The sequence below is a fragment of the Bradyrhizobium sp. 18BD genome, from assembly GCF_054185225.1.
On record NZ_JAVAYL010000007.1, the window covers coordinates 168,692 to 226,362 of the forward strand.

Consider the following 57,671-nt stretch of genomic DNA (forward strand, 5'->3'; position numbering starts at 1 on the left):
CGCTCATCTGGAAGGTCGGGAAGCCGCCGACGCTGACAGCGCGGTCGAGCGACCACTTCACGTCCTTGGCGGTGACGGGCGTGCCGTCGTGGAATTTCGCGTTCTTGCGCAGCTTGAAAGTGACCGACATGTCGTCGATCTTGAACTCTTCGGCGAGTTCGGGCTTGAACTTGTCGCGGTCGTAATAGGGCACGCCGCCGGGGCCGGTCTTCATTTCGTGGCTGATCAGGCGATCGTAGCAATTCCACGACACCTCATAGCCGGGCACGTTGGTGCCGACGCCGTGGATGTCGAGATTGTTGGGGCCACCTTCCGAGACGATCAGCAGCGTCTCCGAGCGCGCATCGGCATAGGCGGACGAGATCACCTGGGGCATCGCCGGAAGCGCCGCGCCCGCGGCCAATCCCGATACGGACTTGAGGAAATCGCGGCGCTTCATGGCTACTGCTCCAACACAAAGGTTTTTGGTTGGAACTGGCTTCGCAAGGTTCGTGCCAGAGCTTAACGGAAGCTTATTCCTCAGCTAACCAACTGGCATAACGAGGGATTTCGGCCGATCTCCCGATCTCGCGGAGGAGCGACACATCACTCGTTTGCATACAATGAGAGGCGATTGCTCAAAATTTATGCTGATGAAAGCGAAGGCCCGCTCATTAGGCGATGACAAGCGCCCAGGCCGTCATTCCGGGGCGATGCGCAGCATCGAGCCCGGAATCCATTGGGCCGCACCATGCGCGGGAAGATGGATTCCGGGCTCGCCGCTTCGCGCGTGCTCCGGAATGACGGAGGGATGAGAAGCGAAAGCGCTCACTCTGCCCAGATCAATTCCTGCAGCTCGCCCGGCTGCACGTGTCAGTGGCGCAATCAAGTCAAGGCGTGGCGCTGAGCCGTGCCGGACATCCGGGCGCGTGATCTCGATGGAGTCCCGAGCCGCCATCGGCACGTTGCTCAATTCTATACTCAGGACCTGCGTCGCGTCTGCCCTGCCGCGGAACAAGTTGCACCGGCACAGAGGAGGGCGTCACCGAGACTGTGGCCGAGAATGTCACGGCAACATCCGATACCGGGACCAATTCGAACTCCCGGAGTACGGCGCTCAGGAAATCCGTCAGCAGGTGTTCGGCCTTGTGGCGCCCGATACAGTGGCGCGCTCCTGCGCCAAACGGCATGGCGCTCACGATGGATTCCGCGGGCCGTTGCCGGGCGTGCTCCGCGGCGAAACGGCACGGGTTGAACCGCGGCGCGTCCGCGAAGAGCGTTTCGTTGAGGCCGACGGCAGTCTTCATCCACATCACGTTCGTCTTCGCCGGGATATGGATGCCCTCCACCGCGAGCGACGCGGTCCCGGAGATCTTCGAACTGAACGGAACAGGCGGGAAGAGGCGCATCGTTTCGTGGAGGATGTTCAGCACGAAGGCATCTGCGACACCCCTATCCGCGTCGCCGGCCTGAAGCACCAGGGCCCTGGCCTCGTCCTGCACATCAGGGTTACGGGACAGCAGATAGAGCGCCTGGGCCATCGTATAGCTCATGGCGTCGGTGCCTCCCGCGACCAGCGAGAGCAATTCCTCGACGCTTTCCTCGAGGCTCCAGCCGGCCTTGCCGGCAGGCGGCGTCATATTCAGGCTGACCAGCGTTTCCAGCACGTCCCGCGGTGCATCGCCTTCTCCGCGAGGCATCAAACGCCGTTGCAGCCTTCGCTGCAGCGCTGCTCCGAGATGGTCGAACAGGTAACGATACGCGGTTCTGGCGCGGCTCGCCCTGACCGGGAAAAGCCATCGCACGAAGAAAGGATGAAACGCCCGGAAGCTGATCGCTTCCTCAAGCTCTCCAATCGAGGCCAAATACATAGAGAGGTCGGATTGCTGATCCCAATCCTCGCCGCAAAGGAAAGTACCCAGGCTGTTCGCGCTCCAACGATGAAGGTCCGCCTTCAGGCTGCCGTGCCGCGTGGTCCCGGCGCGCCAGGCCCGAAGGTAGAGCGCTGAAATCTCCGCCGGCCGGGAAGCCCCCTGCTGCACGGCGCGCGGCGTAAAGTGCGGGTTCATCTGCTGCCGATGCGCCGTGTGCCGCTCTCCCCGCTTCAGCCCCATCAGGCTGCGGGGAAGCACGGTGCTGTCGGCAACGCGGTTCGAATCCATATCCTGACGCCCGAGCTCCTTCGGCGCCACCGAGAGCGAGACAAAAGGCGTGTTGCCCCACGCCATGTGGACCCTCACGACCGGGCCGTACTCCCGATGCAGCTCCACGAGCGCCCGATCCCGGGCGCCATGCTCATGGAGCAGCAGAGACCTGAGGCTGCCGAGGAAGAACTGCGGCTTCGGACCGGGAACGTGAGCGTATCGCCGAAACTCGCGCCACCGCAGCGCCATGCAGGCAGCCAGCAGTCCGAGCGGCGCCAGCGCTGCGAAGAACCAGGGTTCGGCGAAAGACAAAGCGGCCGCGACGGCTAAGCCGGAGCCAACGAGCACGATCGCGACAGCGAAGCCGTAGATGGACTTGTAGAGTTTCAGGAGGCTTGCGGTCGTCTTCATCGCCGGGTCCGCCCCAGCGATTGGAACGAAGAAGAAGTCCGACTCAAGCCGATTCCGGCCGGAACGGCTGTCAAGACAGCGATAGTGCGATGCGAGCGCATGATGATCGTCCTATTTTCGCGACGGGGTATCCTGACCAAAGCGCTCGCAACCGCAGCAATTGCGGTCGCGCGCATGATGATCTGCAGGAGTTGGCTAATGACCGGACGCTAGCGCGCCTCGTTCTTCACGCACGAGCTCGCGATCCCGCTCTCGGCGACGGCGGGCTTCATCGATCTCCCAGGAGGCCCAGACTAAGCAGGCCCCCAAGGCAAACTGAAATCAGCATGAGTAAAATGTTCGATCGCTAACGGTCTGGACGGGGGCGCCCCAAGCCGGCGCGCCCGTTGCTGTGCGCATCGTTGATCTCCGAATATCCCTACGGAGAGAAGACCAGTCTTCCCAACACCCGCACGGAATATCGCGCCACTTGATGCGCTTGGGTACTACCTGAAAAGGTGGTCCCGCCTCTTTTGTGCTCACCGAAGACCGGTGACCTACACGCTCTTCTGGCGACGACGGGATGATTGCTCACGCCAGATAGTCCCACGCCTGGTCGAACGGCCGACCGCTCACTCCGCCCAGATCAGCTCCTGCAATTCGACGAGATCATTCGCCCTGTCCTGCCAGCCCTCGATGCAGATGTGGCTGTTGAGGTCGCTGGCGTGATGCAGCAGCATCAGGGCCATCAGGCGCCGCCTGAGCGCGAAGTCCAGCGTCGTGTAGCCGAAACCTTCGAGCAGGCTGCGCACCCGCCCCGGCCGGCCCGCCGCCATGAAGGCGCTGGGGCCGAGCAGATCGTAGTCGCGCCATCCCGCCCGCACGTCGCCGAAATCGAACAGGCCGGCGAGCGACCATTCGCCGTCATCGCAGGCGAGCAGAAAATTCTCGGGAATGTATTCGCCGGTGAGGATCACCGGCGGTGCGTCCATCGGAATGAGCCGGGCGGCGTCACGCAGGAGATCGTCGAGGCCGGCCAAAAATTTCGGCGCAAGGCCGAGGCGCTCGTGCCTGGCGCGGCAACCCTGCATCTGCTTGCGCATGAAGTCGTCCCAGCGCGGCTCGATGCTTGCGAGCGGCCCGAGCGGCGCGCGCTGCACGGATGCGATGGTCTCGCCGATCTGGCGCAGCAGGCGCTCCTTCTGGCCCTCGGCCAAGGACGGCCAGGCCTCGGAGCCGAGCGTGCCTGATAGCCACGTGATGACGAGATAGGGCCAGCCGTCGCGCGTCCCTTCCGCGACGATCTCGGGGATCGGCAGATGAAGGCGGCCGGCAAGCTGTGTAAGCGAGCCGCGCTCGGAGACGAATTGCGCGCGCAGCAGCGGCGAGAAGATCTTCAGGATCAGGCGCTCACCGAGGCCGACCACGAGATTGGTACCGGTCGAGAACACATGCGGCGAGCTGGTATCGAGACCGTGGCCGCGCGCGATGTCGAGCGCGACCGGCAGCCATCGCGACCGGTCGGCGCGCAAGACACGGTAGGCCTCGAGGCTCGTCGACGCGGACATGCCCCAGGCGCCGGCCAAATCCGGCGGCAGCGTCTCCTCCATCACAGCGGCAATCTATTCCAGGACATCTCTATTCCAAGACATCCTTGACGCTGTTCCTGATGGTCGAGGGGACCGCATGCTCGGGGACTTCGATCGTCTTGGCGCCGCGCGTGATCCGGTAGCTGAACGCGTCGGCCTGGCCCGGATGGGCGGCAGGGACCTGCTTCGGATCGGCAAACAACGCGTCCACCGTCTTCCGATCGGCGGCCGACAGATCCGACACCGCCACTTCACCGCGGCTCTTGAGGTGAGGCCCGCCGAATCCGGCGAAGCCGCCGACGCGCTCGATCTTCAAGCGATCCACGCTTGCTTCCTTTCGCTGGCCGGAGCCACGCTCCGTTGGAAGCGGAACGGGGCTCCAGATCTTGTCTTGACGCGTTCTCTCGGCGCGAACCGGTGTCGACGTCGCGCGAAAACGCTTCTACAGCCCGACCTTGGTCCATCCTGCATTGACGGCGGCGTAGACGGCGGCATCGCCAGGATACAACGTGTGGGCACCCTGCCGGGTCCTCGCCGCGAACGCCTTCATCGTCATATTCGGCGTCGGCCCGAAGCCGGTGAGCGAATGATACCACACCTGGCCGATCTTGGCCCAACTGTATCCGCCAAGGTTGGTGCAGGCCGTGTAGAAGGCGAGATTCGGCGGACCGCTGGAGTAGTGCGGATCCATGCCCGGCGTGATCTGGGAGTATTTGGTCGGCTGCGGCGCCAGGCAGTGCTTGGCGGCGGGATCGCCCATGTCGCGCAGGCAGGTATAGCCCTGCTTCTTGGCCGCCGGGCCCATGATGTCGCGCCCGATCAGCCAGTCGGCCTTCTTGACGTCCTGCTTGGCCTCCCACTGCCGGAACATCGAGCCGAAGCAGTCGGAGACGCTCTCGTTGAGCCCACCGGCATCGCCGCTATAGGCGAGCTGGAGGCTGTGCTGGGTCACGCCATGGGTCAGCTCGTGGCCGATGACGTCGTTGCCCTTGGTGAAGTCGATGAAGATGCTGCCATCGCCGTCGCCATAGATCATCTGCGAGCCGTTCCACATCGCGTTGTTGTACTTGTCGCCGAAATGAACCGACGACATCATCGTCATGCCGTGATCGTCGATCGAATTGCGGTTGAAGACCTGCTGGTAGAATTTGGCCACCTTGGTGGTCTGGTTGAAGGTGCGCTTGACCGACGCATCCGAAGACGTCTTCGGCCTCGCTATGGGCGTCCCCGGCAGCGTCTGCGTGTGCTTGCAGTCGTAGACCGTGACGGACGGCGCCGCCGCCAGCGTGACGAGCCCGCTGGCGCGCGCCGCGGCAACGCTGGTCAGGCGCGCGGCCTGGTTGCGCAATTCGCGCAGTTCATGGCTGATCTGGACGGTGTCGACGAGTTGCTTGCGAAGCGGAGCAGACAGCTTCTTGTCCTGCGAGAGCCTGGTCAGAACGTCGTTCGGGATAATGCAACATGCGCATGTCATTGACGATCTCCAATGCAGTTTCCGAAAAATGGATGGATGAAACGACCTCACGATCTTCCTGCCGGCAGCGGCAAGCGTCGGCGCCAGAGCCTGGCGCCACGCGTTTGCGATTATCGCAGGATCACGGCCCGTTGAATGTGATATCGAACACACTTTCGGGTTGCGGTCGGAGATGCTGATGAAGAAGGGGCGCGCGTGGTGCGCAAGCGGCTGCGCTTATCGCTCCGGACTTGCGCGCTCGAACTGGCGCAGCAGCTTGTTGCCGCGCTCGGCGGCGGCATCGAGCGCGGCTTGCGCGCTCTTCTGGCCGGTGAAGGCCTGCTCGAGCTCGTCCTCGATCGCACCGCGGATCAGCACGAAGGAGCCGAGCCGGATGCCCTTCGAGTTTTCCGTCGGCGGATGCAGCGTGATCTCCTCGAAGGAGATCACCGAGCCCGGATTGCGCTCATAAAAACCTTGCGCGCGCGTCAGCTCGAAGGCGGCACGGGTGATCGGCAGATATCCGGTGTTCTGGTGCCAGGCGGCCTGCACGCCGGGCTGCGACAGATAGGCGAAGAAGCGCGCCACGCCCTTGTATTCCTCGCGCGGCCGGTCGCGCAGCACCCACAGCGTGGCGCCGCCGATGATCGAGTTCTGCGGCGCGCCCGCCACGTCAGGCCAATACGGCATCATGCCGTAGCCGATCTCGAATTTCGAATTCGCCTTGATGTCGGCGCGCGTCGCCGAGGAGCCGATGAAGATGCCGCATTCGCCGTTCTGGAAGCGCGGCTCGGCCGATTGCCCGCGTCCGCTATAGTCGAACAGTTTCGTCTTTTGCCAATCGCTGAGCTGGGCGATGTGCTTGACGGCGACCGGATTGTTGATGGTCAGCTCGGCATCGAGACCAGCAAAGCCGTTGGTGCGCGTCGCCAGCGGCAGATTGTGGAAGGCGGAGAGGTTCTCGATGTGGATCCAGGACGGCCAGGACGTGGTGAAGCCGCACACCGCGCCGCGGTCGCGCAGGCGCTTTGCCGCCGCGCCCAACTCCGGCCAGGTCTTCGGCGGCGCCTCCGGATCGAGGCCGGCGTCGCGGAACATGGTCTTGTTGTAGTACAGGATCGGCGTCGACGAATTGAACGGGAACGACAGCAGATTGCCGGCCGCATCGGTGTAATAGCCGGAGACGGCGGGAAGATAGTCGTTGAGCGAGAACGGCTCGCCCTGGTCGCGCATCAGGCTGAACACCGGATAGATCGCGCCCTTGGCCGCCGTCATGGTGGCGGTCGCGACCTCGTTGACCTGGACGATCGCGGGCTGGCTGCGCGAGCGGAAGGCGAAGATCGCCGCCGTCACCGTCTCGGTGTAATTGCCCTTGTAGGTGGGCACGATGCGATAATCGGACTGCGAGGCGTTGAAGTCGGCGGCGAGCTTTTCGAGCTGTTTGCCGAGCTCGCCCGACATCGCGTGCCACCAGGCGATGTCGGTGGCGGCGTGCGCCGGGGCGGCCAGCGTGAGAGCCGCGAAGGCGGCGACGATTCGCACCAGGCGTAATGCTGAGGTCACGATGGCTCTTCCCACCTCGCGCCGAAAAAGGCGACCAGCGCCTGCTTACGGCGCGGCCCTGCCGGTTTCAACCGGGAATGACGTCCGGCCGCGCCGCACAATCATCCAGTGATCACCCCTTGGGCCCCGGGGCGGGATGGCCTTCCCTTAACCATCTGCTAGATTGCATTGAACCTTTTGGTCCCGCCATAGACTCCACCACTGAGGGGTTGAGTGTGCCAGTGTTGAGCCGTGCCGAACTCTCGCGGACCGGGGTGATCTTCGTCGCGCTTCTGCTCGCCATCGGCGCGACGAGCGCCGTTGCGCGCGAATTCCGCGCCGCCGACACTCAGACCGAGGATTACCCGACCGTGCAGGCGCTGTACTACATGGGCGCCCTGATCGCCGAGCGCACCGGCGGCCGCCACGAGGTCAAGGTTTTCCACTCCCGCCAGCTCGGCGAGGAGAAGGAAACCATCGAGCAGACCCGGGCCGGCGCTATCGACCTCAACCGGACCAATGTCGCCCTGATCGGCAATTTCGTTCCGGCGATGAACGTGCTCGCCATGCCGTTCCTGTTCCGGTCCATCGAGCACATGCAGAAGGTGCTGGACGGGCCGATCGGCAGCGAGATCCTCGACAGCTTCGAACCCTACGGCTTCGTCGGGCTCTGCTTCTACGATTCCGGCGCGCGGTCGCTCTACAATGGCGTCCGTCCGGTCAAGAGCGTGGCCGACCTCAAGGGCCTGCGGATCCGGGTGCAGCAATCGGAGTTGATGAGCGAGATGATCCGCGCGCTCGGGGCCGAGCCGGTCGAGATGCCCTATGGGCAGGTGCTCGCCGGGCTCGCCAACCATCTGGTCGACGGCGCCGAAAACAACTGGCCATCTTTCGTGACGACCGACCATTACAAATATGCCGGCCATCTTGCGCTCACCGAGCACACGATGAGCCCCGAAGTGCTGGTGATCTCGCTGAAGGCGTGGCGGAGCCTGTCGGCCGACGACCAGCAGATCTTCCGCGAGGCCGCCGCGCGCTCCAGCCGCTTCATGCGCGAGAAATGGCGCGACCTCGAGCAGCAGTCGCAGCGCAAGGCGACCGAAGCCGGCGTCACCATCGTCAGGGATATCGACCGCAAGCCGTTCGAGGACGCGATGGCGGCGATCTACACCAAGGCCGGCCGCGATCCCGCCGCGGCCGCACTGATCGAACGCATTCGCAAGGTGGAGTAGGCCCGGTTGGCTGCGCTTGGACACAGCGAGCACGCGGACAGGCCGCCCGGCCCGATCGGGCGGCTGCGCGCCCGCCTCGTCGGCGCGCTCCGCGCAGTGCCGATCCGCTGGCGCATCCTGTCGATCGCGGCGCTGAACTCCGCCGTGGTGATCGTGCTGGTCGGGCTGATCTGGAACGGCTCGCAGGTGCTCGGCTCGGCCTGGGACGACGTACGCCAGGTCCGCGAATCCGACCGCATCCTGGCGCTGCTCGAAAGCGAGACCGGGCGGCTGCAGAACCTGATCCACCGCTACATCAACCAGCCGAGCCCGGACCTGTTCGCCGAGATCCTGCTGCTGCGCGAGGCGGTGCTGGGCACGCTGACCAACCGCGCCGCCAAGGACCCGATGCTGGCGGGCTCGGTCGAGGAGCTGGAGCGCACCACCGACCGCTTCCTCAACGGCTTCGGCGAGTTGCGCAGCGTGCAGGCCACCATTGCGAAGACTTATGAGGACCAGGTGCAGGGCCCGGCCAGGGACATGGCCGGCCTTTATTCCATCATCGAAGGCGCTACCGGCCATCGCGACGCGCTGATCTGGCCCTCGCTCGGCAAGTCGCGCGAGGCCTTCACCGCGATGCTGGTCGCGGCCAACTCGTACTATCTCTCGCTGTCGCCGGGCGCGGCCGACGACGCGCGCCGCAACACCGAGACGATCGAGAAGACCATTCCGGTCATGATCGATCTCGCCGACAACGACCTGCAGCGCATGGCGCTGCAGCGGCTCGGCGCGCGCACCGCCGCGCTGCGCGAGGGTTTTGCAAAACTCTCCGAACAGCTCACGAGCCGCACCGAGCTCTTGCGCAACACCATCGACGCCAGCCAGGCCGAGGCGATCGGCGCCATCGACGACCTCTCGACCAAAATGCGCCAGCGCGAGCAGAAGGCGCAGGAGACGTTCGACCGCACGCTGGCGGATATTTCGCGGCGCGTGTTGTCGATCGCGGTGATCTTCCTCGGCATCATCCTCACCGCCGGCGTGCTGATCGCGCTCTCCATTCGCCTGCCGCTGCAGCAGATCATGGCGGCGATGCGCGCGATCACGCTCGGCGATCTCGACCGCGAGGTTGTGGGCACCAAGGCCCGCGACGAGGTCGGCGCCATGGCGCGCGCCGTCGAGGTCTTCCGCGAGAACGCGATCGCGAAGCGCGAGACCGAGGACGAGCTGCGCGCGTCCAAGGAGAAGGCCGAGAGCGCGCTGCTCGAGCTCAACGCCGCGCAGCAGAATCTGATCGACGCCGAGCGGCTCGCAGCGCTCGGCGGCCTCGTCGCCGGCGTCGCCCACGAGGTCAACAACCCGATCGGCATCAGCCTCACCGTTGCTTCGAGTTTTGCCCGGCGCAGCGAGATCTTCGAGGCCCAGCTCAAGGGCGACGGCGGCCTGCGCCGCTCGCAGCTCGAGGAGTTCGTGCAGTCCTCGCGCGACGCCTCGCAGCAGCTCGTCGCCAACCTCACCCGCGCCGGCGAGCTGATCCAGTCGTTCAAGCAGGTCGCGGTCGACCGCTCCCATGCCGAGCGGCGGCAATTCTCACTCAGCGAAGCCACCGACCAGATCATTGCGAGCCTGCGGCCCGTGCTGAAGCGCTCGCCGATCACGCTCCAGGTCGACGTGCCCGAGGGGCTGCTGCTCGACGGCTATCCCGGCTCCTACGGCCAGATCCTGACCAATCTGTTCCTCAATGCCGCCAACCACGCCTTCGCCGACGGGCGCGCCGGCACCATCACGATCTCGGCACGGCCGCGCGGGGCCGACGACATCGAGATCATCTTCACTGACGACGGGGCCGGCATGACCCCCGACGTGCAGCGCCAGGCCTTTGACCCATTCTTTACCACCCGGCGCAATGAAGGTGGCACGGGACTCGGCCTCCATATCGTCTATAACCTAGTCACCCAGCAGCTCGGCGGTCGCATGATGCTGGAATCCAAGCTGGGACAAGGCACTACATTTCGCATTATCATGCCCCGCGTCGCCAAGGGTGGCGCGCCAAGCACAGAGACTGACGGGACTTCTCAATGGCCGAACAGGACGATGTCCTCCACCTGATCGACGACACTGGTACTGCGTCGGAGGATACCAATGCCCGCAAATGGAAGATCGCCGTCATCGACGACGATCCGGCCGTGCATGACGGCACGCGTTTTGCGCTCTCGGATTACAGCCTGAACGGCCAGAACCTGGAGATCCTGTCCGCCCATTCCGCGGCGGAAGGCCGCAAGCTGATGGCCGCGCACAACGACATCGCCGCGGTGCTGCTCGACGTCATCATGGAGACCGACGTCGCCGGCCTCGAGCTGGTCGAATACATCCGCAACGAGCTCAAGAACGAGACCGTGCGCATCATCCTGCGCACCGGCCAGCCCGGCCAGGCGCCGGAGCGGCGCGTGATCGTGCAGTACGACATCAACGACTACAAGGCCAAGACCGAGCTCACCGCCGACAAGCTGTTCACCTCGCTGACCGCGGCGCTGCGCTCCTACCAGCAGCTCGAGCGCATGGTGCAGACGCGGCGCGGCCTCGAGATCATCATCGATGCGGCCTCGACGCTGTACGACTTCAAGTCGATGCAACGGCTCGCCGAAGGCGTGCTGACCCAGCTCGCCTCGCTGCTCAATGCCGATTGCGCCGGTATACTGGTCCTGCGCGACAATGGCGGCATCGACCCCGAGCTCTCGGTGCTTGCGGGGAGCGGCTGCTACAGCCGCTTCATCGGCACGACATCATCCAAAGCGCTCGACCCCGATTTGCGCGCGATGGTCGAAGCCGCCTTCCAGGGCCGCAAGAACGAGTTCGCCGACCACCGCAGCGTGATTTACTTGCGCACCGGATCCGGCCGCGAGGTCGTCGTGCTGCTCCAGGCCGAGCGCGAATTGTCCGAGACCGACCGCTCGCTGGTCGAGATCTTCTCCTCCAGGCTCTCGATCGCCTTCGACAACGTCATCCTCTACCAGCAGCTCCAGGACGCCAACACGCAGCTCGAAGACCGCGTCGCTCAGCGCACCCGCGCTTTGATGCAGGCCAACCGCCGGCTCTCCGCGCAATGGCTCCGGCTGCAGCGCGCCAACGGCTTCAAGAACGAGATTCTGGGCACCGTCGCGCATGATCTGAAGAACCCGCTCGGCGTCATCCTCGGCCGCACCGAGATGCTGAAGGAGCTGATCTCGACCGGCGCCTCGTCCGGCGGCGTGGTCTCCCAGGTCGACCACATCCGCGACGCCACCAAGCGCCTGACCACGATGGTCGATCATTTGATCTCGGACGCGATGGCCGATGCCTTCGACATCACCATTCGCCGCGAGCCGGTCGACGTCGCGGCGCTGGTCAAGGAGGTCGCCGATGCCAACCAGCCGCTCGCCGTCAACAAGCAGCAGGCGATCAGCGTCACCGCGCCGTCCAACATCGTCACCATGTGCGACACCGACCGCATCCGCGAGGCCATCGACAATCTCATCAGCAACGCCATCAAATACTCCCCGATCGGCGGCAAGATCGGCATCGCCGTCAGCCATGAGGGCAGCGAGACCATCGTCCGCGTCAGCGACGAGGGCGCCGGCCTGTCACCGGAGGATCTCGGCCGCCTGTTCGGCCGTTTCCAGCGGCTGTCGGCGAAACCGACCGCCGGCGAAAGCTCGACCGGGCTTGGGCTGTCCATCGTCAAGCGTATCATCGACATGCATGGCGGTGAGGTGACGGCCGACAGCGACGGCCCCGGCAAGGGCTCGACCTTCACCATCACCCTCCCCGCGACCGAGATGCCGTGATGACCCAAAGCCAGCACATCATGATCGTCGACGACGAGGCCCCGGCCCGGGAGATGGTCGGCGATTACCTCAAGATGCACGGCTTCACCGTGACGCTGTGCGACGGCGGCAAGTCCTTGCGCGCCGCGATCCAGGGCAGCATGCCCGATCTCGTCGTGCTCGACCTCAACATGCCCGAGGAAGACGGCCTGTCGATCATCCGCGACCTCAAGAGCCGCATCAACGTGCCGGTCATCATGCTCACCGCGACGGCGAGCCCGATCGACCGCGTCGTCGGGCTCGAGCTCGGCGCCGACGATTACGTCGCAAAACCCTGCGAGCTGCGCGAATTGATGGCGCGCATCCGCTCGGTGTTGCGGCGGAGCACGCCCGCGAAAGTCGCCGCGGCTGAAGCGGCGCCCGCGAAATCGGACAAGGACCAGCTCGTCCGCTTCGGCACCAAATGGCTCGACCTCGAAGCCCAGGCGCTGCGCGACGACGAAGGCAACGAGCATCCGCTGACGGCATCCGAGTTCGGGCTGCTGAAAGTATTCGCGGCCAATCCGAAGCGCGTGTTGTCGCGCGAGCGGCTGCTGGAGCTCGCCAATGCGCGCGACGCCGAAGCCTTCGACCGCGCGGTGGACCTGCGCATCATGCGCATCCGCCGCAAGATCGAGCCCGATCCGGCAAAGCCGGCCGTGATCCGCACCATCCGCGGCGGCGGGTATTTGTTCTCGCCGGCGGGCGAGAAGGCGTAGGGGCTGGGCGGCGAAGCACGGTGCCGTAGCCCGGATGGAGCGCAACGCAATCCGGGAGGGCTGTATCCGCGGATGAAGCTGCCCCGGATTTCGCTTCGCTTCATCCGGGCTACAGGGCGCAAGCCGGCGTAGGGAGCGAGCGCCCCGAGACGACGGCCATGGGTGCCGCGCGACCGAACGCAATCCCCCCAAATACGTTCCCGGCGTCTTCGCCCGCCGCCAAACTCCCACCCCCGTATTTTCCGTATATTGAAATTCCACAACTTTTTGCCCCGAATGTTTCGTTGCGGCCTGTCCGACGAAACAATTTGGCAGCGCACGAAACCATTTTCCGCTTTTCGTGCAGACGTCCCGAAACGATGGCTGATTAACACTTTGGCTCAAGGAAACGCCGCTCGGTTGCGGCGCTACGGGGAGCTAAGTCAATGCCGAACGTCATCGCCATCAACGCCCAGGCCAGCCAGAGCATCATTGCCGCTCAGGCGACTTCGGACGACATGCTTCTGGAAAGCATTGCCGACGGCAACCGGACGGCCATGCACATCCTCTATTGCCGGCACAATGTGCGGGTCTATCGCTTCATTCTGCGCATCGTGCGCGACGCCACCACGGCGGAAGACCTGGTCAGCCAGGTTTTCCTCGACGTGTGGCGGACCGCCAGCCAGTTCCAGGGCCGCTCGCAGGTTTCAACCTGGCTGCTCTCGATCGCCCGCTTCAAGGCCCTGACCGCGATGCGCCAGCGCCGCTTCGAGGACATCGACCAGGAAGACGTGCGCCAGATCCCTGACGATTGCGACACGCCCGAGACCTCGCTGGACCGCAGCGACACCAGCGCCATCCTGCGCGCCTGCGTCGCAAAACTGTCGCCCGCGCATCGCGAGATCATCAACCTCGTCTACTACCACGAGAAGTCGGTGGAAGAGGTCGGTCAGATCATCGGCATCCCCCAGAGCACGGTGAAGACCCGGATGTTCTATGCCCGCAAGCAATTGGCCGATTTGCTTAAGGGCGCCGGCGTCGATCGCTTCGCCGCGTAAGGGAAATGATTTCAAAGGGATAGGGCCTAGTTTCTGGCCCTATCCCCGGACACGGAAGCGTTACCGCCGACGAAACAATTGAAACAGACGACAACATCAGGCGGAAAAACTCCTCCCCTATAAAGCTCACATACGGTTTCGTTAAACCTCCCAAGACCTCCAGCGACCCGGACGATGCCCCCGTCCGGGTCGTTTTGTATTTGGGGGGCTGCGTGGTAGCGCCACCCCGCAGGTCGTTTGCGGATAGCAGGCCGCCCGGAGTGAGGCGGGCACCGCTCTCTCATTCCCTCCCGCCTTGCGGGGGAGGGGCAGGGAGAGGGGTGCCACACGGGGATTCTCTCGATTCGTGCTCGCGACCGCAGGGGATGGACCATTTCCTGGGCTACCCCTCTCCCCCGCCCTCCCCCGCAAGGAGGGAGGGAGCGCACCGTCTGTGCGGCTAACAGGATTGCCTCGCAGAGCCGCCTGCTGCCTCCCCCGTCACGAACACGTGACACCGCGTAACGATCCGCACCCCCATTCCGAACTGCCCTCGTGACCTCCTTCACGAGTGCTCCATGCTCGAACTTCTCTTCGCCCTGCTCGCCGGCATCCTGACCATCGCCGCGCCCTGCACGTTGCCGATGCTGCCGATCCTGCTCGGCGCCTCGATCGGGCGCGCGGGGCATTTGCGGCCCGCGATGATCGCGCTTGGTTTCGTCGTCTCCTTCTCCGCGGTCGCGCTGCTGCTCGGCGCGCTGACGCGGCTGTTCGACTTCGATCCGAATGTGCTGCGCGAGGCGGCTGCTATCCTGCTGCTCGGTTTCGGGCTGCTGATGCTGTGGCCGGCGCCGTTCGAATGGCTGTCGATCCGGCTCAATGGCTGGCTCAATTTCGGTAACGCCGACACCACTCAGCACGAAGGCGCGCTCGGCGGTCTCGTCCTCGGCACCACGCTCGGCCTGATCTGGACGCCCTGCGCCGGGCCCGTGCTCGGCTCGATCCTGACGCTGGTCGCGACCTCGAAGAACCTGGCCTGGGCCGGCACGCTGCTGGTCGCCTACGCCATCGGCGCGGCGATCCCGATGCTGGGGATCGCCTATGGCGGACAGGCCGCGACCACGCGCGTGCGCAGCCTCGCGCGGATCTCGCCGCGGCTGCAGCAGGGCTTTGGCGTGGTCGTGATCGCCTTCGCCGTCGCCGCCTATTTCCAATACGACACGCTGATCGTGGCGTGGCTCACCGGCTTCTATCCCACCGGCCAGATCGGCCTGTGATCATCCCTTAATCTTCACCGGAGGACGCTTCCATGAATTTCAAACTGCTCGCCGTATCTACCGCGCTGGTCGGCATGGCCGTCACCGGCGCCGTCATCCCCGGCATCTGCGACGAGGCCGCGCGCGCCACGCCCGTGGTGACCGCCGCCGCAAGCCGGCAGACCGCGCCCGACTTCACCGGCGTGACCAACTGGTTCAACTCGAAGCCGCTGAGCCTTGCTGATTTGCGCGGCAAGGTCGTGCTGGTCGATTTCTGGACCTATGGCTGCGTCAACTGCGTCAACACGCTGCCGCACGTCACCGATCTCTACGCAAAATACAAGGACAAGGGCCTCGTCGTGGTCGGCGTACACACGCCGGAATTCCCGTTCGAGCGCTCGGCCTCCAATGTGCAGGCCGCACTGAAGCGCCATGGCATCACCTATCCGGTGGCGCAGGACAATGACTCCAAAACCTGGGACGCCTACAGCAACCGGTACTGGCCGGCGCAATACATCATCGACCAGAACGGCAAGATCGTGTTCCAGCACGAAGGCGAAGGTGGCTACGAGCAGATCGACCGCACCGTTGCCGGGCTGCTCAACGCCAACAGCTGATCCCGCACGGACATCGGGCGGCTGGTTTCAGATGCCGCCGTTGTTGCTTGACTCCACGGATCCGTCCGTGGAGTTTCGCCGCATCGGAATCAGCCGCCCGCAATGGACGCCGCGCCCACCAGCACCGACATTCGCCTTCGTGAAGGCTCCTCGATCGCACAGCGGCTGGTCATGTCCGCCTTTGCGGCCGCGGTCGCGCTGTGCTTCACGCCCGGCCTGTTCACGCACGACACCCTGGAGATCGTCATCTCCGTGGTCGCGCTGCTCGTGGGCGCCGGGTTCGTCGTCGGCATCATGATGGCGCCGGCGGTGGTGTGGATCATCACGCCGGACGAGATCCTGATCGGACATCAGCGTCCGTTCGGGAAGCTGCAGACGCGGATCGTCGCGAAGGACGACATCACGGGATTGCAGGTTCCCGGCAGCAAGCGGGTGAAGGCCCGCTTTCAGCTCGTCTTCTCGCTGGCCTCTGGCGAGCGCCTGACGTCGCCGCCGATCTCCGATGTCACCCATGTTCGCGACACCGTGGCGCGGATCGCCGCGCAGTTCGACGTCCCCAATTTCGAGGCCCCGGTCAATCCGCTCGATGCCAGCAATCCCGAGATGCATCTCGGCGAGCCGCTCGAGGCGTTTTCCACGCGGGATATCCGGATCGTCGCGCTGATCGCCGTTGCCTTGTCCGCGGTGCCCTACGCCTACAAGCTCTGGCGCGGATGGCCACCCACCCATGTCGACATCCTGCTGCTTCCGCTCGGCGCACTCGCCGCATTCGCGGTTTACCGATACGCCAACCTCGTCACCGGCTCTTTCTGGATCATCCGCGAGGGTGATATTCGCGTCGAACGGCTGTGGGGCGACGGCAGCCCGCGCGCCGATCACATCGAGGGGCCCGAGGTGAAGACCATCACCGTCGACCGTCGCGGCCGCTCCGAGGACGAGCACTGCATCGTCACGATCCGCCTGCGCTCAGGACGGCGGTTTCGCAGCCCCCGCATCGGCTCGCGGCTGGAGGCCCGCGCCGTCGGGACCGAAATCGTCCGCCGGCTCGCGATCGCGCCGGAGAATAACAAGATCTAGACGATGACGCGATGAGACTCGACTAGCTCCTCGCCTGAGGTCCGTTTCCTCCCCCACAAGGGCCCACAAGGGGGAGGGAACGGAGAGAGCGCTGGGTTGGCCAAGCTCGATTGGACTTCAATCCATCGCGCTCAAGAATGCCTTATCCCGTGGGCGATGCCGCAATGTAGGCTTTTCGCGCCATCCCCTGTTTGTGGCATTGCCAGGGGCCCGTCAAAAAACCAAAGCATTCTCGTGACATACCTGCCGGGCGCGCCATCAACTTGCCATGAACATGCCCCTGAGATTTGATGGTTCCTGATGATTTGCGCTGTGGCAGCGGGGAGAGCTTCTCATGACCGATTTTCGTCGCCTGACCGGGATGCTTGTGGCGGCTTCCGTCGCGGCTTTGAGCCTGGTTCTGTCCGCCCCCTATGCCGCTGCGCAGCAGCCTGACCGCGGCGACGAGCCGGGCCTGATCGCCGACGACAGTTACCAGCTCGACCCGGAATGGCAGAAGCAGGTCGTCTACTTCCGCACCACTGAAGCGCCGGGCACGATCATCGTCTCGACCGCCGAACGGCACCTCTATCTGGTGCAGCCGGGCGGGCGCGCGATCCGCTACGGCATCGGCGTCGGCCGCGACGGCTTCCAGTGGCAGGGACTGGTGCAGATCACTAACAAGAAGGAATGGCCGGACTGGACGCCGCCGGCGGAGATGATCCAGCGCCAGCCCTATCTGCCGCGCTTCATGGCCGGCGGCCCCGGCAATCCGCTCGGCGCCCGCGCGATGTATCTCGGCACCACCGTCTACCGCATCCACGGCACCAACCGCCCCGACACGATCGGCACCAAGGTGTCGTCGGGCTGCTTCCGCCTCGTCAACAATGACGTTGCCGATCTCTACGATCGCGTCCCTGTCGGCACCAAAGTCGTCATCCGGCAGAAGCCCGAGCTCTAAGGGCTCTCGTCCGGGCATGGTCTCCCCGACCATGCTCCCTCGCCTTTCCCAAGATTCCTTTTCCCGATTTTTCGAGAGAGCAACATGATGCGCACATTTCGAGGCGGCCTGCTGATCGGGCTCGCGGTTGCCGTGCTGGTCGGCGTCCTCGCGGTGATCTACGAGTTCTACGACACCCGCACGCTGAAGCGCACGGTGCGCCGCGGCGAGGTGCTGTGCGGCGTCAACAAGGGCCTGCCGGGCTTCTCGATCCCGGACGACAAGGGCAACTGGACCGGATTCGACGTCGATTTCTGCCGCGCGGTGGCGGCGGCGATCTTCAACGATCCGGGCAAGGCCAAGTTCGTCCCGCTGGACGCCAGCGAGCGCTTCAAGGAATTGCAGAGCCGGAAAGTCGACATCCTCTCGCGCAACTCGACCTGGAGCATGGCGCGCGAGCTCGACTACGACCTCTATTTCCCGGCCGTCGCCTATTACGACGGCGCAGGCTTCATGCTGCCGCGGTCGCGCAACAAGGAGACCTCGCTGGACCTGACCGGGAGCAAGGTCTGCGTGCAGGCCGGCACCACGACGCTGCTCAACGTCGCCGATTACTTCCGCGCCAACAACATGAAGTATGAGGAGATCAAGTTCGACAAGCTGGACGACGTGGTGAAGGCCTACGACACCGGCAAGTGCGACACGCTCTCCGCCGACGTCTCCCAGCTCTACGCGCTGCGGCTGAACCTGTCGAAGCCCGGCGACCACATGATCCTGCCCGACATGATCTCCAAAGAGCCGCTCGCCCCCGTCGTGCGCCAGCGCGACGACGACTGGATGATGATCGTGAAGTGGACGCTCTACGCCATGATCAATGCGGAAGAGCTCGGCGTCACCTCGGAGAACATCGACGAGGCCCTGAAGTCGAAGAAGCCGGACGTGATGCGCCTCGTCGGCACCGAGGGCAATTACGGCGAGCAGCTCGGCCTCACCAAGGACTGGGTCGTCCGCATCATCCGCCACGTCGGCAATTACGGCGAGATGTACGAGCGCAACATCGGCGAGAAGTCCAAGCTGAAGATCCCGCGCGGGATGAATCAGCTGTGGAACGCCGGTGGCGTGCAGTACGCGCCGCCGATGAGGTAATAGATCTCGCCGCCGTCATTGCGAGGAGCAAAGCGACGAAGCAATCCAGACTGCCTCCGCGGAAAGATTCTGGATTGCTTCGCTTCGCTCGCAATGACGAACTTGAGGCAAGCGCTTTCCACAATCTCAACTGCCGCAGCCTGGATGGAGCGCAATCCGGGGCGGCCTCACCGCGCGAACAGAACCCGGATTTCGCTGCGCTCCATCCGAGCTACGAATTCTTCCCGCGCGGCCTGCCTCAATACCCCCGCGCCCGCGCGAGCTGCTCGGTGTGGTAGTTCGCGTCCCCAAACAGTTCCTCGCACACCCGTGCGCGCTTCATGAAGAAGCCGATGTCGAACTGGTCGGTCATGCCCATGCCGCCATGCATCTGCACGCCTTCCTGCACCGCGCGGGTGGCGGTGGTGCCGGCGCGGGCCTTGGCCACGGCGACGGCTGAGGCCGCCTTGGCGACGTCGGCATCCAGCGCCTGCAGCGCCTTCATGGTGGCGGCGCGGGTGATCTCGATGTCGACATAGAGCTCGGCGGCGCGGTGCTGCAGCGCCTGGAATTCGCCGATCAGCTTGCCGAACTGCTTCCTGTTCTTGAGGTACTCGACGGTGCGGTTGAAGACCTCCTCGCTGAGGCCGACCATTTCGGCGGCGACCGCGCCGCGGCCGATGTCGAGCACGCCGTCGAGCAGCGCCGCGCCCTGATCGACCTCGCCGAGCACGCTGTCGGCATTGACCTCGACATTGGCAAGCTCGATCCGCGCGGCGTTGTGCGCATCGACCATGATGGTGCGCTCGATCGACACGCCCTTGGCCTTCGGGTTCACCAGGAACAGCGTCAGGCCATCGCGCTCGCCGACAGAGCCAGCCGTGCGCGCGACGACGATGAGGAGGTCGGCGACATGGCCGTCGACCACCAGCGCCTTGGCGCCGGACAGCTTGAAGCCGTTGCCGGCGCGCACGGCCTGCAAGTTCGTCTGGAGCGGGCGATGCTTGGCGCCCTCGTCGATAGCGAGCGTCGCCAGCAGCGAGCCGTTGGCGATCTTCGGCAAATAGTCCGACTTCTGCGCGGCATTGCCGCCGCGGTTCAGCGCGGAAGCCGCGGCCACGCTGGTGGCGAGGAACGGCGAGGGCATCAGCGTGCGGCCGATCTCCTCCATGACGACGCCGGCCTCCATGAAGCCGAGACCAGAGCCGCCGAACTCTTCCGGCACAAGGAGGCCGGCAAAGCCCATCTCGGCAAAGGAATGCCACAGCTCCTTTGAGAAGCCGGTGGGGTCCTTGGAATCGCGCAAGTGCCGCAAATGCGACACCGGCGCCTTGTCGCTGATCAGCCCGCGCGCTGAGTCGCGGAGCATTGATTGTTCTTCGGTGAGGACGAGGGCCATGTGCGTGTTTCCGATTCGAAATCTATTTTGTCGTCGTCATTCCGGGATGCGCCGCAGGCGCAGGCCCGGAATCCATAACCACGATCGGGAATATGGATTCCGGGCTCGCAGCTCACGCTGCGCCCCGGAATAACGGGTGGTGAGAGCGTGGCTCACGCCCCCGGCAAATCCAAAATGCGCTTGGCGACAATGCCGAGCATCACCTCGGACGTGCCGCCCTCGATCGAGTTGGCCTTGGTGCGCAACCAGGCGCGCGGACGGGCGCCCTGCTTCGAGCGCTCGCTCTCCCATTCCAGCGCATCGACGCCGCCGGCCGACATCAGGATCTCGTAGCGGCGCTTGTTGAGCTCGGTGCCGTAATATTTCATCGCCGAGGAGAACGCCGGATGCGCCTGCCCCGCCTTGGCGAGATCGACGGCACGCTCGGCGCAAGCGGCGAGCGCGGCCTCGTCGACGTCGAAGGTCGCGATCTGGCCGCGCAGCATGGAATCATCGAGCTTGCCTTGCGCATCCGAACCGACCGAGTCGGCCGCGATCTGGCCGAGCGGACGGCCGACGCCGCGTTCGCCCATCCCTGAGATCATCGCGCGCTCATGCTGCAGCAGATATTTCGCGACGTCCCAGCCGCGATTGACGGTGCCGACCACATGCGACTTCGGCACGCGCACGCCGTCGAAGAAGGTTTCGCAGAACGGCGAATAGCCTGAGATCAGCAGGATCGGCTTGGTCGTCACGCCCTTCGAGGTCATGTCGAACAGGATGAAGCTGATGCCGTCGTGCTTCTTGGCGGCGGGATCGGTGCGGACGAGGCAGAAGATCCAGTCGGCGTAGTTGGCGTAGGAGGTCCAGATCTTCGACCCCGTGATGACGAAATCGTCGCCGTCGCTCTCGGCGCGGGTCTGCAGCGAGGCGAGATCGGAGCCGGCGTTCGGCTCGGAATAGCCCTGGCACCAGCGGATCAGACCCGCCGCGATCTTCGGCAGATGCTCCTTCTTCTGGGCGTCGTTGCCGTATTTCAAAAGCGCCGGCCCGAGCATCCAGATGCCGAAGCTCGACAGCGGCGGGCGCGCGCCCATCTTCGCCATCTCGGCGCGCAGCACCTTGTGCTCGGCGGCGCTGAGGCCGCCGCCGCCATACTCCTTCGGCCAATCCGGCACGGTCCAGCCCTTGTCGCGCATGCGCTCGAACCAGACGCGCTGCGGCTCGGACGCGAATTTTGCGTTACGTCCGCCCCAGAACACGTCGGTGTCCGACGTGACGGGCTTGCGCATCTCCGGCGGACAATTGGCGTCCAGCCAGGCGCGCGTCTCAGTGCGGAATTGTTCGAGATCGGCAGTCTCTGTGTCGCTCATGGTCGTTTCCATCAATCAAAAAGACTTGTTGGGCGCGACTCTGGGCCATCGCTTCGTGGAATTCAACCACTTCCGCGCCGCGTGATCCGCTATAGTCGTCGCCATGGCGAGCTTGAAAACAAAGAGGAAATGAGAATGCGCCTGAAACTTCTTTCGCCTGGCGAAATGAACGAGAGCCAGCGGCAGACTTATGACGAGTCGATTGCCGGCAAGCGCGGCAAGCCGCCGGCGCCGATGATGGCCTGGCTCAACAGCCCCGACATGGCCCGTCACGCCACGCGGCTCGGCGAAGTGCTGCGCTACGACACTATCTTCCCGGCAAAGCTCTCGGAGATCGCGATCCTGGTGACGGCGCGGCACTGGACCGCGCATTACGAATGGTACGCGCATAAGCGCCTCGCGCTGGCGGGCGGCATGGACCCTGATATCATCGACGCGATCCGCGACCGCCGCACGCCCGAGTTCGACGATCCAGTGGCTAAGATGATCTACGATCTCGCGAAGTCGCTGCATGAGGGCCACGGCGTCGAGAAGGGTCTCTACGATGAGGCGGTGAAGCTGCTCAGCGAGCGCGGCGTGGTCGAGGTGATCGGGCTGTGCGGCTACTACACCATGGTGTCGATGACGCTGAACACGTTTGAGTTCGAGCTGCCCGAGGGCGAAGCGCGGGAGCTGTCTTGATTGTCCATCCTGCTGGGCAATTGCGCATCAGGAAACGCTGGGTTTCGGATAGGCCAGTAGCACTGCCCCGGAGCCGGCCTATCTGGAGTTCACCAACGGAGCATTCACATGTCGCAAAGTCCAGCCGTCGCCGCCGGCACCAGGATCGGCCACGTCCATCTCAAGGTCGCCGATCTCGATCGCGCGCTCGGCTTCTATTGCGGCGTGCTCGGCTTCGAGCTGATGCAGCGCATGGGCTCGGGCGCGGCCTTCATCTCCGCCGGCGGTTATCATCACCACATCGGGCTCAACACCTGGGAGAGCAAGGGCGGCTCGCCGCCGCCGCCCGGCACCACCGGCCTGTTCCACACCGCGATCCTCTACCCAACGCGCCCGGCGCTGGCGGATGCGCTGCACCGGGTGCTCACGGCCGGCATCGCGCTGGACGGCGCCAGCGATCACGGCGTGTCCGAGGCGCTGTATCTGCGCGATCCCGATGAGAACGGCGTGGAGCTGTATTGGGACAAGCCGCGGGAGCAATGGCCGTTCGGCCCGGATGGGAAGTTGGCGATGTTCACGAAGCGGCTGGATGTAGAGGCGTTGCTGCGAGAGCGCGAGGCGTGATGCCGCTCTCTCCTCGTCATTGCGAGGAGCAAAGCGACGAAGCAATCCAGACTACTTCCGCGGAGGCATTTCTGGATTGCTTCGCTGCGCTCGCAATGACGGAGTGTGGTGAAGCGACGTTGCGCCCCTACGCCGCCTTCGCTCTTGGCTTGCCCCGTACCATGATCAGCGCCGCGGCCGCCACCTCCAGCGCGATGCAGAGATAGAACGGCAGCGAATAGCCGCCGGACCAGTCGCGCAAGGCCCCGACCACGCCGGGGCCGAACGCATACGTCACCTGGTTGATCGCGGTGTTGAGACTGATCAGCACGCCGAACGCGGCGCTGTCGAATTCCTGCTGCACGATCAGCGACGGCAGCGTGATGAGGTTGCCGACCGAGAAGCCGAACACCGCGCAGGCCGCGATCAGCAAATAATCATTGTGCAGATTGATCACGACGCACAGCGCCGCGGCCTGGCTGAGGAATGAGATCGCCGACGCCAGCCGCTGGTTGAGGCGGTCGATCACCATCGAGAACAGCACCCGGCCGACCACCGCCATCGCGGTCAGCACCGCGACCGCAACCGCAGCGCGCTCGCGGCCGATCACGGGATCGAGGAACGAGATCAGGTGCACGATGAAGCCGACCTGCGCGAACAGCACCAGCGCGAACGCAATGGTCACTGTGAGGAAGCCGATATCGCGTAGCGCCCAGGCGCGAATCTGCGTCGAGGATTGCGGCTTCGCTTTCGCCGCCCCATGCCAGCCATGGAGATCGGGCGGCCGGCCGACGACCAGCAGGATCACCGGCACCAGCAGCACCAGCATGGCGCCAGCAGCGGCATACATCGCGCTGGCGAAGCCGATATGGCCGATCAGCGTCACCAGCAGAGGCACGCCGACGATGCCGCCGAAACTGGCGCCGTTGAGCGCGAGGCTGATCGCCATGCCGCGCTTGTGGTCGAACCACAGGCTGATCGTGTTGGTGATCATCGCAAGACTGGTGCCCGCCCAGCCGAAGGCGAGCACGGCATCCGCAAGGTAAAGCTGCCAGGGCTCGCGCACCGCGCCGATGGCGACCGCAGCCGCCGCCATCGCCAGCGTGCCGACGATCAGGCAGATGCGCGGGCCGTATTTTCGGACGGCCTCGCCGACGAAGACGACCAGCAGCGCGCCGAACAAATAGAAGAACGTCGTGCCCGAGGAGATCAGCGATGTCGGCCAGCCCCGCGCGCGTTGCAGCTCGGCGACATAGACGCTCTGGCCGTAGAAGCCGAGCCCCCAGCCGAAGGTCGCGAGCAGGAAGCAGACCGCGACGATGCGCCAGCCTTCGTAGCGGAGGGAGGATTCGTCGATTGGCGAGGTGTGGCGGGGATTATCGAGCATTTGCGCTTGTCCTTGGTTCCCCCGCGAGCGCTTTGCGTCACGCCTGTCTCTTGATGACAAGCATCATGTAACAACCGGCCTCCCGAAAATCACTTCGATCTGGATCGAAATGTCCACGCTGCTGACAGCCTCCTGCCACCTGTTGCGCATGATCTTTTCGGAAAACCGCGGACTTTGCCGGATCATGCGTCACACTGCGTCCGGGAACTCGCCCATGGCCGCCTCCAGCCGCGCCCTGCGGCGGCGCGCCCAGGAGACCAGCGAGAGCACGGCAAGGCCGAGCACGACAGGCGGGAATACCACCATGTTCACCGCGGACCAGCCGTAATTCGCAAGCAATTGCCCCGATGAGAACGAGCCAATCGCCATCATGCCGAACACGAGGAAATCGTTGAAGGCCTGCACCTTGTTGCGCTCCTGCGGCCGGTGCGTCTCCAGCACCAGAGCGGAAGCGCCGATGAAGGAGAAATTCCAGCCGACACCGAGCACTATCAGCGTCGCCCAGAAGTGCATCGCCGTGATGCCGGACAGACCGATGGTGGCGGCCCCCGCCTCCAGCAGCAGGCCCGCCGCGACGATCCTGGGCGCACCGAAGCGCGCGATCAACGCACCAGTGAAGAAGCTCGGCCCGTACATGGCGACGATGTGCCATTGAATGCCGAAATTGGAATCGCTGAGGCTGAGGCCGCACAGCTTCATGGCCAGCGGCGCCGAGGTCATCACCAAATTCATCATGGGATAGGAGATGACGCCGCACAGCGCGGCCGCGATGAAGCGCGGCTGGGTCACGATGGTGAGTAGCGGCCGGCCGCCATGCAGATCGGCCGGCGCGGGTTTCGGCATGTCGACGCCGGCGACGATGCCCATCGCGACCAGCGCCACGGCGGCCTGCACCAGGAAGCTAAAGGCGAACAGATAGGGCTGCCAGACATCCATGGTCCATTGCACGAGCTGCGGACCGAGCACGCCGGCGAACACGCCGCCGGCCATCACCCAGGACACCGCCTTGGGCCGATAGGCCGCGCTGGCACCGTCGGCCGCGGCGAAGCGATAGGATTGCGCGACGGCCCCGTAGAGGCCGCCGAGAAAGGTCGCAACACAGAACAGCGCGAACGAGCCGTGCAGAATGGCGAACGAGCCGAGCAGTCCGGTGAGCGCGCCGATACCGGTTCCGACGACGAAGGCCGTGCGGCGGCCGTAGCGGCGCGAGATCGCGCCGGTCGGCAGCGTGCCGGCGGCGAGGCCCACCACATACATCGAGATCGGCACCGTCGCGAACGACATGTCGGGCGCGAGCGTGGCGCCGACGATCGCGCCGGTGGCGAAGATCACCGCCGAATTGGCGCCGGTCAGCGCCTGCGCGGCGGCAAGGCGCACCACATTGGCACGCACGCGCGCGTCGTCGCTGATCTCACTGGCTGAAGTCACGTCTAGCATCGGCATTTCCGCCCGGAGGAGTTTTGGAGGGCCTTCTGATTCCCGGCACTATGGAGGGGTGCGAAAGGGCGGGCAACCGACGCAAACGGGCGCGGGCCATGCCTCTGACGCAATCGGACGGATGATAGCCGGACGCGGCCTTGACGGCTTGCGCTCGATCAAATCCTATCCGCCGCATTCTTACGGAGTTTCGTTCATGTCCGTCGACGACAGGCCCACGCTCAGCGCTCCCGACGACGATCCCTGGCTCTGGCTGGAGGAGATCGAAGGCAAGCAGGCGCTCGACTTTGTCGAGCGGCAGAACGACCTGACGCTTCAGGCGTTCGGCGGAGCGGCTTATGAGCGCGACCGCGACATCCTCGCGGCGATCTACGATCGCCCTGACAACATCCCCTATGTCAGCCGGCGCGGCACCGATTTGCACAATCTCTGGAAGGACGCCACCAATCCGCGAGGCCTGTGGCGGCGGACTACGCTCTCCGAATTTCGCAAAGCCGATCCGGCGTGGGAGACCATGCTGGATATCGACCAGCTCGCGAAAAGCGAGGGTGAGGACTGGCTGCTCGGCGGCATCGCCACGATGCCGGGAAGCCTGCGGGCGATCCTGAGCCTGTCGCGCGGCGGCAGCGACGCCGTCACCTTGCGCGAGTTCGACCTCGCCACGAAGAGTTTTGTCACGGACGGCTTTACGCTGCCGGAAGCCAAGGGCGGCGCCGACTGGCTCGATGCCGACACGCTGCTGCTGTCGAGCGCGCATGGCGAGGGCATGACGACGAGCTCCGGCTATGCGCGGACGGTTCGGCTGTGGCGGCGCGGCCAGCCGGTCGAGCAGGCGCAGGTGTTGATCGAGACCACCACCGATCACATGATGATCTATGGCAGCGCCGACGACACCGGACCTGCGCCGCGGGTCTGGATCGTCGACCAGATCGACTTCTTCAACCACGCGATCTGGCTGCGCGATGCGGCGGGCACCATGACGCAGCTCGATCTGCCGACCGGCATCTGGATGCAGGCCCATGGCGACTGGTTCGCGATGAAGCTGCGCAAGGACTGGACGGTCGGCGGCCGAACGTATGCCATCGACACCGTGCTCGGCATCTCGCTCTCGGCGTTCCTCGCCGGCAGCCGCGAATTCGCGGTCCTGTTCGAGCCGGCGCCGCGGCGCGCGTTGCAGGGCCTGTTCTGGGCGGCGGGCAAGCTGGTGCTGTCGATCCTCGACGAGCTCAAACCGCAATTCGAGATCTGCACGCCATCCGCCACCGGCTGGAGCCGCGAGACGCTCGGCGGCCTGCCCGAGATCGGCGTCGTCGACGTCTGGCCGCTCGACCGTCATCCCTCCGAGAGCAACGGCGATCTGCTCGCCAACGTGCAGGATCCGCTGACGCCGCCGTCGATGCTGCTGCTCGAACGCGGCGTTGCGAGCCCGACCGTGCTGAAGCAGGCGCCGAAGACGTTCACCGCCGACGGGCTCGTGGTGACGCAGCACGAGGCGATCTCGATCGACGGCGAGCGCATTCCCTATGTTCAGACGGGGCCTGCCAAAGAGACCGGCGATGCGCCGCTCTATATGAGCGCCTATGGCGGCTTCGCCCATGCGGTGAAGCCGTATTACAACGCCTCGCTCGGCAAGCTCTGGCTGGAGCGCGGCGGCACCATTGTGCAGGCAAATTTGCGCGGCGGCGGCGAGTTCGGCACGCGCTGGCACGATGCCGGCCGGCTCGCCGGCAAGAAGCTCTCGCATGACGATTTCGCAGCCGTGGCCGGCGATCTCGTGCGCCGTGGCGTGACGAGCGCAAAGCGCATCGCCGCGCAGGGCGGATCGAACGGCGGCATCCTCATCACCAACATGCTGGTGCGCTACCCCGAACGCTTCGGCGCGCTGTTCTGCACCATCCCGCTGATCGACATGCGCCGCTACACCAAGCTGCTCGCGGGCGCGAGCTGGATCGCGGAATACGGCGATCCGGACAAGCCCGAGGAATGGGAGTGGCTGAAGACCTATTCGGCCTATCACAACGTCAAGGTAGGACAGTCCTATCCGCCGATCCTGATCGCCACCACCCGACGCGACGACCGCGTCCATCCCGGCCACGCGCGCAAGATGGCCGCCAAGCTGCAGGCGATGGGCTACGAGGCCTGGTTCTACGAGCCGGCGGCGGGCGGCCATGGCTACGGCAAGGACAACAAGGAGCGTGCGGGCTTCGAGGTGATCGGCTTCAGGTTCTTGAAGGAGAAGATCGGGTGGGGGGATGGCGAGGCCTAGCAGCGCTGTCGCTTCGAGGTTTTCATCGGAGGCGACGTGAGGCGGCCACCGCCCTCTTATTCCCTCCCCCTTGCGGGGTCCGAGGCGAGCGAAGCTCGCTCTCGAGGGCAGGGAGAGGGGTACCACACGGGGACTCTCTCGATGTGCGCGCAACATGACCGGGGATGGATAGACCGTTTGCTGGGCTACCCCTCTCCCCCGCCCTCCCCCGCAAAGGGGGAGGGAGCGCACCGCCGTTGTGGCGCGCATCCAGACCTAAGTTTGCAGCGCTTTACCCGCGCTCGAACACCAGCGTCAGATTGTTCGCCGGCATCTCGATCGTGTCGACCAGGCGAAGGCCGACAGCCTTCGCGAGCGTCTCGACGTCGCTGATGTCGCGCACGCCCCATTCAGGATTGCCTTCCCGCAAGGACGTGTCGAACACGGCGTTGCTGAGCGCGGTGTGCTTGCCGTCGCGCTTGAATGGGCCGTAGAGGAACAGCTTGCCGTCGGCGCGCAGGTAGCGGCCGGCGCCGGCGAACAGGCCTTCGGCCACGTTCCAGGGCGCGATGTGGATGACGTTGGCGCAGAACACGGCCGCAAAGCTGGTCGGCGCCTGCCCGCTTCGCATCTCCGGGCACCAATCGGGATCGGAGAGATCGACCCGCAGCGGAGAGCGGATGTTCTGCAGGCCCGAATGAACGCGCCAGGCCTCGATGCTCCTCACGTGCCGCTGGTTGAGGTCGCTCGGCCACCAGGTCAGGCCGGGCGTATGGCCCGCGAAATAGACCACGTGCTGGCCGGTTCCACTGCCGACCTCGAGCACGTTACCGGTGTACCCTGCGAGATGCTTTTCCAGAGCCGCCCAGAGCGGCTCGTGGTTGCGATGAAAAGCCGGCGCATCGAGCCGGCCATCGGGCTCGACGCGCCCGCCGTCCCTGCCAAATTCAACGACATAGTCAGCCAATTGACGTCCCCGGGAAAATGAGAAAGCAGACCAAAACGCAAGCAAGGGCCAAACGCCCCGAACGGATGCCGGCGAAACCCGGCCGATGAACGATCTATCTCTTCAGTTGCAATGCGGAAGATATTAACGCCATTTTGCGCCCTGCATAGTCTTGATTGTCAGGGCATGCCCTTTGTGCTTTGGAACACTATATTTCCGCGAACCACCATCGACATAACGCCTCGGAACATTGCCTTGACCGCTGTTCTCCGCAAGCCCGCCCTGCTCCTCGCGCTGGCCTTCCTGGCCGGCCTTGCTGCGAGCCCTGCGCACGCACAATCCGCCGTCGCCGACGGCCAAAAACTCGCCTTCGACCGCGGCAAGGGCAATTGCCTGACCTGCCACGTCATCAAGGACGGCGATCTGCCCGGAACGATCGGTCCGGAGCTGAAGGACATCAAATCAAAATACCCTGATCGCGACGATCTGGTCGCGATCATCTTCGATGAGACCAAGCGTAACCCGCAGACCATGATGCCGCCGTTCGGCCGGAACCGGATTTTGACCGAACAGGAGATCAGCGCGATCGTTGATTTCCTGCAAACCCTGTGACCGCCGGCACGCCACAAGAGACTGTGCAGGAGAATTTCCGATGACCACGACCACCGGCCCTCTTCCGACGCGGCGCCTGATCCTTCAGGGCGCGGCCTCGGTCGCGCTGCTCGGGCTCGGCAATCTGCCGTTCGCCGCGGGCCCCGCGCTGGCGGCCGCCAACGACAAATATCCGGAAGAGGCGTTCAGGCAGAAGAACGAGGCGGACGCGATCAAGGCGCTCTACGGCAAGACCGCCGAGCCCTCGGACAAGGTCAAGCTCGACGCGCCCGAGATCGCCGAGAACGGCGGCGTGGTGCCGATCGCGGTGGCGACGACGCTCGACAAGGTCACCTCGATCTCGCTCTTCGTGGCCGAAAACCCGAACTCGCTGGCAGCGTCCTACAAGTTTCCCGAGGGCACCATCCCTGCCGTCGCCAACCGCCTGAAGATGGCGAAGACTACCAACGTGACCGCGATCGTCGAGGCCGACGGCAAGCTCTACAGCGCGACCAAGGAAGTGAAGGTCACCGTCGGCGGCTGCGGCGGCTAGGAGAACAGACATGGCATCCAGCATTCGCGTACGCGCCACCGCCAACGGCGACATCACCGAGGTGCAGACGCTGATCCAGCACCCGATGGACACTGGCCTCGTCAAGGACTCCAAGGGCGAGCTGATCCCCGCGCATTTCATCCAGGAGCTGAAGTTCGAGTGTAACGGCAAAGACGTCTTCGTCGCCAATTGGGGCACCGCGGTCTCCAAGGACCCCTATGTGAAGTTCAGCTTCAAGGGCGCCAAGAAGGGCGACGAGCTCAAGATCTCCTGGACCGACAACAAAGGCGGCTCGGACACGACCACCGCGAAGATCGCGTGATGAAGGCCCGCTCCGCTCTCCTGCTTGGCTCGCTGAGCGCCGCGCTCGTCGCGTTCGCGCTCACGTCTCCGCGCGTGGTCGCCGCCGACAAGGCCGATCCCGCCGCGGACGCCAAGGCGTTCCAGAATTTCTTTTTCCAGAAGTTTCCGACCGTGAAGCACGAGGACTTCGTCAACGGTCCCTATTCGATGAACGCGGACATGAAGCGGCAGTGGCAGGAGAAGGAAGAATTCCCGCCTTACGAGTTCGCGCTCGATGCCGGCAAGGAGATGTTCGCGACCCCGTTCAAGAACGGCAAGACCTATGCCGACTGCTTCCCGAACGGCGGCATCGGCATCCGCCAGAATTATCCCTATTTCGACACGAAAGAGGGCAAGGTCGTCACGCTGGAGCTCGCGCTCAATCGCTGCCGCGAGGCCAATGGCGAGGCGCCCTACTCCTACGTCAAGGACGAGATGGCCTCGCTGACCGCGTACATGGCCTACACCTCGCGCGGCAAGCTGATGGACATCAAGATTCCCGATGATCCGCGCGCGTTAGAGGCGTTCGAGAACGGCAAGCGCTATTTCTACACCCGCCGCGGCCAGTTGAATTTTTCCTGCGCGAGCTGCCATGTGCAGAGCCCGGGCGAGCGCATCCGCGCCGAGATTCTGGCACCTGCCCTCGGCATCCTGAACGCGATGCCGATCTACCGCTCCGAATGGAGCGGCATGGGCACGACCAGCCGCCGCTTCGTCACCTGCAACAGCCAGACCCGCGCGGTTCCGCTGGAGCCGCAGGCGGATGAATATCGCGACGTCGAATATTTTCTGTCCTACGTCGCCAACGGGCTGCCGATTTCAGGCCCGGGAGCGCGGCCATGAAGCCGTCACTTACCTTGGCCATTCTGCTCAGCCTGAGCTTCGCGCCTGCAGCGCGCGCGGCAAACGAGGCGGACTACAAGGCGGCCTATGCCGCAGCGGAGGCCGCCTCCAAGGAGGCAGCCGGCATGCGCAACCAGTGGACCGTGACCGTATCTGCGCTGGCGGCAGCCAAGAAGGCGGCCGACAGCGGCGATTTCGACCGCGCGGTTGCCGCTTCCAGGGAAGCCGAGGCGCTCGCAAAGGCCTCCATCTTCCAGGCGACGTCTGAAAAAGAGGCCTGGAAGGCGATGGAAATCCGCTAGAATAGATCTCGTGGAACCGTCGAACTGCCGTTGAAAGGCGCGGAGATTTTTGGGATGGCCATCCGCCGCCGCGATTTCCTGAAGAGCACAGCCATTGCTGCTGCGTCGCTCAGCCTGCCGCGGCTCGCACGCAGCGCTGATAATCCGAGCATTTACGACCTCGAACGGTTCGGCAATGCGCGCGTCCTGCACACCACCGACACGCATGCGCAGCTCAATCCGGTCTATTTCCGCGAGCCCAGCGTCAATATCGGCATCGGCGAGATGGCGGGGCGGCCGCCGCATCTGGTCGGCCGCGCCTTCCTCGAACGGTTCGGCATCCGGCCCGACAGCGCCGATGCCTATGCGTTCACCTGCTTCGAGTTCGAGAAGTCCGCGGGCCGCTTCGGCAAGCTCGGCGGTTTCGCCCACCTGAAGACGCTGATCGACCGCCTGCGCGGCGACGTCGGCGACAAGCATTCCGTGCTCGTCGATGGAGGCGATCTCTGGCAGGGCACCGGCCTTGCCAACATCATGCAGGGCCGGGACATGGTCGAGGTCGCCAATCTGCTCGGCATCGAGGCGATGACCGGGCATTGGGAATTCACCTATGGCGAGCAGGTGCTGCGCGACAATCTCGAGCGCTTCAAGGGCGAGTTTCTGGCGCAGAACGTCTTCCTGACCGAGGAAGCCGCGTTCAACGACGCGCCCGCCTTCGACAAGGCCAGTGGGCGCGTGTTCAAGCCGAGCGTGATCAAGGAGCTCGGCGGCCGCCGCGTCGCGATCATCGGGCAGGCCTTCCCTTACGTGCCAATCGCGCATCCAAAACGCTTCACGCCGGACTGGACCTTTGGCATCCGCGAGGAAGAGCTGCAGAAGCATGTTGATGGCCTCCGCGCCACCGACAAGGTCGATGCGGTCATCCTGCTGTCGCATAACGGCATGGACGTCGACCTCAAGCTCGCAAGCCGCGTCACCGGCATCGACGTCATTCTCGGCGGCCATACCCATGACGCCGTGCCGCAGCCGATCCCGGTGAAGAACGCCGGCGGCACGACGCTCGTCACCAATGCCGGCTCCAACGGGAAATTTTTGGGCGTGCTCGATCTCGCGATCGAGAAGGGCAAGGTCGGCGACGTCAGATATCATCTGCTGCCGGTCTATTCCGAGCTGCTCAAGCCTGATCCTGCCATGGCGGAACTGATCGGAAAGCTGCGCGCGCCGCATGTCACCGACTGGTCGGAGAAGATCGCAACGCCCGACCGCCTGCTCTATCGCCGCGACAATTTCGCCGGCCCGGTCGACGAGCTGATCTGCACCGCGCTGCGCACCGAGCTCGACGCCGAGATCGCGCTGTCGCCAGGCTTCCGCTGGGGCGTCACCGCGCTGTCGGGCCAGCCGATGACGATGGAGGATGTGCTCGCGGAAACTGCGATCAGCTATCCCGAGACCTATGTGCAGGAAATGACCGGCGCGCAGATCAAGGACGTGCTGGAAGACATCTGCGACAATCTCTTCAACGCCGATCCCTATTACCAGCAGGGTGGCGACATGGTGCGCGCCGGCGGGCTTACCTACGTCTGCAGCCCCACCAACGCGGTCGGCAGCCGCATCTCCGAGCTCAAGCTCGCCAACGGCAAGGCGCTCGGCGCCGGCAGGCACTACAAGGTCGCGGGCTGGGCCTCGGTCAATGGCCAGCAGGGCGCGCCGGTGTGGGACGTCGTCGGCAAATATCTGCGCTCGGGCCGGATGTTTCAGGAGCGGCTCGGCTCCGGCGTGACGCTGAAGGGCGTCGACGGCAATCCAGGCATTGTAGGACAGGGATGATGCGCGCGCAGATTTTTGCCGCGCTGGTGCTGCCCGCTTTGGCCGCGCCATCATTTGCAAAGCAGGTGCCGCTGCAGGACAAGCCGTTCGCCGAGCACAAAATCGTGCTGCAGCTCTCCGACGGCGATGCGAAGAAGCACGCGCTGGTGCTCAGCGTCGCCAACAATCTGCTGAAGGCCTACGATCCCGACAAGGTCGCGATCGAGGTGGTGGCGTTCGGCCCCGGCATCGATCTGCTGCTGTCCGGCAGCGAGCGCCGCAAGCAGGTCGAAAGCCTGATCGCGCAGGGCGTCCGCTTCGACATCTGCCTCAACACGGTCGATACGATCGAACGGGAGACCGGCAAGCGGCCGGAGTTCATCCCGGCTGCAACGCCGGTACAGGTGGGAGTCGGGCAGATCCTGTTTCTGGCGGAGAATGGGTACACGGTGGTGAGGCCCTGAGCTTTTTGTCGGGGCGCAGCATCGCCACACACTCGGTGTCATTCCCCGCGAAAGCGGGGAATCCAGTACGCGGCGGCCTATCCGTATCCCACCACGGTCTCTGGAATACTGGATCGCCCGCCTTCGCGGGCGATGACAGCGCGGACGGGGCGGCGGCTTGGCGTCCCTGACGGCCCCGCTCGCAGCATTCTGACCGGCCCAAGCGGCCCACCCCCACCCCGCGGAATAAAAATTTTCTAAATTCTCTTCTCTACACAGTGAATTGCTTCTCTCATCTGCCCGTCTCGTAGTAGAATCCTCGAAATCACTCCACGCCGGGGTCCTGCTATGATCTTCCGCCAGCTATTCGACAGCGTTTCGGGCACCTACAGCTACGTCCTCGCCAGCCGCCCCGGCGGCGAGGCGCTGATTCTCGATCCGGTGCTGGAGAAGGTCGACCGCTATTGCCAGCTGCTGCGTGAGCTCGACCTCAAGCTGGTCAAGGCCGTCGACACCCATCTGCATGCCGACCACGTCACCGGCCTCGGCGAGCTGCGCGACCGCACCCATTGCATGACCGTGATGGGCGATCAGACCAAGGCCGACGTAGTGGCGATGCGGGTTGCCGACGGCGACAAGGTGACGATCGAGGGCCTGTCGCTCGACGTGATGTACACGCCCGGCCACACCGACGATTCCTATTCCTACCTGATGGGCGACCGCGTCTTCACCGGCGACACGCTGCTGATCCGCGGCACCGGCCGCACCGATTTCCAGAACGGTTCGTCGCGCGCGCAGTATGATTCGATTTTCAACCGGCTGCTCAAGCTGCCTGATGAGACGATGGTATTCCCGGCGCATGACTACAAGGGCGACACCGTCTCCACCATCGGGGAGGAGAAGCGCTACAATCCACGGCTCCAGGTGCGCTCGGTCGACGAATATATCGAGCTGATGGCGAACCTGAAGCTGCCCAATCCGAAGATGATGGACGTCGCCGTGCCCGCCAACATGCGGGTCGGCCTGCATCAGGAAGAGCTGGAGAAAGAGGGCCGCGCGCTCAGCGCCGTCGAGGCGATCCGTTCGCTGCACCGGCCCGACATCCTCCTGGTCGATCTGCGCGAGACCAACGAGCGAATGAAGCACGGCATGCTCGAAGGCGCGCTGCACACGCCCTATCCGTCGGTCGAGGAGAGCCTCAAGCCCGGCGGCATGCTGCGCGAGGTCGCCGCCGCCACAGGACGCCGCGTCGTGTTCTTCTGCGCCTTCGGCGAGCGCTCGGCGATGGCGGTGGCTGCCGCCAAGGAGGCCGGCCTCACCAACACCGCCCACATCGCCGGCGGCATCGACGCCTGGAAGAAGGCCGGCGGGCCTGTGATGCACTAAAGGTCCCTTCCTGCGCTCCAGTCTTGCGGTAAGTCAGGAACCGCACATATTTTCCGGATAGAATCGGGTGAAGCATCACCATCCGGAACCAGCCATGGCCAAGATCGGCAAGCCGAGCGCGCCGTCCAAAACGAAGACGGCGGACGACAAGGCAAAGAAGCCCCCGCCTCCGCGTGACGACGACGATTACGAGGACGGCGACATCGCAACGCCGAAGCGGGATCGCTACGGCAATGATGACGAGCCGTTGTGAGCGCGCGAAGCCAGCCTCACGAACGGTGCGTTCCCACCCGCGCTAGCTGCCATGCGCCTGCGTTCATGGACAAATAACCACTCTCCCCGATAGTTTGCGCCTCTTCCGGGAGTGAAACGGTACTGCAATGGTCGACGTTCTCGCCGCACCGCAACAAGGCAAGGCGGACAGCGCACTGCGCACGCTCACCGGGATCTCGATCGCGCATTGGGTCAGCCATTTTCATCTGCTGGTCCTGCCGATGCTGTTCCCGTTCCTGAAGGACAGGCTCGGCGTCGGCTATATCGAGCTCGGCTTCTCGCTCACCGTGTTCGCGGTGGTCTCCGGCCTGACGCAGGCACCGACCGGCTATCTCGTCGACCATTTTGGCGCGCGCAAGATCCTGATGGCCGGGCTCACGCTCGGCGGCTTTGCGCTGATCCTGCTCGGCCTGCATCTCAGCTACGCCTCGCTGATCGCCTGCGCCGTGCTGCTGGGGCTCGCCAACAGCGTCTATCACCCCGCCGACTACGCCATCCTCGCCGAGCACATGGACGAGGCGCGGATGGGCCGCGCGTTCTCGGTTCACACCTTCGCGGGCTTTCTCGGTGGCGCGGTGGCACCGGCGATCGTCGCGGCACTGGTCGCGATGTCCGGCGGCACCGGCGCGTTGATCGCCTCGGGAACGATCGCCGTGCTGGTGGTGTTGCTGCTGATCGTCATGAACATTCCCGATGCCGGCGCGCACAAGACAAAGCCCGGCGCGGAGAATGCGCCGAAGCAGGCCGTGATCACGCCCGCGCTGATGATGCTGACCGCGCTGTTCATGCTGCTCAGCCTGTCCGTCGCCGGCATCAACAATTTCGGCGTGGTCGCGCTGATGAGCGGCTATGGCGCGTCCTATTCCTCGGCCAACGTCATGCTGACGGCGTTCCTCGGCTGCAGCGCCGCGGGCGTGCTCGCGGGCGGCTTCCTCGCCGACCATACCGAGCGCCATGGCCAGGTGGCCGCGGCCTGCTTTGCCGTGAACGCGGCCATCGTGCTCATGATCGCGCTCGTCACGCTGCCGGGCTGGGCGCTCACCGCCGCGATGGCGACGGCGGGCTTCCTTTCCGGCGTGATCGCGCCGTCGCGGGACATGCTGGTGCGCAACGCCGCACCTCCAGGCGCTGCGGGGCGCGCCTTCGGCATCGTCTCCACCGGCTTCAATCTCGGCGGCATCGTCTCACCGCTGCTGTTCGGCTGGATCATGGACCAGAGCGCGCCGCACTGGGTGTTTGGCGCGTCGGTGATCTTCATGCTGGCCACCGTGGTGCTGTCGCCGTTCACCGAGCGGAAGCCGCAAGCCAAGGCTGCCACGCAACCCTGAGCGCACTTCCCCGCGGTTGACACTGCGCGGGCGCGCCCGAAAATGCGCCCAAGCAAAACAACAAAGCGGGAAGAAACACCATGAGCACCCCTGATCTCGTGATCCGAGGCGGCACCGTCGCGGATGGAAGCGGCGGCGAGTTGTTCGAGGCCGACGTCGCCATCACCGGCGGCAGGATCAGCGAGGTCGGGAAGATCTCCGCGAAGGGCACCGAAGAAATCGACGCGCGTGGGAAACTGGTGACGCCGGGCTTCGTCGACGTTCACACCCATTACGATGGCCAGGTGACCTGGAGCCAGGACATCACGCCGTCCTCGCAGAACGGCGTCACCACCGCGATCATGGGCAATTGCGGCGTCGGCTTTGCGCCGTGCAAGCCGGCCGACCATACCCGCCTGATCCAGCTGATGGAAGGCGTCGAGGACATCCCCGAGCCCGTGCTGAGCGCCGGCATTCCCTGGGCGTGGGAGAGCTTTCCGGACTACATGGACTGGTTGAGCAAGCGCGATTTCGACATCGATGTCGGCGCGCAGCTGCCGCATGCCGCGTTGCGGGTCTATGTCATGGGCGAGCGCGGCGCGCGCCGCGATCCCTCGACCGCCGAAGACAATGCGGCGATGGCGAAGCTCGCGGGCGAGGCGGTGCGCTCCGGCGCGCTCGGCTTCTCGACCTCGCGCACGCTCAACCACCGCACCTCGACCGGCGATTTCACGCCGACGCTGAAGGCCGGCGAGGACGAGCTTACCGCGATCGCCGGCGCGATGCATCGCGAGGGTCGTAGCGTGCTGCAATTCGTGCTGGATCTCTCCACCATCCACGAAGACCTGCCGATGATGCTGCGGGTGGCGGATCACACAAAATGCCCGATCTCGTTCTCGATCACGCAGAACGACAAGTCACCGAACCGCTGGCGGCAGACGCTGGACGAGATCAATGCGGCGGCCAGGCGCGGCCTCTCCATCACCGCGCAGATCGCGGCGCGGCCTGTCGGGCTCCTGCTCGGGCTCGAGCTGTCGCGCAACCCGTTCCAGACCCATCCGAGCTACAAGGCGATCGCGCATCTGCCGCTGAAGGAGCGGCTGGCGCGGCTGCATCAGAGCGAGGTGCGCGAGGCGATCTTGAGCGAGACGGCGACGTCGACCGACGATCCGCTGTTCTTCCGGCCCAACTACGACAAGATGTTTCTGCTCGGCGACCCCCCCGATTACGAGCAGCCGCCGCAGAACGCGTTGGGGCCGCAGGCGCGCAAGCAGGGCCGCCAGCCGGAGGAGCTCGCCTACGAGGCGATGCTGTCGGACGAGGGCCGCGGCATGCTCTACGTGCCGTTCCTCAACTATGCCGACGGCAATCTCGATGCGACGCGCGAGATGCTGATCGATCCGCAATCGGTGCCGGGCCTGTCCGACGGCGGCGCGCATTGCGGCATCATCTGCGACGCCAGCTTCCCGACCTATCTGCTGACGCACTGGACGCGCGACCGCACCCGCGGCGAGAAGCTGACGATCCCGTTCGTGGTCGCAGCCCAATCGCGCAAGACCGCGCTCTCGGTCGGCCTCACCGATCGCGGGTTGATTGCGCCCGGCTACAAGGCCGACGTCAACGTGATCGACTATGACCGGCTGCATCTGCATCCGCCCAAGGTGCATTACGACCTGCCCGTCGGCGGGCGGCGGCTGTTGCAGGATGTCGATGGCTATGAGGCCACGATCGTGTCGGGCGTGGTGACGCGGCGGCAGGGTGAGGCCACGGGACGCCGGCCGGGGAAGCTGATCCGGGGCGCGCAGGGGATGAATTAGGCGAGCGTTCGGTTTGAGGCGCGAAGGCCGCGCCTCATTCTCAGTGTCGCCCCCGCGAACGCGGGGGCCCATAACCCCAGGGAGAAGTTGCCGGGCAAAGCCGGTAACTTCGAGTCATCGCCAAACCACTCCCTGTGGTTATGGGTCCCGGGCTCGCGCTACGCGCGCCCCGGGACGACAGTTGTGGTTGTGGTCGGCAGCGTACGCCACGCCGCCGCCTGCCCCCTTACGTCGGCGACACCACGCCCTTCAGCGGCGCGGCCTGCGCTGCCGCACTACGCGTCAGCCGGGCCTTTTCCGTGTTCGGCCAGAGCAGCAGCAGGCCGATGACGCCGGAGCCGACCATCACCACCGCGTTGATGGTGAAGCCGGTCATGTAGCCGTCGAGCATGCTGCCGGCGCGCTGGATCACGGTGCCCATCACGTTCGGCGCGATGATGCCGGAGAGCGTGTAGAGCGCGCCGTAGATCGCGATCACCGCGCCGCGCTGCGAGGCTGGGGTGAACTCGCCGAGCATCGGCGGGCAGACCACATAGATCGCGCCGCAGAGGCCGGAGCCGACGACGAGCAGCGCGATCTGCAGGCCCGCGCCCTGGACGTGCGGCATCATCGCAAGGATCAGGCCGCCGAGGATCAGCGGCACCGAGCCGAGCACGCCGCGCGAAATGCGCGTGGTGTAGCCGCGCGCCATCATCACCTGCGAGATCCAGCCCGTCAGGATAACCACGGTGGCGCCGAACACCCAGGGCAGGATCGAGATGAAGCCGGCCTCGCTCTGCGAGAAGCCGAGGCCCCTGACGATGAAGGGCGTGAACCAGGTCAGGCCGAGCGACAGCGCCCAATAGGCGCCGAAGGTCGCGATCACGCAGCCGAGGAAGGTGCGCGAGGACAGAAGCTGGATGTAGGGAATCTTCGGCTCGGTGGCCGCAAGGACCTGGGTATCCTCCAGCGGACCTTCCTTGCCGAGCGCGAGCCAGGCGCAGACCCAGATCAGGCCGACGACACCGAGCGCGCCGAAGGCATAGTGCCAGGAGTGATTGACGATGACCCAGTTGAGCGCCGGCACCGCCAGGATGACGCCGAAGGCCGAGCCCTGCGACAGGATCGCGGTCGGCAGCGTGCGCTTCTCGTCGGGGAACCATTTGTAGATCGCGTGCGCGGCGACCGAGAAGGCCGGGCCTTCGCCCGCACCGAGCACGATGCGGCAGATCAAGAGCGTGGTGAAGGAGACCGTGCCGACCATCGGGAATTGCGCCAGCGCCCAGATCACGGCCAGCGTCAGCAGCACCCAGCGCGTCGGCACCTTGTTGACGATGAAGCCGACCACGATGGCCGAGATCGAGAACAGGAAGAAGAACGAGGACCCGAGCAGGCCGAATTGCTCGGCACTGAGCTTCATGTCGGTCATGATCGGCACGCCGGCGAGACCGACGACGATCTTGTCCGCGAAGTTCACCACCATGAAAAGAAACAGGAGAAATGTAACGGTCCAGGCGCCCTTCGGCGTTTCGGTCGTCGTCCCCGCCACCTTGGGCGTTCCCTGAGCGCTCATTATTCTCCCCGTATGTCTTTGTTTCGGCACTTTTTTGATTTGGCCGTCTTGGAAGCTAACAACGGCTTCGGGGCCAACGCAACCCCGGCATTCCCGCAGTAAGTGTGCTACGCAGCATTTCCGTTAATTCCGTCCGGCGCCATTGACCGTGCTGAGCATCAAAAACCTCTCCAAGACATTCTCCTCGGGCGGCGAGCCGGTCCATGTGCTGCGTGGCGTCGACCTCGACCTCAGGGCCGGCGAACGCGTCGCCCTCACGGGCGAATCCGGCAGCGGCAAGAGCACGCTGCTGCACCTGATCGCGGGGCTGGACGCCGCCGATGGCGGCTCGATCCGGCTGGAGGAGACCGAGGTCACCAAGCTCTCGGACGCAGGGCGCGCTGAACTCCGGCGCGACCGGATCGGCCTGGTTTTCCAGCAGTTCAACCTGATCCCCAGCCTGTCGGTCGCGGACAATCTGGCCTTCCAGGCGCGCATCGCCGGACGGCACGATCCGGCCTGGTCGAAGGAGCTGATCGAGCGGCTCGGGCTTGGCAGCCTGCTCAAGCGTTATCCAGAGCAATTATCGGGCGGCCAGCAGCAACGGGTGGCGATCGGCCGGGCGCTCGCGACAAAGCCCTTGCTGCTGCTTGCGGACGAGCCGACCGGCAATCTCGACGAGGCCACCGCCGAGGACGTGCTGGCGCTGGCGCGCGACCTCGTCGCACGCACCGGCTGCGGCTTCCTGATGGTGACGCACAGCCTGCATCTGGCCGGTACGCTCGACCGCCATCTCACCCTGCATGCGGGACGAATCGCATGAGGCGCGCGCTCTGGGTCCTCGCGGTGCTCCTGAGCCACTGGCGGCGGCACAGGATGCAGTTCGCGACGCTCCTGATCGGGCTGATCGCGGCGACCGCCTTGTGGAGCGGCGTGCAGGCGATCAACCAGCAGGCCCGCAACGCCTATGACCGCGCCGCGGCGACGTTCGGCGGCACGCGCACCGCGATGCTGGTGGCACCAAATGCGGCAACGTTCTCACAGGACCTGTTCGTCAAGCTGAGGCGCGCGGGCTGGCCGGTGTCGCCGGTGCTGGAGGGACGCGTCCAGATCAACGGACGCTCGGTGCGGCTGCTCGGCATCGAGCCGATCACGTTGCCGGTCGATGTCGGCAACGCCCCGCGCCTCGGCGCGGCGGATTTGAGCAGTTTTGTTGCGCCACCTGGCCAGACTTTGGTGGCGAAGGAGACGCTGAGCGACCTGCAGGAGCCGGAAGGCGCGGCACCGCCGATCAGCAGCGGCGCAAAATTGCCGCCGCTGCGTGTGCTGCCGCAGCTCGTGCCCGACGTGCTTGTCGTCGATATCGGCGTGGCGCAGCTTCTGCTGAACAAGCCGGACCAGGTGTCGCGGCTGCTGATCGGCAAACCGAAGGGCAAGCCGGCGCCGTTGCAAAACGTCGTCGGCGACCAGTTGCAACGCATCGAGCCCAACGCGGAGACGGAGCTGGAACGGCTCACCGACAGTTTCCATCTCAACCTCACCGCCTTCGGACTGCTGTCGTTCTTCGTCGGCCTCTTCATCGTCAATTCGGCGGTGGGCCTTGCGTTCGAGCAGCGGCTGCCGATGCTGCGCACGTTGCGGGCCTGCGGCGCCTCGGCCCAGCTGGTCAACACGGTGCTGGTGATCGAGCTGGTGGCGCTGGCGCTGGTCGCCGGCCTGATCGGACTCGTCTGCGGCTATTTCATCGCAGCCGCGCTGCTCCCCGATGTCGCGGCGTCGCTGCGCGGGCTCTATGGCGCGCAGATTCCGGGACAGCTCAGCCTGCAGCCTGAATGGTGGCTCGCGGGCGTCGGCATCAGCGTTGCCGGCGCGCTGGTGGCAGCCGCAACCAGCCTGATCAAGGCGATCAGGATGCCGGTGCTGGCAACGGCGCAGCCGCGGGCCTGGCAGCAGCGGCAGCGCCGCTGGCTGATTCTGCAAAGCCTCGCCGCCTGCGCCGTGTTCGCGGTCGCGCTGCTGCTGCTCCACTACGGGCAATCGCTGATCGCGGGGTTCGGCGTGCTGGCGGCGCTGATGTTCGGTGCGGCGCTGATCCTGCCGGCCTTCCTCGAAATCATCCTGGTCATCGGCCAGCGTTGGGCGAAAGGACCATTATCGCTGTGGTTCTGGGCGGACAGCCGGCAACAGCTCTCCGGATTGTCGCTGGCGCTGATGGCGCTGCTGCTCGCGCTTGCCGTCAATGTCGGAGTGTCCACCATGGTGGAAACGTTCAGCCGCACCTTCATCGGCTGGCTCAACGGGCGGCTCGCGGCCGACGTCTACATCAGCGCCTCCGACAACGCGCAGGGCGTTGCGATCCGGAACTGGCTGAAAGAGCGCAGCGATGTGCAGGCGATCCTGTCCGGTGGACGCGCCGAGACCCAGGTTCAGGGCCAGCCGGTCGAGTTGCTCGGCCTGCCCGATCACGCGCTCTATCGCGAACGCTGGCCGCTGCTGGAGACCGCGCCGCGCGGCTGGACCCAGCTCGTGCCCGGCAATGCCGCCTTCATCAGCGAGCAGCTCTCCCGCCGCCTCAACGTCCGCGTCGGCGATGTGATCGAGGTGCCTACGCCCGGCGGCACATGGGAGCTCGACATCGTCGGGATCTATGCCGATTACGGTAACCCCAAGGGACAGCTCACCGTCAACGTCGCGGCGCTGATCCGGCATTTTCCGCAGACGCCGCAGACGCGGATCGGGCTGATCGTCGCGAAGCAGAATATCCCCGGCCTCATCGCGGCTCTGCAGAAGCAGTTTTCGCTCGACGACCGCAGTGTCGCCGACCAGGCGACGGTGAAGGCGGAATCGATCCGGATCTTCAACCGCACCTTTGCGGTGACGTCCGCACTGAATGCCTTCACGCTCGGCGTCGCCGGCATCGCCCTGCTCACCAGCCTGCTGACGCTGGCGAATTCCCGCTTGCCGCAGCTCGCGCCGCTCTGGGCGATCGGCATCACGCGGCCGCGCTTGGCCGCGATCGAATTGACCAAGACGCTGTCGGTCGCGCTGTTCACCTCGCTGCTTGCCGTGCCGCTCGGGCTGCTGGTGGCGTGGTGCCTGATCGCGATCGTCAACGTCAAGGCGTTCGGCTGGCGGTTGCCGTTCCACGTGTTTCCGCTGCAACTGGTGGAGCTGGTGGCAGTTGCGCTGGTCGCCTCGCTGCTGGCCGCGCTGCTGCCGATGCTGCGGCTAGCGCGGATGCAGCCGGCAAACCTCGTCAAGGTGTTTGCCAATGAGCGCTGAGACAATCTCACGACGCGCCTTTGCCGGCGGCATCGCCGCACTCGCGCTCGCACGCCGCGCGAGTGCGCAAGGCTATGCCGGGCTCGGCGAGACCGCCGACGGTTTTGCGAAGGTCACACCGGGTAAGGCGTTTGTCTTTCCTGCCGATCACGGGCCACATCCAGAGTTTCGCATCGAGTGGTGGTATGTGACGGCGAACCTCGTCGACAGCAGCGGCGCGGCCTGCGGCCTGCAATGGACGCTGTTCCGCCAGGCGGCGCAGCCGGGGCCGCAGGGCGAGGGTTGGGCCAATCAGCAGATCTGGATGGCGCATGCCGCAGTGACGCGCGCTGGCACGCATCGCTTTAGCGAAGTGTTTTCACGCGGCGGGATCGGGCAGGCCGGCGTGACGGCAAAGCCGTTTGCGGCCTGGATCGACGATTGGGAGATGAAGGGTGTCGAGCGCACCGACGATCGCGCCTTGGCGCCGCTGACACTGAAAGTGTCCGGCACTGATTTCAGCTATTCGCTGACGCTGGAGGCCGATCGTCCCGTCGTGTTGCAAGGCGATCACGGCTACAGCCGCAAGTCGGAACGCGGACAAGCGTCGTACTATTACAGCCAGCCATTCTACCGCGCGCGGGGCACGCTCACCATCGACGACAAGCCGGTCGATGTTTCAGGCCAGGCCTGGATGGACCGCGAATGGAGCAGCCAGCCGCTCGATGCCGACCAGACCGGCTGGGACTGGCTGTCGCTGCATCTCGCATCCGGCGACAAGCTGATGCTGTACCGGCTGCGCCAGAAGAACGGCAAGGATTACCCGTTCGGCAACTGGATCAGCGCCAGCGGCGACACGCAGATGATTGCGGGCGGCGAGATCCAGATGGCACCGAAGGCGACCACGGAGGTCGCGGGGCGCAAGCTGCCGGTGGAATGGCAGATCGCGATCCCCTCGCGCTCGTTCTCGATTTCCTGCAAACCGCTCAATCCGAACGCGTGGATGGGGACTGGCTTCTCCTACTGGGAGGGACCGATCAGCTTCGCCGGCACGCATGATGGCGTTGGCTATCTCGAGCTGACCGGGTATTGAAGCGCGGTCCAGATTCTTGTTTGACGCGTTTTCTTCACGCGAACCGGCATCCACTTCGCTCGAAAACGCTTTGGGGAATTCAGCGATGTATCATCTCACCGCCCTCGTCACGCTGCTGGCGATTGCATTTTATCTCTTCGTCACCATCAACGTCTCGCGGGCGCGGTCGAGGACCGGCATCAAGGTGCCGGCGACCTCAGGCCATCCGGATTTCGAGCGCGCCTTCCGCATCCAGGCGAACACGCTGGAATGGATGCCGATCTTCTTGCCGTCGCTCTGGCTGTTCGCAATCTATATCGGCGATGCCATCGCAGCGGCGATCGGCGCGGTCTGGGTCATCGGCCGCATCGTGTACTTCATCGGCTATTCGAAGGCCGCAGCCAAGCGCGGCCCGGGGTTTGCGATCCAGGCGCTCACCGCCATTGCGCTATGGGTGGGGGCGCTGGGAGCGGTGGTGTTGCGGCTGGTGAAGTGAAGCGCGGCGTCACGCGCACTCGCGTCCCGGGCGCGGTGCAGCGTGAAACGCTGCGCCGCTGAACCGGGACCTAACTAGCATCGAGAACTGGGAGGCATGGGTCCCGGCTCTGCGGTGCACCGCCAAGAGGCGCTGCACCGCGTCCGGGACACAAGACTTACTTCGTCAGCGGGCAGCCGCTTTCCTTGGCGGTGAAGAAGGCCTTGTCGCCGTGGACCACGGCGAGCTGCTTGTAATAGTCCCAGGGCTTCTTTGATTCCGATGGCTTCTTGACCTCGAACAGATACAGGTCGTGGACCATGCGGCCGTTCTCGAGCACCTTGCCGCCTTGCGCGAAGTCGTCGTCGACGGGCAGCTCCTTCAGCTTCTTGGCGACCGCATCCGGATCCTTGGTGCCGGCGGCCTTGACCGCCTTGAGATAGCTCAGTGTCGCCGAATAGGTGCCGGCCTGGATCATGTTGGGCATCCGGCCGGTGCGCTTCAGGAAGCGTTCGCCGAGATTGCGCGTGCGGTCGTTGACGTCCCAGTAATAGCCTTCGGTCAGCACCAGGCCCTGCGCGGCCTGCAGGCCGAGGCCATGCACTTCCGCGAGCGTCATCAGCAGGCCGGCGAGCTTCTGGCCGCCGGCGACGATGCCGAATTCGGAAGCCTGCTTGATCGAGTTGGTGGTGTCGAGGCCGGCATTGGCGAGGCCCACGATCTTCGCCTTCGAGCTCTGCGCCTGCAGCAGGAACGAGGAGAAATCGGAGGAGTTGAGCGGCACGCGCACCGAGCCGAGCACCTTGCCGCCATTCGCGGTGACGATCTCGCTGGTGTCCTTCTCCAGCGCATAGCCGAAGGCGTAGTCCGCGGTGAGGAAGAACCAGGTGTCGCCGCCGGCCTTGGTCAGCGCACCACCGGTGCCGACGCCGAGCGCGCGGGTGTCATAGGCCCAGTGGAAGCCATAGGGCTGACAGGCATCGCCGGTCAGGCGCGAGGTCGCCGCGCCCACCACGATGTCGATCTTCTTCTTTTCCTTGGAGAGCTCGTGGATCGCGAGCGCGACCGAGGAGGTCGTCAGCTCGGTGATCATGTCGACATTCTCGACATCGTACCAGCGACGCGCGATCGAGGTCGCGAGATCCGGCTTGTTCTGGTGGTCGGCGGTGACGAGCTCGACCTTCTGGCCCAGCACCTCGCCGCCAAAATCCTCAATCGCCATCTTGGCCGCTTCGACCGACCATTTGCCGCCGTAGTCGGCATAGACGCCGGACTGGTCATTGAGGATGCCGATCTTGACGCCCTGCGCAGAAGCCGGCGCGGCCAGCATCAGGGCGGAGGTGGCGACAACGGCCAAAAGTGATGATTTCATTCGTTGGCTCCCAGCAGTGTTCTGTTTTGAAATCGCGCGGAGTGTAGTGAAGAAGACCGCCCGTGCCCATCGGTTTTGCGTAGGCCGTTAGTATGGAGGTGGTGCGGCATTCTCCGCCGTCGTCCCGGACACGCGAAGCGCAGATCCGGAGAGGTTTGGCGAAGACTCGTGGTTACCGGCTTCGTGTGGCGACGCCGATGGCCACTGAGGCAGCTTTAAGCCGCCACCTCCGGCTTCTTCTCGTTCCGCCCCTCAGCGAGATTCCGCACCACCACATAGAAGATCGGGGTGAACAGCAGGCCGAACAGCGTGACACCGATCATGCCGAAGAACACGGCAACGCCGACGGCCTGGCGCATCTCGGAACCCGAGCCGGACGAGATCACCAGCGGCAGCACGCCGAGGATGAAGGCGAAGGATGTCATCAGGATCGGCCGCAGACGCAGGCGGCAGGCCTCGATCACGGCCTCCAGCCGCGGCTTGCCTTCCTTCTCGATGTCGCGCGCGAACTCGACGATCAGGATCGCGTTTTTCGCCGCCAATCCCACCAGCACGACGAAGCCGATCTGGGTGAGAATGTTGACGTCCTGGCCCATGATGCGCACGCCGATGGTTGCAGCGAGCAGGCACATCGGCACGATCAGGATCACCGCGAACGGCAAGGTCCAGCTGCCATATTGCGCGGCGAGCACGAGATAGACGAACAGCACGCAGATCGGGAACACGTAGAGACCGGCATTGCCGCCGGTGACCTGCTGATAGGAAAGGTCGGTCCACTCGAAGCTGAAGCCGCTCGGCAAGGTGTCGTCGGCGAGCTTCTTGATGGCGTTCAGCGCGGTGGTCGAACTCGTGCCCGGCGCCGGCTCGCCCTGGAGCTCGGACGCCGCATAGAGATTGTAGCGCGCCACGCGATCGGGACCTGAGACGTCCCTGAAGTCGACCACGCTGCCCAGCATCACCATGTCGCCAGAAGCATTGCGCGTGCGCAGCCGTGACAGATCGGCAGGCTCTTTCCTGAACGGGAAATCAGCCTGCGCGGTGACGTGATAGGTGCGGCCGAACAGGTTGAAGTCGTTGACATAGGTCGATCCGAAATAGGTCTGGATCGTGTCGTTGATGTTCGAGATGGGAACACCGAGCTTCTGCGCCTTGGTGCGGTCGATGTCGACGAACAGCTGCGGCGTACCGGCCGAGAACGGCGAGAACACCGTGGGGCCGAGGAGCGCGGGCGATTTGCGCGCGGCAGCGACGAGCTCGTCGGTTGCGGATGCCAACAGCTCCGGTCCGCGGCCCTGCCGATCCTGGATGCGAATGGTGAAGCCGCCGCCAGTGCCGATGCCGGGCACGGCCGGCGGCGGAATGACGATGATGAAGGCGCCCTGGATCGCAGCGAGGCGCTTGCGCAGCTCGGCTGTGATGGCGTTCGCCGTCAGGCCCTTCTTCAACCGCACCTCAGGCTCATCAAACACCGGGAATAGCGCGGCAGCGTTGCCCGCCTGCGTGCGCGTGGCGCCGGAGAAGCCGGCGAAGGCGGCCACGCGGATGATGCCCGGCGTATCCAGCGAGATCCGCTCGATCTCGCGGACGATCTCGGTGGTGCGCGCCAGCGACGCCGCACCCGGCAACTGCACCGAGATGATGACGTAGCCGCGGTCCTGCGCGGGGATGAAGCCCTGCGACGTCGTCCCGATCAGCCAGCCTGCGCTGCCGATCAGCACGACATAGATCAGCAGCATCACCGCCGCGTGCCGGATCACGAAATTGGCGAGGCCGGCATAGCCATGCGAGAGCCGGTCGAACAGACGGTTGAAGGCGTCGGTGAAGGCATTCCAGCCGCGCGCGATCAGATTCCAGGCGGCCGGCGGTCGTTTCTCCTCGTGCGGCGTGAGGATCTGCGAGGCCAGCGCCGGCGACAGCGTCAGCGAGCAGAAGCAGGAGATCGCGGTCGCCACCGCGATGGTGACGGCGAATTGCTGGAAGAACTGCCCGGAAATGCCGCCGAGGAAAGCTGTCGGCACGAACACCGCGCAGAGCACCAGTGCGATCGAGACCAGCGCGCCGCCGACCTCCTCCATGGTCTTCAGCGCAGCGTCGCGCCGGCTCAGGCCATGCTCGAGATGCCGCTCGACATTCTCGACCACGACGATGGCGTCGTCGACGACGATGCCGACGGCCAGCACGAGACCGAACAGAGTGAGATTGTTGATGGAGAAGCCGAGCGCCGCCATCACCGCGAAGGTGCCGACCAGCGAGACCGGGATCGCGATGATCGGAATGATCGCCGGACGCCAGCCCTGCAGGAACACCAGCACGACGATGACCACGAGCAGCATGGCCTCGTAAATGGTCTTGATCAGCTCGTGGACGGACTGGGCGATGAACTCGGTGGGGTTGTAGCCGATATTGTAGTCGAGGCCCTTCGGGAAGCTCTCCTTGAGCTTCGTCATCGTGTCCGAAATGCTCTTCGCCGTCGCCAACGCATTCGACCCGGGCCGTTGGGTCACCAGCATGGCGACCGCGGATTTGCGCAGCAGGAAGCTGTTGGTCGAATAGGCCAGCGCGCCGAGCTCGATACGGGCGACGTCGCGCAAGCGCACCGTGCGGCCGTCGGAACCGGCCTTGATCAGGATGTCCTCGAACTGTTTCTGGTCTTTCAATCGCCCTGTGAAAACCAGGTTTGGCTGGAACGCGCGATCGGTGATCGGCGGCTCGGCGATCTGGCCGCCTGCGATCTGCACGTTTTGCGCCCGGATCGCCGCCAGCACCTCGGTCGAGGTCAGGCCGAGATTGGCGATGCGGTCAGGATCGAGCCAGAGCCGCATCGAATAGTCGCGCGCGCCGAAGATCTGGATGTCGCCGACGCCGTCGATGCGCAACAGCTGGTCGCGAACCTGGAGCAGCGCGTAGTTGGAGATGTAGAGCTGGTCGAACGTGTCGTCCGGCGACAACATGAACACGACCATCAGGATGTCGGGCGAGTTCTTGCGGGTGACGACGCCGTTGCGTTGCACCTCGTCCGGGAGCTGCGGTTGCGCGATCGCGACGCGGTTCTGGACCAGCACCTGGGCCTTGTCGAGATCGGTGCCGAGCTTGAACGTAACGGTGATCGTCAGCTGGCCGTTCGAGGTGGCCTGGCTGTAGAGATACAGCATGTCCTCGACGCCGTTGATCTGCTGCTCGATGGGAGCTGCCACCGTGTCGGACACGGTCTGTGCGGAGGCGCCGGGATATTGCGTGGTGACCACCACGGTGGGCGGCACCACTTGCGGATATTCGGACACCGGCAGCGTGGTGTAGGCGAGCGCGCCGACGATCAGCAGCACGATCGACAGCACCATCGCGAGGATGGGCTGGTTGATGGAGAGACGGCCGAGATTCATGACTTGCCACCAGCCGGTGCTTGCGCAGTCTGCGGGGCGACCTTGGCGCCGACGCGGGCGCGCTGGATGCCGTTGACGATGACGCGGTCATCAGCCTTCAGGCCTTCGCGGATCACGCGCAGGCCGTCGTCGAGCGGACCGAGCACCACAGGCCGCGCTTCGACGGTATCGTCGGGCTTCACCACGAACACGATCTTGCGGGACTGGTCGGTTGCGACCGCGACATCCGGTATCAGCAGCGCCTCGTAGGGCGCGCTGCCGATCAGGCGGACGCGGCCGAACTGGCCGGGCAGAATCGAAAGGTCGGTGTTCTTGATCACCGCGCGGCTGCGCAGCGTGCCGGTGGAGACGTCGAGGCGGTTGTCGAGGAAGTTGATGGTGCCCTCATGCGACGGCTTGGTTTCGCCGGCGAGCGTCACCTGCACCGGGTTCGCGGTGTCGCGGGAGCTCGGACGGCGGCCTTCGAACCACAGCTTGCTGTATTTGATGAAGGTCGCTTCATCCATGTCGAAATAGACGTAGATCGGGTCGAGTGCGACGATCGAGGTGAGCAGCGTCGAGGTACCGGTGTCGCTGCCCTGCACGAGATTGCCGGGGCTGACGAGATGGCGGCTGACACGGCCGGTGAGCGGCGCCGTGACATGGGTGAACTCGATGTTGAGCCGCGCCGCCTTCAGCGCGCCGGAGGCCTGCGTTTCCGCAGCGTGCGCGGCCTGCAGGGCCTGGCGGCGCTGGTCGACGACCTGCTCGGAGACCGCGCTGGTCTGCACCAGGTTCAAACCGCGATCGAGCTCACGCTTGGCCAGCTCCACCTTGGCGCGCGCATCGGAGAGCTGGCCATCGGCCTGCTCGGCCACCGCCTCGAACGGTCGCGGGTCGATCACGTAGAGCAGATCGCCCTGGTGCACGATCGCGCCGTCCTGGAATTCGACCGAGTTGACGAAGCCGCCGACGCGGGGACGGACCTGAACCTCCTCAACCGCCTCGAAGCGGCCGGTGAACTCGTCCCAATCGGTGACGGTGCGCTTGACCGGCTGGGCCACGGTCACCGGCGCAGGCGGCGGTGCGGACGCTTGCGAAGCAGGCTGCCCGCAACTGGCGAGTGCGAATGACGTCGCGAGGAGACCCGCTATTGCGTAATGCCGTGGCCGAACGAAATCGTGCTTTTTGACAAGCTTATTGACAAGTCGCTCGCTTCCGTCCGGTCCGATCATCCCAGGTCCTCGCATCAAAAGCCGCGGAAAAAGCAGGGTAGGCATTTACCCGCGGGCGTCCCAAGATGGGTGGAGTTGATGAACACTTCAAGACCAAAGCGTGCGCAGGGCTCGGAGCGACGCCCTGGCCGGATGGCGGGTTGACAGGGGGATGGATTGGCGTGCGCCGGGCTTCCTTCGCCTCTCCCCGCTTGCGGGGAGAGGCCGGAGCGCATCGCAAGATGCGATCCGGGTGAGGGGGAGTCTCCGCGAGTCCGACTGTCACCGTGATCATGGAAGCGGCCCCTCACCCCGCCCTCTCCCCGTAAGAACGGGGAGAGGGAGACGAAAGGGCAGCCAGCGCCTTCGCACATGACGGACGCCGTCCGCTCGGCTAGACTTCCATTACAAAAACAAGACGAATTGTCCGGGGAGGACAGGCGTGCACCAGGGACGTGTCGTTTACGGCGCGATCGAGGAGGTCGTGTTCGGCCATCCGGCGGCCGGCGCCATCGTCGCGCAAATGGACCGGTTGGGGACGCGCCGTGCCTTCCTGATGGTCTCCGGCACGCTGAACCGGCAGACCGACGAAATCACCAAGATCCAGGACGCACTCGGCGCGCGCTGCGCCGGCCTTTTCGACGCCATGCCGGCGCACACGCCGCGCGAGGCGGTGATCGCCGCGACCAATTCGGCCCGTCAGGCCGGTGCCGACCTGATCGTGACCGTCGGCGGCGGCTCGATCACCGACGGCGCCAAGGCGGTGCAGCTCTGCCTCGCCAACGGCATCGACGATATCGCCGGCATCGACCGCATCCGCGTGCACAAGGGTGTCGCGCCGGAGATGACGCCGCCAACGGTGCGTCAGGTCAGCGTACCCACCACGATCGCGGGCGGCGAGTTCTCATCCATCGCCGGCGTCACCGACCGCAGCACGCATGTAAAGCAGATGCTGCGGCACCCGCTCGCCGTGCCGCGCGCGACCATCCTCGACCCTGCCATCACCGTGCACACGCCAGAATGGCTGTTTCTCTCCACCGGCATCCGCGCCGTCGATCATTGCGTTGAGGCGATCTGCTCGCGCGAGACGCATCCTTATGCCGACGCGCAATCGGTCAAGGGCCTTGCCATGCTCGCCGACGCGCTGCCGCGGGTGAAGGCCGACCCCGGCGATCTCGACGCCCGGATGGATGCGCAGATCGGCACCTGGCTATCGATGGGCGCGCTCGCGGCCGGCGTTCCCATGGGCGCGAGCCACGGTATCGGCTATGTGCTCGGCGCCGCCTTCGACGTGCCGCACGGCTACACCTCCTGCATCATGCTGCCGGCGGTGATGCGCTGGAATGCCAGCGCCAATGCCGAGCGGCAGATGATCGTCGCGGCCGCCATGGGGTTTCCCGGCCACAACGCCGCCGACGTGCTGGACGCACTCATCCGCTCGCTCGGCATGCCGCGCAGCCTTGCGGACGTGCGTGTCTCACCGGAGCATTTCGACGCCATCGCCGAGCAGGCGATGCGGACGAACTGGATCCCGCGCAATCCGCGCAAGATCGATACCCCAGCGCAGGTGTGCGAAATCCTGCTTCTCGCCGCATAATCCCTAAAGCCGGAGGACTGATGTACCCAGGTCAGCATGCCCGCCTACGCCCGCTGCAGCCCGCTTTCATCATGGCGGCGACGGGAGAGGCCGTCACCTATCGCGAGCTCGACGCACGCAGCAATCGCCTGGCGCATCTGTTCCGCAAGCACGGCCTCAAGCGGCTCGACCACTATTCCATCTTCATGGAGAACAATTCGCGCTATCTCGAAGCCTGCGGCGCCGGCGAGCGCTCCGGCTTGTATTACACCTGCATCAACTCGTTCCTGACGCCGGGCGAGCTCGCCTATCTCCTCGTCAACAGCCAGTCGAAGATCCTGATCACGTCGATGGCAAAGCTCGACATCGCGCGTGAGGCGATCCAGGCCTGTCCCGACGTCAAGCTCTGCATCGTCGCGGACGGCCCCGGCGAGAGCGACCGCATCGTCGGCCTTGCGGACGTCACCGCCGGTCTGCCGGCGACGCCGATCGCGGACGAGTGGCTTGGCACCGCCATGCTCTATTCGTCGGGCACCACAGGACGTCCCAAGGGCATCTTGCGCCCGCTGCCGGAGGAGCCGCCGAAGCACAATCTGCCGCTGTTCGATTTCCTGACGAAGCTTTGGCACTACCGCGAGGGCATGGTCTATCTATCGCCGGCGCCGCTCTATCACTCCGCGCCGCAGGCCGCGGTGAACCTCACGATCCGCATGGGCGGCACCGTGATCATCATGGAGAGTTTCGATCCGGAGCGTTACCTCCAGCTGGTCCAGCAATGGGGCATCACCCATACCCAGCTGGTGCCGACGATGTTCTCGCGCATGCTGAAGCTGCCGGAGGAGGTGCGTAGCCGCTACGACCTCTCATCGCTGGAGATCGCGATCCATGCCGCCGCGCCCTGCCCGGCGCTGGTCAAGGACGACATCATCAAATGGTGGGGCCCGATCATCCACGAATATTACGGCGCGACCGAGGGGCTCGGCTTCACGGCGTGCAACAGCGAGGAGTGGCTTAGCCACCGCGGCACCGTCGGCAAGGTGCTGCTCGGCGATCTCCATATTCTCGACGAGAACATGCGGGCGTGCCCGACCGGTACGCCCGGCCAGGTCTGGTTCAAGACAGGATCGCCGTTCGAATATTTCAACGATTCCGAGAAGACCAAGGAGGCCCGCTCGGCCGACGGCAGCATGAGCACGGTTGGCGACGTCGGCTATGTCGACGAGGACCGCTTCCTGTACCTGACCGACCGCGCCACCTTCATGATCATCTCCGGCGGGGTGAACATCTATCCGCAGGAATGCGAAAATCTCTTGATCACCCATCCCAAGGTCGCCGATGCCGCCGTGTTCGGCGTGCCCAATCCCGATCTCGGCGAGGAGGTGAAGGCGGTGGTGCAGCCGATGCCGGGCGTAGTGCCGGGGCCGGCGCTCGCCGAAGAGCTGATCGCCTTCTGCGGAACATCGCTGTCGCGGCAGAAGGTGCCGCGCTCGGTCGATTTCGAAAAAGAGCTGCCGCGACTGCCGACGGGGAAGCTGTACAAGCGGCTGCTCAGGGACCGGTACTGGGGGAACAAGACGTCGCGGATTGTGTGACAGCGAGTTTGCTGATCTTGCATCGCGCAACACCTGCGCGTGATCTCTTCGCACCCGCACTCTCACATGATGAAATTGTGAAACGCCTGCGGCCTTCCGTCATCCGAATTGCCGAGAGATCAGACGGCCTTGCCGGTTGCCTCACTGCGCGGGCGTCGCTATCGTCCTGACAAACAGGCCAGAAAAGGCCCAAAAGACAAATGTCCAGGGAGGACGAGGATGCGGAGCGTGCGGGCGCTCGCCGCGGCGGCGGCGCTATCTTTGCTGGCGTTTTCGACCATTACATTCGCCGGCGAGCCCAAGCAGGGCGGTATTTTGCGGATGTATCACCGCGACAGCCCCGGCAACGCCTCGATCCATGAAGGCGCGACCTATTCGCTCAATGTTCCCTTCATGCCCGTGTTCAACAACCTCGTCATCTACAAGCAGGACGAGGCCCAGAACACGATGAACAACATCGTCCCGGAGCTCGCCGAGAGCTGGGCCTGGGTCAATGACAACAAGACGCTGACCTTCAAGCTGCGCCAGGGGGTGAAATGGCACGACGGCAAGCCGTTCACCTCGGCGGACGTCAAATGCACCTTCGACATGCTGATGGGCAAGTCGCAGCAGAAGTTCCGCCAGAACCCTCGAAAGTCCTGGTACGAGCAGGTCAACGACATCTCGACCAATGGCGATCTCGAGGTCTCGTTCAACCTGAAGCGGCCGCAGCCGTCGCTGCTGGCGCTGCTCGCCTCCGGCTACACGCCGGTCTATCCCTGCCACGTTTCGCCCGGCGACATGCGCACGCACCCGATCGGCACCGGCCCGTTCAAATTCGTCGAGTTCAAGGCCAATGAGTCGATCAAGCTGACGCGCAACACGGATTACTGGCGCAAGGGCCGGCCCTATCTCGACGGCATCGAGTTCACCATCATCCCGAACCGCTCGACCGCGATCCTCGCCTTTGTCGCCGGCAAGTTCGACATGACGTTCCCGACCGAGGTCAGCATTCCCTTGCTGAAGGACGTGAAATCGCAGGCGCCGAACGCGGTCTGCGTGGTCGAGCCGAACAACGTCGCGACCAACATCATCGTCAACTCGACGTCGGCACCGTTCGACAATATCGACATCCGCCGCGCCATGGCGCTGGCGCTCGACCGCAAATCGTTCATCTCGATCATGTTCGAGGGCCAGGGCGACGTCGGCGGCACCATGCTGCCGCCCCCGAATGGGCTGTGGGGCATGCCGAAGGAGATGCTCGAGACAATTCCGGGCTATGGCCCCGACGTGAACGCCAACCGCGAGGAGGCCAAGAAGCTGATGCAGAAGGCCGGCTACGGCCCGGACAAGCATCTCGCCGTCAAGGTCTCGACCCGCAACATCCCGGTCTACCGCGACCCCACGGTGATCCTGATCGACCAGCTCAAGAGCATTTATATCGACGGCGAGCTCGACGTGGTCGAAACCGCGAACTGGTTCCCGAAGATCGCCCGCAAGGACTACATGCTCGGGCTCAATCTGACCGGCAACGCCGTCGACGATCCCGACCAGTCGTTCTACGAGAACTATTCCTGCGGTTCCGAGCGAAACTACACCAACTATTGCAACAAGGAGATCGAGAAACTGTTCGACGTGCAGTCGCAGGAGACCGATATCGCCAAGCGCAAAAAGCTGGTGTGGGACATCGACAAGAAGTTGCAGGAGGACGTCGCGCGCCCGATCATCTTCCACGCGCGCACCGGCAGCTGCTGGCAGCCCTACGTCAGGGGCGTGACGATCATGTCGAACAGCTCGTACAATGGGTACCGCTACGAGGACGTCTGGTTGGACAAGTAGCAGGCGGCCGGCGGGTTCGACAGGAGGCGATGCATGTTTGCCTATCTGGTGCGGCGCCTGTTCCTGATGCTCGTGACCCTGTTCGGGATCTCGATCGTCATCTTCTTCCTGCTGCGCGTCGTGCCCGGCAACATCGTCGACATCCTGTTCGCTGCGGCCGGCTATGTCGATCCCGCCGACAAGGCCAATCTGGAGAAGGAGCTCGGCATCGACCAGCCGCTGATCGTGCAATATTGGCACTGGATCAGCGGATTTCTGCGCGGCGATTTCGGCTACTCCTATGTCTCGGAGAAGCCCGCGCTGCAGGAGATCCTGCCGCGGATCCCGATCACCGCGCGGCTCGCAGGCCTTGCGCTGCTGTTCTCGGCCTCGATCGGCATTCCCTTGGGAGTCATCAGCGCGGTCAAACAGGGCACGCGGCTCGATTACGCGCTGCGCGTGGTCAGCCTCAGTGGATTGTCGCTGCCCTCATTCTGGCTCGGCCTGCTGATCCTCACCGCGGCGGTGGCGATGTTCGGCCAGATCCCGATCTTCAATCCCAACCCGCAGACCTGGCTCGAGGCGTTCACGACCTACGCCGTGCCGGCCGCCGCCGTCGGCTTCCGCAGCGCCGCGCTGACCATGCGCATCACCCGATCCTCGATGCTGGAGGTGCTGCGACAGGACTACATCCGCACCGCGCGCGCCAAGGGCGCATCGGATGCGGCGGTGAACTATCACCACGCGCTGAAGAACGCGATCCTGCCGGTCATCACCGTGATCGGCATCGAGGCGGCGTTCCTGATCGGCGGCTTGATCGTCACCGAGACCGTGTTCAACATCCCCGGTGTCGCACGCTTCCTGGTCGAGGCGATCCGCTGGCGCGACTACCCGATCGTGCAGAACCTCGTGATGTTCATCGCCGTGGTCGTCGTGTTCGCGAATTTCACCGTCGACATGCTCTACGCGGTGTTCGACCCGCGGATCAGATACACGGATTAGGAGATCAGGTTGGCCGCGATCGACTTTGACGTTGAGCTGAGACGCGCCGGGGCGCATGCAACCGGCGGCTGGCGGCGCGTGCTGTTCCTGGCGCAGCGGCATGTGCTGGGCGCGGCCGGGCTCGTCATCATGACGATTTTCGTGCTCACCGCGATCTTCGCCGACTTCATCGCGCGCTATGATCCGCTCACGGTCGATGCCGCGCGTGCGCTGGCGCGTCCAAGCTGGGCGCACTGGATGGGCACGGATTCATTCGGCCGCGACGTGTTCAGCCGCATCATCCACGGCGCGCGGATCTCGCTCGCGGTCGGCATCGGCTCGACCGCGCTCGGCGGCACCATCGGCGTCATCGTCGGCCTCACCTCTGGCTATCTCTCCGGCTGGGTCGACCTCGTGTTCCAGCGCGTCTCCGACATCCTTCAGGCGCTGCCGCTTCTGGTGCTCGCTTTGATCATGACGGCCGCGCTCGGCCCATCCTTGCCGAACGTCATCATCGCCATCGCGATCCCGCTGATCCCGACGGTGTCACGCGTCATCCGCGCCAACACGCTGGCGTTGCGCGAGCAGCCCTTCGTCGAGGCCGCCAAGTCGATCGGCATGAGCGAGGTCCGCATCGCGCTCCGCCACGTGCTGCCGAACACGCTGGCGCCGCTGATCGTGCTGGCGACCGCGCAGCTCGGCTCGACCATCCTCACCGAAGCTTCCCTCTCCTTCCTTGGCCTCGGCATTCCCGAGCCTTATCCGTCGTGGGGCCGCATGCTCTCGGAATCCGCCGCCGAATATGTCCGCACCGCACCGTGGCTGGTGATCTTCCCTGGCATCGCCATCAGCCTCGCCGTGTTCGGCGCAAATTTGTTCGGTGACGCCCTGCGC

The 57,671-nt window shown here is 64.9% G+C and carries 48 protein-coding genes (2 of these 48 running past the window's edge); 33 read left to right on the forward strand and 15 right to left on the reverse strand.

What is annotated here, in order from left to right:
• From RAD16_RS15210 to ugpB, 6 genes are all read right to left on the reverse strand, one after another.
• Positions 1-439, reverse strand: partial view of an ABC transporter substrate-binding protein gene (locus tag RAD16_RS15210; protein ID WP_458158695.1) — the beginning only. 1,184 nt of this gene lie to the left of the window's left edge; 439 of the gene's 1,623 nt are visible here — the first part of the coding sequence; it begins with the start codon at positions 437-439; its stop codon lies beyond the left edge, outside the window.
• Positions 440-869: 430 nt separating this feature from the next.
• Positions 870-2,534: a cytochrome P450 gene (locus RAD16_RS15215; RefSeq protein ID WP_458158696.1), complete on the reverse strand. Its 1,665-nt coding sequence runs from the start codon at positions 2,532-2,534 to the stop codon at positions 870-872.
• A gap of 611 nt (positions 2,535-3,145) precedes the next feature.
• Positions 3,146-4,081, reverse strand: a complete 936-nt coding sequence (locus RAD16_RS15220) for an aminoglycoside phosphotransferase family protein (RefSeq protein WP_458158697.1) — start codon at positions 4,079-4,081, stop codon at positions 3,146-3,148.
• Between the two features lie 70 nt (positions 4,082-4,151).
• Positions 4,152-4,427 carry a protealysin inhibitor emfourin gene (locus RAD16_RS15225; protein ID WP_458158698.1) on the reverse strand — a complete coding sequence of 92 codons (276 nt, stop codon included), beginning with the start codon at positions 4,425-4,427 and terminating at the stop codon, positions 4,152-4,154.
• 117 nt (positions 4,428-4,544) lie between these two features.
• Positions 4,545-5,576 (reverse strand): M4 family metallopeptidase, encoded by a 1,032-nt coding sequence (locus tag RAD16_RS15230; protein ID WP_458158699.1) that lies wholly within the window; start codon positions 5,574-5,576, stop codon positions 4,545-4,547.
• Between the two features lie 216 nt (positions 5,577-5,792).
• Positions 5,793-7,133 (reverse strand): sn-glycerol-3-phosphate ABC transporter substrate-binding protein UgpB, encoded by a 1,341-nt coding sequence (gene ugpB, locus RAD16_RS15235; protein ID WP_458158700.1) that lies wholly within the window; start codon positions 7,131-7,133, stop codon positions 5,793-5,795.
• Between the two features lie 200 nt (positions 7,134-7,333).
• Here ugpB and RAD16_RS15240 point away from each other — a divergent pair, with 200 nt between their 5' ends.
• The 10 genes from RAD16_RS15240 (at position 7,334) to RAD16_RS15285 (ending at position 18,897) form a co-directional block, all read left to right on the forward strand.
• On the forward strand, positions 7,334-8,329 hold the full coding sequence (locus RAD16_RS15240) for a TRAP transporter substrate-binding protein (RefSeq protein ID WP_458158701.1): 996 nt from the start codon (positions 7,334-7,336) through the stop codon (positions 8,327-8,329).
• Between the two features lie 54 nt (positions 8,330-8,383).
• Positions 8,384-10,414 (forward strand): ATP-binding protein, encoded by a 2,031-nt coding sequence (locus RAD16_RS15245; RefSeq protein ID WP_458158833.1) that lies wholly within the window; start codon positions 8,384-8,386, stop codon positions 10,412-10,414.
• Positions 10,384-12,129 (forward strand): ATP-binding response regulator, encoded by a 1,746-nt coding sequence (locus RAD16_RS15250; protein WP_458158702.1) that lies wholly within the window; start codon positions 10,384-10,386, stop codon positions 12,127-12,129. The genes RAD16_RS15245 and RAD16_RS15250 overlap by 31 nt, the downstream gene beginning before the upstream one ends.
• Positions 12,129-12,866, forward strand: coding sequence for a response regulator (locus tag RAD16_RS15255; RefSeq protein WP_458158703.1), 738 nt, complete (start codon positions 12,129-12,131; stop codon positions 12,864-12,866). The genes RAD16_RS15250 and RAD16_RS15255 overlap by 1 nt, the downstream gene beginning before the upstream one ends.
• A 425-nt stretch (positions 12,867-13,291) precedes the next feature.
• A complete protein-coding gene (locus tag RAD16_RS15260) occupies positions 13,292-13,903 on the forward strand; it encodes a sigma-70 family RNA polymerase sigma factor (protein ID WP_326898088.1) in 612 nt (203 codons plus the stop codon).
• A gap of 557 nt (positions 13,904-14,460) precedes the next feature.
• On the forward strand, positions 14,461-15,159 hold the full coding sequence (locus tag RAD16_RS15265) for a cytochrome c biogenesis CcdA family protein (protein ID WP_458158704.1): 699 nt from the start codon (positions 14,461-14,463) through the stop codon (positions 15,157-15,159).
• Positions 15,160-15,191: 32 nt separating this feature from the next.
• Positions 15,192-15,755 (forward strand): redoxin domain-containing protein, encoded by a 564-nt coding sequence (locus RAD16_RS15270; protein WP_458158705.1) that lies wholly within the window; start codon positions 15,192-15,194, stop codon positions 15,753-15,755.
• A 102-nt stretch (positions 15,756-15,857) separates the two neighbouring features.
• Positions 15,858-16,832 carry a hypothetical protein gene (locus tag RAD16_RS15275; RefSeq protein ID WP_458158706.1) on the forward strand — a complete coding sequence of 325 codons (975 nt, stop codon included), beginning with the start codon at positions 15,858-15,860 and terminating at the stop codon, positions 16,830-16,832.
• A gap of 334 nt (positions 16,833-17,166) precedes the next feature.
• Positions 17,167-17,772 carry a L,D-transpeptidase family protein gene (locus RAD16_RS15280; RefSeq protein WP_458158707.1) on the forward strand — a complete coding sequence of 202 codons (606 nt, stop codon included), beginning with the start codon at positions 17,167-17,169 and terminating at the stop codon, positions 17,770-17,772.
• An 87-nt stretch (positions 17,773-17,859) separates the two neighbouring features.
• Positions 17,860-18,897, forward strand: coding sequence for an amino acid ABC transporter substrate-binding protein (locus RAD16_RS15285; protein ID WP_458158834.1), 1,038 nt, complete (start codon positions 17,860-17,862; stop codon positions 18,895-18,897).
• A 238-nt stretch (positions 18,898-19,135) separates the two neighbouring features.
• On the opposite strand, the gene RAD16_RS15290 is transcribed toward RAD16_RS15285, so the two are convergent.
• Both RAD16_RS15290 and RAD16_RS15295 read right to left on the reverse strand, forming a co-directional pair.
• The gene (locus RAD16_RS15290; protein ID WP_458158708.1) at positions 19,136-20,275 is read right to left on the reverse strand and encodes an acyl-CoA dehydrogenase family protein; all 1,140 of its coding nucleotides are present in this window, start codon (positions 20,273-20,275) and stop codon (positions 19,136-19,138) included.
• Between the two features lie 152 nt (positions 20,276-20,427).
• Complete coding sequence (locus RAD16_RS15295) at positions 20,428-21,627, reverse strand: acyl-CoA dehydrogenase family protein (RefSeq protein ID WP_458158709.1); 1,200 nt, start codon at positions 21,625-21,627, stop codon at positions 20,428-20,430.
• Positions 21,628-21,762: 135 nt separating this feature from the next.
• Here RAD16_RS15295 and RAD16_RS15300 point away from each other — a divergent pair, with 135 nt between their 5' ends.
• Both RAD16_RS15300 and RAD16_RS15305 read left to right on the forward strand, forming a co-directional pair.
• The gene (locus RAD16_RS15300) at positions 21,763-22,308 is read left to right on the forward strand and encodes a carboxymuconolactone decarboxylase family protein (RefSeq protein WP_458158710.1); all 546 of its coding nucleotides are present in this window, start codon (positions 21,763-21,765) and stop codon (positions 22,306-22,308) included.
• Between the two features lie 108 nt (positions 22,309-22,416).
• Positions 22,417-22,911 carry a VOC family protein gene (locus tag RAD16_RS15305; protein WP_458158711.1) on the forward strand — a complete coding sequence of 165 codons (495 nt, stop codon included), beginning with the start codon at positions 22,417-22,419 and terminating at the stop codon, positions 22,909-22,911.
• Positions 22,912-23,038: 127 nt separating this feature from the next.
• On the opposite strand, the gene RAD16_RS15310 is transcribed toward RAD16_RS15305, so the two are convergent.
• Positions 23,039-24,277 (reverse strand): MFS transporter, encoded by a 1,239-nt coding sequence (locus RAD16_RS15310; RefSeq protein ID WP_458158712.1) that lies wholly within the window; start codon positions 24,275-24,277, stop codon positions 23,039-23,041.
• Between the two features lie 189 nt (positions 24,278-24,466).
• Positions 24,467-25,714, reverse strand: a complete 1,248-nt coding sequence (locus RAD16_RS15315; RefSeq protein WP_458158713.1) for an MFS transporter — start codon at positions 25,712-25,714, stop codon at positions 24,467-24,469.
• Positions 25,715-25,910: 196 nt separating this feature from the next.
• On the opposite strand from RAD16_RS15315, the gene RAD16_RS15320 reads away from it, so the two are divergent.
• Positions 25,911-27,980 carry a prolyl oligopeptidase family serine peptidase gene (locus tag RAD16_RS15320; protein WP_458158714.1) on the forward strand — a complete coding sequence of 690 codons (2,070 nt, stop codon included), beginning with the start codon at positions 25,911-25,913 and terminating at the stop codon, positions 27,978-27,980.
• Positions 27,981-28,251: 271 nt separating this feature from the next.
• On the opposite strand, the gene RAD16_RS15325 is transcribed toward RAD16_RS15320, so the two are convergent.
• Positions 28,252-28,926 carry a DUF938 domain-containing protein gene (locus RAD16_RS15325; RefSeq protein WP_458158715.1) on the reverse strand — a complete coding sequence of 225 codons (675 nt, stop codon included), beginning with the start codon at positions 28,924-28,926 and terminating at the stop codon, positions 28,252-28,254.
• Between the two features lie 234 nt (positions 28,927-29,160).
• Here RAD16_RS15325 and soxX point away from each other — a divergent pair, with 234 nt between their 5' ends.
• The 11 genes from soxX (at position 29,161) to RAD16_RS15380 (ending at position 38,547) form a co-directional block, all read left to right on the forward strand.
• Positions 29,161-29,517 carry a sulfur oxidation c-type cytochrome SoxX gene (gene soxX, locus RAD16_RS15330; RefSeq protein WP_458158716.1) on the forward strand — a complete coding sequence of 119 codons (357 nt, stop codon included), beginning with the start codon at positions 29,161-29,163 and terminating at the stop codon, positions 29,515-29,517.
• A 40-nt stretch (positions 29,518-29,557) separates the two neighbouring features.
• On the forward strand, positions 29,558-30,049 hold the full coding sequence (soxY, locus tag RAD16_RS15335) for a thiosulfate oxidation carrier protein SoxY (protein WP_458158717.1): 492 nt from the start codon (positions 29,558-29,560) through the stop codon (positions 30,047-30,049).
• A gap of 10 nt (positions 30,050-30,059) precedes the next feature.
• The gene (gene soxZ / locus RAD16_RS15340; protein ID WP_458158718.1) at positions 30,060-30,371 is read left to right on the forward strand and encodes a thiosulfate oxidation carrier complex protein SoxZ; all 312 of its coding nucleotides are present in this window, start codon (positions 30,060-30,062) and stop codon (positions 30,369-30,371) included.
• Positions 30,371-31,234 (forward strand): sulfur oxidation c-type cytochrome SoxA, encoded by an 864-nt coding sequence (gene soxA / locus RAD16_RS15345; protein ID WP_458158719.1) that lies wholly within the window; start codon positions 30,371-30,373, stop codon positions 31,232-31,234. The genes soxZ and soxA overlap by 1 nt, the downstream gene beginning before the upstream one ends.
• A complete protein-coding gene (locus RAD16_RS15350) occupies positions 31,231-31,536 on the forward strand; it encodes a hypothetical protein (protein WP_458158720.1) in 306 nt (101 codons plus the stop codon). Before soxA ends, RAD16_RS15350 begins: the two co-directional genes overlap by 4 nt.
• A 54-nt stretch (positions 31,537-31,590) precedes the next feature.
• The gene (gene soxB / locus RAD16_RS15355) at positions 31,591-33,342 is read left to right on the forward strand and encodes a thiosulfohydrolase SoxB (RefSeq protein ID WP_458158721.1); all 1,752 of its coding nucleotides are present in this window, start codon (positions 31,591-31,593) and stop codon (positions 33,340-33,342) included.
• Positions 33,339-33,785 (forward strand): DsrE family protein, encoded by a 447-nt coding sequence (locus RAD16_RS15360; protein ID WP_458158722.1) that lies wholly within the window; start codon positions 33,339-33,341, stop codon positions 33,783-33,785. The genes soxB and RAD16_RS15360 overlap by 4 nt, the downstream gene beginning before the upstream one ends.
• Positions 33,786-34,112: 327 nt before the next feature.
• Entirely contained in the window at positions 34,113-35,150 is a 1,038-nt protein-coding gene (locus RAD16_RS15365; protein ID WP_458158723.1) for an MBL fold metallo-hydrolase, read from the forward strand.
• Positions 35,151-35,244: 94 nt separating this feature from the next.
• A complete protein-coding gene (locus tag RAD16_RS15370) occupies positions 35,245-35,403 on the forward strand; it encodes a hypothetical protein (protein ID WP_458158724.1) in 159 nt (52 codons plus the stop codon).
• 127 nt (positions 35,404-35,530) lie between these two features.
• Positions 35,531-36,751, forward strand: a complete 1,221-nt coding sequence (locus tag RAD16_RS15375; RefSeq protein WP_458158725.1) for an MFS transporter — start codon at positions 35,531-35,533, stop codon at positions 36,749-36,751.
• Positions 36,752-36,831: 80 nt separating this feature from the next.
• A complete protein-coding gene (locus RAD16_RS15380; protein ID WP_458158726.1) occupies positions 36,832-38,547 on the forward strand; it encodes an N-acyl-D-amino-acid deacylase family protein in 1,716 nt (571 codons plus the stop codon).
• A gap of 226 nt (positions 38,548-38,773) precedes the next feature.
• Here RAD16_RS15380 and RAD16_RS15385 read toward each other — a convergent pair whose 3' ends face one another.
• Positions 38,774-40,099 (reverse strand): MFS transporter, encoded by a 1,326-nt coding sequence (locus tag RAD16_RS15385; RefSeq protein WP_458158727.1) that lies wholly within the window; start codon positions 40,097-40,099, stop codon positions 38,774-38,776.
• Positions 40,100-40,247: 148 nt separating this feature from the next.
• Between RAD16_RS15385 and RAD16_RS15390 the strand changes: the two genes are divergently transcribed.
• The 4 genes from RAD16_RS15390 to RAD16_RS15405 all read left to right on the forward strand — a co-directional run bounded on the left by RAD16_RS15390 (position 40,248) and on the right by RAD16_RS15405 (position 44,907).
• Positions 40,248-40,901 (forward strand): ABC transporter ATP-binding protein, encoded by a 654-nt coding sequence (locus tag RAD16_RS15390; RefSeq protein WP_458158728.1) that lies wholly within the window; start codon positions 40,248-40,250, stop codon positions 40,899-40,901.
• On the forward strand, positions 40,898-43,360 hold the full coding sequence (locus RAD16_RS15395; protein WP_458158729.1) for an FtsX-like permease family protein: 2,463 nt from the start codon (positions 40,898-40,900) through the stop codon (positions 43,358-43,360). The genes RAD16_RS15390 and RAD16_RS15395 overlap by 4 nt, the downstream gene beginning before the upstream one ends.
• A complete protein-coding gene (locus RAD16_RS15400) occupies positions 43,350-44,432 on the forward strand; it encodes a lipocalin-like domain-containing protein (RefSeq protein WP_458158730.1) in 1,083 nt (360 codons plus the stop codon). Before RAD16_RS15395 ends, RAD16_RS15400 begins: the two co-directional genes overlap by 11 nt.
• Positions 44,433-44,517: 85 nt before the next feature.
• Positions 44,518-44,907 (forward strand): MAPEG family protein, encoded by a 390-nt coding sequence (locus tag RAD16_RS15405; RefSeq protein ID WP_458158731.1) that lies wholly within the window; start codon positions 44,518-44,520, stop codon positions 44,905-44,907.
• Between the two features lie 157 nt (positions 44,908-45,064).
• On the opposite strand, the gene RAD16_RS15410 is transcribed toward RAD16_RS15405, so the two are convergent.
• The 3 genes from RAD16_RS15410 to RAD16_RS15420 all read right to left on the reverse strand — a co-directional run bounded on the left by RAD16_RS15410 (position 45,065) and on the right by RAD16_RS15420 (position 50,852).
• A complete protein-coding gene (locus RAD16_RS15410) occupies positions 45,065-46,258 on the reverse strand; it encodes an ABC transporter substrate-binding protein (protein ID WP_458158732.1) in 1,194 nt (397 codons plus the stop codon).
• 215 nt (positions 46,259-46,473) lie between these two features.
• Entirely contained in the window at positions 46,474-49,638 is a 3,165-nt protein-coding gene (locus RAD16_RS15415) for an efflux RND transporter permease subunit (protein ID WP_458158733.1), read from the reverse strand.
• On the reverse strand, positions 49,635-50,852 hold the full coding sequence (locus tag RAD16_RS15420) for an efflux RND transporter periplasmic adaptor subunit (RefSeq protein ID WP_458158734.1): 1,218 nt from the start codon (positions 50,850-50,852) through the stop codon (positions 49,635-49,637). Before RAD16_RS15420 ends, RAD16_RS15415 begins: the two co-directional genes overlap by 4 nt.
• Positions 50,853-51,273: 421 nt before the next feature.
• Here RAD16_RS15420 and RAD16_RS15425 point away from each other — a divergent pair, with 421 nt between their 5' ends.
• From RAD16_RS15425 to RAD16_RS15445, 5 genes are all read left to right on the forward strand, one after another.
• Positions 51,274-52,428: an iron-containing alcohol dehydrogenase gene (locus RAD16_RS15425; protein ID WP_458158735.1), complete on the forward strand. Its 1,155-nt coding sequence runs from the start codon at positions 51,274-51,276 to the stop codon at positions 52,426-52,428.
• A gap of 20 nt (positions 52,429-52,448) precedes the next feature.
• A complete protein-coding gene (locus RAD16_RS15430) occupies positions 52,449-53,999 on the forward strand; it encodes an AMP-binding protein (protein ID WP_458158736.1) in 1,551 nt (516 codons plus the stop codon).
• A gap of 219 nt (positions 54,000-54,218) precedes the next feature.
• Complete coding sequence (locus tag RAD16_RS15435) at positions 54,219-55,817, forward strand: ABC transporter substrate-binding protein (RefSeq protein WP_458158737.1); 1,599 nt, start codon at positions 54,219-54,221, stop codon at positions 55,815-55,817.
• A 33-nt stretch (positions 55,818-55,850) separates the two neighbouring features.
• A complete protein-coding gene (locus RAD16_RS15440) occupies positions 55,851-56,798 on the forward strand; it encodes an ABC transporter permease (protein ID WP_458158738.1) in 948 nt (315 codons plus the stop codon).
• 9 nt (positions 56,799-56,807) lie between these two features.
• On the forward strand, positions 56,808-57,671 hold the 5' portion of the coding sequence (locus RAD16_RS15445) for an ABC transporter permease (RefSeq protein WP_458158739.1). 30 nt of this gene lie beyond the right edge of the window; 864 of the gene's 894 nt are visible here — the first part of the coding sequence; it begins with the start codon at positions 56,808-56,810; the stop codon falls past the right edge of the window.

Coding starts and splice junctions, on each gene's coding strand:
- RAD16_RS15215 (WP_458158696.1), bottom strand. CDS start 2,534: ATGAAGACGACCGCAAGCCTCCTGAAACTCTACAAGTCCATCTACGGC.
- RAD16_RS15220 (WP_458158697.1), bottom strand. CDS start 4,081: ATGTCCGCGTCGACGAGCCTCGAGGCCTACCGTGTCTTGCGCGCCGAC.
- RAD16_RS15230 (WP_458158699.1), bottom strand. CDS start 5,576: ATGACATGCGCATGTTGCATTATCCCGAACGACGTTCTGACCAGGCTC.
- RAD16_RS15250 (WP_458158702.1), top strand. CDS start 10,384: ATGGCCGAACAGGACGATGTCCTCCACCTGATCGACGACACTGGTACT.
- RAD16_RS15255 (WP_458158703.1), top strand. CDS start 12,129: ATGACCCAAAGCCAGCACATCATGATCGTCGACGACGAGGCCCCGGCC.
- RAD16_RS15260 (WP_326898088.1), top strand. CDS start 13,292: ATGCCGAACGTCATCGCCATCAACGCCCAGGCCAGCCAGAGCATCATT.
- RAD16_RS15265 (WP_458158704.1), top strand. CDS start 14,461: ATGCTCGAACTTCTCTTCGCCCTGCTCGCCGGCATCCTGACCATCGCC.
- RAD16_RS15270 (WP_458158705.1), top strand. CDS start 15,192: ATGAATTTCAAACTGCTCGCCGTATCTACCGCGCTGGTCGGCATGGCC.
- RAD16_RS15275 (WP_458158706.1), top strand. CDS start 15,858: ATGGACGCCGCGCCCACCAGCACCGACATTCGCCTTCGTGAAGGCTCC.
- RAD16_RS15280 (WP_458158707.1), top strand. CDS start 17,167: ATGACCGATTTTCGTCGCCTGACCGGGATGCTTGTGGCGGCTTCCGTC.
- RAD16_RS15285 (WP_458158834.1), top strand. CDS start 17,860: ATGCGCACATTTCGAGGCGGCCTGCTGATCGGGCTCGCGGTTGCCGTG.
- RAD16_RS15290 (WP_458158708.1), bottom strand. CDS start 20,275: ATGGCCCTCGTCCTCACCGAAGAACAATCAATGCTCCGCGACTCAGCG.
- RAD16_RS15295 (WP_458158709.1), bottom strand. CDS start 21,627: ATGAGCGACACAGAGACTGCCGATCTCGAACAATTCCGCACTGAGACG.
- RAD16_RS15300 (WP_458158710.1), top strand. CDS start 21,763: ATGCGCCTGAAACTTCTTTCGCCTGGCGAAATGAACGAGAGCCAGCGG.
- RAD16_RS15305 (WP_458158711.1), top strand. CDS start 22,417: ATGTCGCAAAGTCCAGCCGTCGCCGCCGGCACCAGGATCGGCCACGTC.
- RAD16_RS15310 (WP_458158712.1), bottom strand. CDS start 24,277: ATGCTCGATAATCCCCGCCACACCTCGCCAATCGACGAATCCTCCCTC.
- RAD16_RS15315 (WP_458158713.1), bottom strand. CDS start 25,714: ATGCTAGACGTGACTTCAGCCAGTGAGATCAGCGACGACGCGCGCGTG.
- RAD16_RS15320 (WP_458158714.1), top strand. CDS start 25,911: ATGTCCGTCGACGACAGGCCCACGCTCAGCGCTCCCGACGACGATCCC.
- soxY (WP_458158717.1), top strand. CDS start 29,558: ATGACCACGACCACCGGCCCTCTTCCGACGCGGCGCCTGATCCTTCAG.
- soxZ (WP_458158718.1), top strand. CDS start 30,060: ATGGCATCCAGCATTCGCGTACGCGCCACCGCCAACGGCGACATCACC.
- soxA (WP_458158719.1), top strand. CDS start 30,371: ATGAAGGCCCGCTCCGCTCTCCTGCTTGGCTCGCTGAGCGCCGCGCTC.
- RAD16_RS15350 (WP_458158720.1), top strand. CDS start 31,231: ATGAAGCCGTCACTTACCTTGGCCATTCTGCTCAGCCTGAGCTTCGCG.
- soxB (WP_458158721.1), top strand. CDS start 31,591: ATGGCCATCCGCCGCCGCGATTTCCTGAAGAGCACAGCCATTGCTGCT.
- RAD16_RS15360 (WP_458158722.1), top strand. CDS start 33,339: ATGATGCGCGCGCAGATTTTTGCCGCGCTGGTGCTGCCCGCTTTGGCC.
- RAD16_RS15365 (WP_458158723.1), top strand. CDS start 34,113: ATGATCTTCCGCCAGCTATTCGACAGCGTTTCGGGCACCTACAGCTAC.
- RAD16_RS15370 (WP_458158724.1), top strand. CDS start 35,245: ATGGCCAAGATCGGCAAGCCGAGCGCGCCGTCCAAAACGAAGACGGCG.
- RAD16_RS15375 (WP_458158725.1), top strand. CDS start 35,531: ATGGTCGACGTTCTCGCCGCACCGCAACAAGGCAAGGCGGACAGCGCA.
- RAD16_RS15380 (WP_458158726.1), top strand. CDS start 36,832: ATGAGCACCCCTGATCTCGTGATCCGAGGCGGCACCGTCGCGGATGGA.
- RAD16_RS15385 (WP_458158727.1), bottom strand. CDS start 40,099: ATGAGCGCTCAGGGAACGCCCAAGGTGGCGGGGACGACGACCGAAACG.
- RAD16_RS15395 (WP_458158729.1), top strand. CDS start 40,898: ATGAGGCGCGCGCTCTGGGTCCTCGCGGTGCTCCTGAGCCACTGGCGG.
- RAD16_RS15400 (WP_458158730.1), top strand. CDS start 43,350: ATGAGCGCTGAGACAATCTCACGACGCGCCTTTGCCGGCGGCATCGCC.
- RAD16_RS15405 (WP_458158731.1), top strand. CDS start 44,518: ATGTATCATCTCACCGCCCTCGTCACGCTGCTGGCGATTGCATTTTAT.
- RAD16_RS15410 (WP_458158732.1), bottom strand. CDS start 46,258: ATGAAATCATCACTTTTGGCCGTTGTCGCCACCTCCGCCCTGATGCTG.
- RAD16_RS15415 (WP_458158733.1), bottom strand. CDS start 49,638: ATGAATCTCGGCCGTCTCTCCATCAACCAGCCCATCCTCGCGATGGTG.
- RAD16_RS15420 (WP_458158734.1), bottom strand. CDS start 50,852: ATGATCGGACCGGACGGAAGCGAGCGACTTGTCAATAAGCTTGTCAAA.
- RAD16_RS15430 (WP_458158736.1), top strand. CDS start 52,449: ATGTACCCAGGTCAGCATGCCCGCCTACGCCCGCTGCAGCCCGCTTTC.
- RAD16_RS15435 (WP_458158737.1), top strand. CDS start 54,219: ATGCGGAGCGTGCGGGCGCTCGCCGCGGCGGCGGCGCTATCTTTGCTG.
- RAD16_RS15440 (WP_458158738.1), top strand. CDS start 55,851: ATGTTTGCCTATCTGGTGCGGCGCCTGTTCCTGATGCTCGTGACCCTG.